Below are 56,845 nucleotides of genomic sequence, written 5' to 3' on the forward strand. Positions count from 1 at the left end.
CGGAGCTGCTCGACGGCCGGTGGGACCGGGCGGTGCTCAGGTCGCTGGCCGAGGTGCACGGCAGGCGGGTGAGCCGGGACCCCGGCTGGGCGGCCTACGCCGAGCAGCTCGCCCTGGCCTACCACGACGCCTTCGAGCGGGCTCCGGCGCTGCCCGCGGGCGACGAGGAGCCGTCGGCCCGGCACGCCGCCCGAGTACGGCAGGCCCGGGCCGTGCGGGACGTGCTGGCCGAGGCACTGGCGGCGCTGGGCGAGACGGCGCCCGACATGCTGTGATAAACCCTCCAGGAACAGATCTTGGGAGGGACGGGTGAACGGTCCGCGGGACTGGCCGGCGGGCGGCCCGCGGCGCCGCGGCGCGATCCGGCGGACGCTGCCGGCCGCGCTCGCCTTCACGATCATCCTCGGCGGGCTCGCCTATCTCGGCGGCGACCTCCAGGCGCTGATCGGGACCGCGCCGGGCTCGCCCCGCTCGGCCGCGGCCACGCACCGCCTCTACGAGAAGAGCGGCCCGGTCGACGGCCGCTGCGACACGCTGCCCCCGGACCTCGACGCCGACGTCGGCAGGACGCTGAAGGCGCTCTCGCGGTGCCTGGACCGCATGTGGGCCGCCACGCTCGCCGAGGCCGGCCTCGACTACGCGCGCCCCGGCGAGGTACGGCTGGTCGACCGTCCGCGGAAGGCGGCGTGCGGGACCGGCGACCACGGCTGGGCCGGGATCTACTGTCCCGAGGGACGCGTGGTCAACGTGCTGGTCGAGGAGGGCCGGGCCTTCCCGATGATGTTCACCCTCGCGCACGAGTACGCCCACCATGTCCAGGAGATCAGCGGCATCGCCGACCGGCGGGGGTCGGAGGTCTTCGACGAGGCGTGGTCCCGGCGTCTCGAACTGCAGGCCGACTGCCTGGCCGCGGCGGCGCTGCGGACCGTCGGGCCGATCCTGCTGCGCGAGCAGCGACGGGGGCTGGCACGGGGCGGCGACGCGGCGGACGGGCGGCAGGAGGAGTCCCGGGAGTCGCACGGCTCGGGCGCGAGCAGCGCCGCGTGGATGCTGCGCGGGCAGAAGGAGGGCACGGTGCGGGCGTGCAACACCTGGAGCGCTCCTGCGGATCAGGTCTCCTAGCGGCTAGATCGCCACAAAACGTAAAAATATGTGGCCTAAGTTATTAATGGCACTAAAAATTTGCGTCTTTCCGGTCGATCGTGTCTCGCCAGATGGGCACTCGTCCCACGGGGATCACCGCGTCCGATAGCCTCGATCGGGTGAGTCGATTCGCCCACCCCGCCGGTGACCGGCACGCCGAAGTGCTGCCCGAGGAGCGCCCTCCGCACGCACCTGCCGACCTGAACACGCTCGACCCGACGATCTGGCCGCGAACGTCGAGCCGCGTCGACGGCTCGGTCACGATCGGCGGCGCGGATGTCAGGGATCTGGTCAGGGAGCACGGCAGCCCCCTCTACGTGGTGGACGAGGAAGACTTCCGCTCCCGGTGCCGCGACTACCGCGAGGCGTTCGCCGGCGGCGAGGTCCACTACGCCGGCAAGGCGTTCCTGTGCCGCGAGGTCGCCCGCTGGGTCATGCAGGAGGGCCTCGGCCTCGACGTGTGCAGCGCGGGCGAGCTCGCCGTCGCGCTGAGCGTCGGATTCCCGCCCGAGCGGATCACGATGCACGGCAACAACAAGTCCCCCGCCGAGCTGGAGAAGGCCGTCGAGACCGGGGTCGGGCACATCGTGGCCGACTCCTTCGAGGAGATCGCCCGGCTGGGCTTCCTCGCCGACAAGCACGGCAGGCGCCCCCAGGTCATGATCCGGGTGACCGTGGGCGTGGAGGCGCACACCCACGAGTTCATCGCCACCGCCCACGACGACCAGAAGTTCGGCTTCTCGCTGAGCAGCGGCGCCGCCGCCGAGGCGGCCCGGCGCATCCTCGCCCTGCCCCAGCTCGAACTCGTCGGCCTGCACTCCCACATCGGTTCCCAGATCACCGACACCGCCGGTTTCGAGGTGGCCGCGCGCCGCCTGGCCACCCTGCTGGTGCAGATCAAGCAGGAGCACGGCGTCGTCCTGCCCGAGCTCGACCTCGGCGGCGGCTACGGCATCCCCTACGTCGAGGGCGACACCGCGCCCGACGTCAAGGAGATCGCCGACAGCCTGCGGGAGATCGTCACCAAGGTGGCCGAGAGCGCGGGCCTGCCGGTGCCCAGGCTCACCGTCGAGCCGGGCCGCTCCATCGCCGGGCGCGCGGGCGCGACCCTCTACGAGGTCGGCACGGTCAAGGACGTCGAGGGGCTGCGGACCTACGTCAGCGTCGACGGCGGCATGAGCGACAACATCCGCACCGCCCTCTACGGCGCGGACTACACCGCGCGCCTGGCCTCCCGTGAGAGCGCCGCCGAGCCGATGCTCTCGCGCCTGGTCGGCAAGCACTGCGAGAGCGGCGACATGGTGGTCCGTGACCTGTGGCTGCCCCGGGACCTGGCTCCCGGCGACCTGATCGCCGTCGCGGGCACCGGCGCCTACTGCCGCTCGCTCGCCAACAACTACAACTACCTCCCCAAGCCCGCCGTGGTCGCGGTGAAGGACGGCGTGTCCCGCGTGATCGTCCGCCGGGAGACCGAGGACGACCTGCTGAGAGGACAGCTTTGAAACGACCCGAAGCGGCGGGCCGCCCGGTGGGCCGCGCGGCCGAGCAAGCCATGCGTGAAGTGAACGAGAAGGGGAGTGCGGGCAGATGGCACTGAAAGTCGCTCTCCTCGGATGCGGTGTCGTCGGCTCCCAGGTGATCCGGCTGATGCACGAGCAGGCCGACGACCTCGCCGCGCGCGTCGGGGCCCCGCTGGAGCTCGCCGGCGTCGCCGTGCGGCGGCTGGGCCGCAAGCGCGACGCCGACGTGGACCCGGCCCTGCTCACCACCGACGCCGAAGCGCTCGTCACCCGCGACGACGTCGACATCGTCGTCGAGGTGATCGGCGGCATCGAACCCGCCAGGGCCCTCATCCTGGCCGCCATGAACAGCGGCAAGTCGGTCGTCACCGCCAACAAGGCGCTGCTGGCCGAGGACGGCGCGACCATCCACGCCGCGGCCCGGGCCAACGGCGCCGACCTCTACTTCGAGGCGGCCGTCGCGGGCGCGATCCCACTGATCCGGCCGCTGCGCGAGTCGCTGGCCGGCGACCACGTGCACCGCGTGCTCGGCATCGTCAACGGCACCACCAACTACATCCTCGACAAGATGGACTCCAGCGGCGCGTCGTTCTCCGACGCGTTGGAGGAGGCCCAGACCCTGGGATACGCCGAGGCCGACCCCACGGCCGACGTGGAGGGCTTCGACGCCGCCGCCAAGGCCGCGATCCTCGCCGGGATCGCCTTCCACAGCCGCGTCACGGCCGCCGACGTGCACCGCGAGGGCATCACCGAGATCACCGCCACCGACGTGGCCAGTGCCAAGGCGATGGGCTACGTCATCAAGCTGCTGGCGATCTGCGCCCGCTCCGACGACGGCCGCTCCATCGGCGTCCGGGTCCACCCGGCGATGATCCCCCGGACGCACCCGCTGGCCGGGGTCCGGGAGGCCTACAACGCGGTCTTCGTGGAGGCCCGCTCCGCCGGGCAGCTCATGTTCTACGGCGCGGGCGCCGGCGGCGCCCCGACGGCGAGCGCGGTGCTGGGCGACATCGTGGCCGTGGCCCGCAACCTGCTGGCCGGCACGCGGGGCCCGGAGGAGTCCACCTACGCCGAGCTGACCGTGCACCCGATGGGCGAGACCGTCACGCGCTACCACGTCTCCCTGGACGTCGCCGACAAGCCGGGCGTGCTCGCCCGCGTCGCCGACATGTTCGCCAAGCAGGACGTGTCCATCCAGACCGTCCGCCAGGAGGGGCACGGCGACGACGCCCAGCTCGTCCTGGTCACGCACCGGGCCAGTGACGCGGCGCTGTCGGCCACCATCGAGGGCCTGCGTGAGATGGACATCGTCCGCGACGTGGTGAGCGTCATGCGGGTCGAGGGCGAGGACGCCCCCTAGAGGGCTCGCCGGCCGAGGACGCCCCCGGCGAGGGGGCGGCCTCCGGCCCCGGCCCGCCCGCGTGTCCCGGGCGGCGTCGGTGAGTGTTCGGTAACGACTGGTCCGGCGGACCCCGCGGGCTTGTAGGGTGCTTCTCTCTGCCCTGGCCCGTCACCGGAAGGACCGCCCACCGTGAAGATCGTTCGTTGGGCGGGGGCACCGGCGGCCGTCCTGGCCGTCCTGACGGCCCTGACGGCCCTGGCGCCGCTCGCCCGGGCCGACAGCGGCGCCGGGCGCCCGGCCAAGGTCACGACGGTCGTCTCGCTCACCTTCGACGACGGGGACGTCACCCACACGGCGGCGGCCCGCATGCTGGAGCGACGGGGCATGCGAGGAACGTTCTACGTCAACACCGAGACCATCGGGGGCGACGCCAAGCTGGACCGCCGCGCCCTCGCCGCCATCGCCAGGGCGGGGCACGAGATCGGCGGCCACACGCTGACCCACATCCGGCTCACCCAGCTGACCCGGAGCGAGCAGCGCACGCAGATCTGCGACGACCGCAGGACGCTGATCGCCTGGGGCTACCGGCCCACCACCCTGGCCTACCCGTTCGGCTCGGTCGACTCCGACGCCAAGGCGGTGGCCAGGCAGTGCGGTTACGACGCGGCCCGCGGGGTGGGCGGGCTCAAGCAGTGGGGCTGCCCCGGCTGCCCGGCCGGTGAGGAGCCGCGTCCCAGGGACCGCTACGAGATCCGCACGCCGGGCTCGGTCCGCGAGGACACGCTGCTGCGGCAGATGCGGCAGCAGGTCCTCAACGCCGAGAAGACCGGTGGCGGGCTCGTCCCCCTGGTGTTCCACCGGGTCTGCGCCGGCTGCGGCGTCTACTCGGTCTCCCCCGAGACCCTGGACGACTTCCTCGGCTGGCTGGCGGGCCGTAAGGCCCACGGCACGGTCGTCAGGACCATGCACGACGCCGTCGGCGCCCGCTACCGGCCCATGCCCCGCGACTAGCCCGCCCGGTCCGCGCAGTGGCTACCGGGCGCCCTCCACGAGCCCGCGGAGGCGGCGGGCGGCGCGGCCGAGGAGCGAGCGTTTCTGTGCCTGGCGCAGCGCGACGGCCTCCAGCCGGCGCTGCTCGGCCTTCTCCTTCCACCTCGCGGTGTCGCGGGTGCCCTTGGCCGCCGAGGCGCGCAGCTCCTTCAGCTCGGCCTTGAGCGCCGCGACCTGCCGCTGGGCGCGCTCGGCCTCCCGCCTGCGCGACTCGGCCTCCGCGCGCCAGCGCACGGCCTCCCGGTTGCGGTCCGAGGCCCAGTGGGGGTAGGCCCGCGCCGCCGGCCGCAGTCGCCATGACTCGGCGTCCAGCCAGGTGGCGCCGTACAGGTCGGCGATCACGTCGTCCAGGGACTCGCCGTCGCGGACGACGCGCAGCGCCCGCGCGACGGCGGAGGTCCGCTCCAGGCGGGCGGCCACGACGCCCGACGCGTCCTCCTCCAGCGCCACGAGCAGCAGGCCCTCGTCGTCCTTGTCGGCCTGTCCGACCAGCATGGCCAGCGACTCCGCCCCGGGCACCCACCCGGCCGGGCAGGTGAGGCGGAACGGCGCGGGGAAGGAGGTCGCGGGGGCCCGCTCGGCGAACGAGACGCGGCCCTCGTGGGCGTACTGCGCGCGCAGCAGCCGCAGATCGAGCAGCGGGTCGTCCAGCGGCGCCCGGCGCCCGGCGGTCAGCGACGCCCACGGGCCGGTCAGGGTGACGTGCACGTCGGGCAGGGTGCTGGCCAGCGCCCCGTCCACGCTCGCCCGGACGTCCTCGAAGGAGGCGTCCCGGGCGTCCACCACGACGTCGACGTAGGGGACCAGCCACTGGCGCCCCGCGTCGGTGCGCAGGTTGCGACGGTAGGGCACGCGGTCGGCGATGAAGGGGTCGTTGTGCCGTCTGACCTCACCGGCCCTGCGCATCGCCGTCGTCGTGCCCAGGTGCCAGCCGAGCGCCTCGGTGTCCGGGACGAACACCGCGCCCGTCTGGGTGAGCCGGTAGCCGAGTTCGGTGTCCTCACCGAGGGTCAGGGAGGTGTCCAGACCCCCGGCGGCCTTCAGCAGGGCCGCCGGCAGCGAGACCGTCGCGCCGACGTGGACGCGGTGCAGCAGCGGGCTGGGCGCGTCGCGGAAGCCACGGTGGGCGGTGACGAGCTCGTCGATCCAGCCGTGCCCGTGGTCGGGGTCCGGCTCGAAGAGGGTGTCGGCCCTGTCCTTGGCGACGGCGATCTGGACCTCGGCCGCGGTGGGCGGCGTGCCCGCCACGGCGGTGAAGCGCAGCGTCCCCAGCACCACCAGGTAGTCGGCCAGGTGGTGCCAGCGCATGTGCGCCTCCACGTGGTCGCGGTAGGAGACGATGTCGGCGTCCATCCGGTGGATCACCTCGCCGCCGGCGGCCGCCGTACCGGCCTCCAGCGCCGAGGCGATGCCCCAGCGGCCCTCGGGCACCCGCAGGAGCCTGGTGTTGTCCGGGACGAGCTCGGGCAGCCGCAGCGGCGGCGCGCTGCCGTCGTCCACGACGATCACTTCGAGCAGGTGCGAGGGGTAGGTCTGGGCGGCGAGGGCGGCCAGCGTGAGGTCGAGCTTGTCCTGCTGCGCCCTGGCGGGGATCACCACGCTCACCGGCAGCCGCGGCTCCCACGTCCCGGGGGCGGGCGGGCCGAGCACCCCGTAGTCGTTGCCCGGGATCCGCGGCGCGCTCACACCTCCTCCGCGGGCAGTTCCATGAGCGCGCTGGGCCGGAAGCCGCGCCACTGGCGTTTGTTGCGCCGCAGGAACGTGCCGATCGGCTCGCGCCAGGTGTGGTTGGCGACGTTGCCGCGCCGCAGGATGTAGCCCAGGCCCTGGGTGCGGTAGATCTGCCCGCCGGCGGCCTGCACGGCGTGCTGGAACTGGGCGTCGATCGTGCCCGGCAGCGTACGGAAGCCGCCCACGGCCTCGAAGGCGGAGCGTTCGGCGAAGATGGTCCCTCCGGCGATGAAGTTGGTGATCTGCTCGGTCACCTGATCGCGGTGGACGGTCACCCCGATCGCCGCCAGATAGACGAACTCCGGGACCATGCCCACGACGTCGGCTCCCGAGTAGGAATGGGCCAGCAGCAGGTCGGAGACGAAGTCGGGCCCGTACCAGTCGTCGTCGTCCATCTTCAGCAGGAACGAGCCCGAGGCCCTGGCCGCGGCCTCGTTCAGCACGGCTCCGAAGACGGTCTCCCGGCCGGCCTCGAACACGGTGATCGGCTGCTCGTAGGAGGCCAGCGCCCCCGCCACGTCGGGGTGCCCGGCGGGGATCCCGTGCAGGGCGAGGATCACCTCGAACTCGGCGCCGCGCTGCCTGGCCATCTGCTCCAGCGCGAAGCGCACCATCTCCGGCCGGCGGGTGGCCAGCAGCACCGAGGTCAGCGGCGCGGGCGCGGTGGGGGCGCCCAGCTGCTCCCAGCGGGTGCGGACGCCGTGGGTGCGCAGCGCCTCGCGGCGGAGCCGGATGCTGTGCTCCTCCCGCTCCAGGTCGTCCTTGAGAGCGGCCTCGTCGGCCGAGGTGATCAGCCTGGTCAGCTCGGGGCCCAGGGCGCCCGCCCAGCGGGGCACGGTGTCGCAGACCAGCGGCACCCCGGCCGCGGCCAGTCCGGTGACGACCCGGAGCGCGGCCACCGGGCCGCTGTGGCTGCGCCGCCAGTCCACGCGCACCCCCCTGACCTGCCTGATCCGGCTGACGTCCACGTCGGTGACGCAGCCGGAGGCGCCGAAGGCGGTGAGCGTGCGGCCCTCGCAGATGACCGACCAGCGGCCGGACTCCACCGACAGCTCGGCCATGCCGAGCGCCGGCACCGTGATGAAGCCCATGGGGTTGACCGAGCGGTCGTCGACCGGCGGGATGGCCCGGGGCTCGGACAGGTCCCCGAGGTCGCTCTCCAGGACCCTGGCCCCGCCGGGGCGGCCGATCCGCTCCCAGCTCATCAGCTCGGCGACCGGGCGGTCCACCGGGGTCTCGTCGCCGGACCAGGGCGGCGGATCCTGGCCGGTGGTGCGCAGGACCAGGTCGCCGCCGCGGGCGCCGAACCGGTCGGGGACCGGGCCGGTCACGCCGGCCGGGGCCGCGTTGGGGTCGCCGGGCCGCCAGTGCGCCGCGCCGGGGCCCGCCAGGCCCGCCACGGGCGCCGCGACGGCGTCCATCCGGTGTCCGGCGAACGCCCTGGCGGTCGCGGCGAGCGTACGGCCGGCAGGCGTGGGCTTGGAGAAGCCCGCCTCCACCACCCACGCGGGCCGCCTGGGCTGGTGCACGCGCAGCTCGGTCAGCGACCGCCAGCGGTGGGCGGGCGTGGGGGACAGCACCGGCGCGGTGTACCAGTGGGGCGTCTCCTCCACGGCGACGACGACCCGCGTGGCCATGGGCAGCAGGGACTGCAGGGTCGCGGCCCTGCGCAGGTCGGTCGGCGTCCGGGCGAGCACCAGGATCTCGGCGGCGCCCTCCTCGGCCCGCGGGGCGCCACCGAGGTCGCCGTCGAGGTCGATCGGCCCGTACGGCTCCAGTCCGTCGAGCGTCTCGAAGCCCGCGCAGTAGACGAGGACGCGCCGCCTGCCGTTGCGCTCGCCCGCGGCGCGGACGAGATCGGTCAGAAGAGACATCAGCCGGCCTTCCCCTGCCGCATGGCCGTCGCGATGATCTCTCGCAGGGGACCGCGCTGCGGGCCGTCCTCCAACTGCCTGAGCTCGGCCCGCAGGCGCTCGGTCTCGGCGCGGAGGCCGGCCACCTCGCCCTCCAGGCGTTCCGCCTCGCGTTTCCAGCGGGCCGCGCCGGCCCGCCACTTGGCGGGATCGCCGCCGAGGGGCTCCGCCTCGCCGGCGGTCGTGACGCCGAAATCGTCGGCGCTCACCCAGAACGAGCCGAACAGCTCGTGCACCAGGCCGTCGAGGTCGTCGGGGCCGTCGGCGGCGCCGACCAGCGCGGCTCTGGCGAAGGCGGCGGTGCGCTCCAGTCTGACCGCCCTGACCTCGGTCTCCGTCCCGTCCGTCCCGTCCGTCCCGTCCGGCTCGTCCGCCCCGTCTGGCTCGCCTGCTCCGTCGAGCACCGCGCTCAGCAGGCCGTACCCCTCGTCCTCGGCGAGCTTCAGCAGCTCGGTCAGGCTGTCGGCGCCGAGCGCCCACCCGGCGGGGAGGGTGAGGCGGAAGGGCGCGGGCGCGGAGCTGCGGGGCGTCTCCTCGGTGAAGGAGACACGCGGCTCGTGGGCGTAGAGGTTGCGTACCAGCCGCATGTCGAGCAGCGGCTCGTCCAGGGAGGAGCGGCGCCCGTGGGGGAGCGCGGCCCACGGCCCGACCACGGTGACGGCGGCGTCGACGAGAGTGCCCGCCAGCGCGGAGTCCACGCTCGTCCGGACGTCCTCGTAGGAGGCGCCGCGGGTGTCGACGACGACGTGCACGTACGGCACCAGCCAGTTCCTGCGCGGGTGGGTGCGCAGCCAGCGCAGGTCGGGGATGAGATCGGGCAGGACCGACCAGTTGTGCCGGTGCACCTCCCGCTCGCGGAGCATGACGGTGGACGGGCCGAGATGCCAGCCGCGCGCCTGGGGATCGGGGATGAAGACCGCGCCCGCCTGGGCGAGACGGAAGCCGAGGTCGGTGTCCTCGCCCATGTTCAGCGCGGTGTTCACCCCGCCGACCGAGCGCAGGAGCGCCACGGGGACCGAGGTGGTGGCCCCCGAGTGCAGGCGGTGGGCCGCGGCGCCCGCGTCCCGCAGCCACCTGGTCTCCTCCAGCAGGTCCGCCCGCCACGCGTGCGGAGCCGCCCCCTCGAACAGCTCCCCGGCGTCCCCGGCCGTCACGGCGGCGAAGACCTCCCGGGCGTGGGGGGCGGCGCCCTCGGGGGTGAAGCGGACGTCGCCGAGCACCACGGCGTAGGAGGCGAGGTGGTGCCAGCGCATGTGCGCCTCGACGTGCTCCCGGTCGAGGATCATGTCGGAGTCGACCCAGTGCAGGACGTCGCCGGCCGCCGCGGCCGCGCCGGTCTGGCGGGCCCAGCCGCGTCCCCAGCGGCCCTCGGGCACCCGGACGAGCCGGGTGCCGGCCGGGGCGAGCGCGGGGATCCGCAGCGGCGGGTCGCTGCCGTCGTCGGCGACGATCACCTCCATCAGGTGCGCCGGGTAGCTCTGCGCGGCCAGCCCGGCGAGCGTGCGGTCCAGGGCCTCCTGGCAGTCGTGCGCCGGGATCACCACGCTCACCCTGAGGCGGGGCTCCCATCCGCCCGGGGCGGGGGGCCGCAGCGGCCCGTAGTCGTTGTGCCTGATCCTGGCGGCCGGGACGACGGTCCGGCCGTCCGGGAGGGGCGCGGACGGGGCGTGGTGCGGGAGGGGTGCGGTCCGGCCGTCCGGGAGGGGGGCGGACGACGGGGCGTGGTGCGGGAGGGGCGCGGGCGGGGCGTCGTCCGGGAGAGGTGCGGAGGGGGTGTGGTGCGGGAGGGGGGATCCGGGACCGGTGCGGCCGGCCCCACTCATGCCGCTCCCTCTGGCCGGCCCTGTCCGGTCCTGGCCTCCACGGCGGCCAGGCGTGGCAGCAGCTCGTGGACCATCTCCTCCACCTCCGTGCGCTGGGGCATGGCGGCCAGCCGGTCCTCGCCGAGGGAGACCAGGATCGCCTGCAGATCCTCGTCGCGCCTGTGCCCGTGCTCCCTGAGCAGCTCGACCATCTCCGCGAGCCGCCGGTCCAGCCGTTCCGTGGCGGCCTTGACCTGGGCCAGCTCCGCTTCGTAGCGCTTGGCCCGGTTGTCGATGCGCAGGGCCTTGCCGTCGACCCTGCGGACGGTCGCGACCGCGAGGACCTGGGCGGCGAGCACCGCCGCGATCGCGCCGAGCACGACGGCCGCCGTCACCGAGATGGCGTCGACGGCCACGAGCAGGGCCAGCCCGACCAGCACCAGCGAGCCGGCGATCGCTGCCAGAAGCGTCAGTTTTCGGGGCGTGGGCATCCGCGCGTACCTTTCCTACCGCTCTGTCTGTTGCTTGTCATTTGGGGGAGGTAATTGAGGCTAACCCCTTCTCAAGTGCAAATATGTCGGTAAATGGAAAATTAAGAGGTTTTCGTGACCTGTGTGACTGCTGTGAGTCATTGTCAGTGAGCGGCCATATCAAGTCCGGAGTGCAGCGAGAAGTGATCTTCCGGCCTCGCTATCCTTCGCTGGTGCCCGCCCAGTCGACCTCCCCCTCCTCGGCTCCCGCACCTCCCGCTCCTTCCTCTTCACCGCCCTCCTCGCCCCCCCTCGCCGCCGCCTCCCCGCCCCTCCCCGCGACCCCCGCCGGTTTCCTGCGGTCGGCGGCGGAGGGGACGGCCGAGCTGTCATGGTCCGGTCAGGGATGGACGGCCGCCGGCGAGCCGCTCGGTGACCGGCCGGATGCCGCCGAGGTCGCCCGCCTCAGACCCCTGCGCGGCCTGACCGTCCGGTGGCCCCCCTGCGAGGTCCCGGCCGGCGCGGTCACCGGCCTGGCCGCCGCGGGGGTGCCGATGCACGCCGCCGCCTCGCCGGCCTGGGTGGACCCCGGGCTGGCCCGGCTGCTCGCGGACTGGACGCCGGAGGAGGACCGCGGCGGGGTGCGCTCGGTGACCGCCCTGCGCAGGGAGGAGCACAGCGTGCGGCTGCGCCGCCACGGCCTGCGGGAGCGGGGCGAGAGCGCCACCCCGAAGGTCAGCGTGGTGATGTCCAGCATGCGCCCGCACCTGCTGGGCTCCGCGCTCGCCCAGATCGCCCGGCAGCGGCGGGTCGAGGTCGAGGTGCTGCTGGCCCTGCACGGCGTCCCCGCCGCCCACGGGGCGGTACGGCGGGCGCTGGGGGAGTCCGGCCTGCCGATCACCGTGATCGAGGCGGACGCGGCGACCCCGTTCGGGGAGGTGCTCGGCCTGGCCGCCGCCAGGGCGAGCGGGGAGTATGTCGCCAAGTGGGACGACGACGACTGGTACGGCCCCGAACACCTGGCCGACCTTCTCCTCGCGAGGTCCTACTCCGGCGCCGACATCGTCGGTTCCGCGGCCGAGTTCTTCTACCTGGAGCCGCTGAAGACCACCGTCCGCCGCACCGACTACACCAGCGAGATCTGGTCCGATCACGTGGCCGGCGGCACGATCCTGCTCGACCGGGCCGGATACACCGAGCTGGGCGGCTTCCCCGCCCTGCCCCGCGGGGTGGACGCCGGGTTCCTCAAGGCCGCCCACGCCGCGGGGGCGCGCATCTACCGCACCCACGGCCTCGGCTACGTGCTGCGGCGTTCGCTGAGCGCCGAGCACACCTGGCGGCTCTCGCTCGCCCACTTCCTGCACGTCGCGACGTACCAGTGGCGTGGCTTCCGCCCGAGCCTGATCCTGGAAACGCCATGACAGCGCGGATCACCGGTAACGACTACCGGAGCCTCACCCCGCCCGAGCTCGGCGCGTGGACGCCGTCGATGCGGGTCAGCGTCGTCGTGCCCGCCTACGGCGACCAGGACAAGCTCGACCTGGCGCTCGCCGGGCTGGCCGGGCAGACCTACCCCGCCGGCCTGACCGAGGTCATCGTGGTGGACAACGGCAGCGAGCCGCCGCTGCGCCTGCCCGAGCTGAGGCCCGCCGGCACCCGGCTCGTCGTCTGCCCCACCCCCGGACGGGCCCACGCCCGCAACGCCGGGCTCCGCGCCGCCACCGGTGAGGTGATCCACTGGCTCGACTCCGACGTGGTCCTGGACCGCCGCTCGATCGAGGCGCACATGCGCTGGCACCACGCGGCCCCCTACCTCGTGGTGACCGGCCGGCTGCGTTTCACCCCGGCCGAGCTGCCCGCCCCCGAGGCGGTGGCCGCCGCCGGCGACCTGGCCGAGCTGTTCGAACCGGCCGAGCCGCACGCCTGGCTGGTGGACCTGGTCGAGCGGACCGACGGTCTCACCGCCAACCCGCACCGGGCCTTCAGCCTGCACGTGGGCGGGGCCACCTCGGTCAACGCCGCGCTGCTCGCGCAGGCCGGGCCGATGGACACCGAGCTCATCCTCGGCCAGGACACCGAGATGGGCTACCGGCTCGCCCAGGCGGGCGCGGTCTTCGTGCCCGAGCCGCTGGCCCGCGCCTTCCACCTGGGTCCCACCATGCGGATGCGCGACAAGGCGTCGATCGACCGGGTCAGCCACGCGTTCGTCGCCGACCGGATCCCGGCCTACCGCTGGCTCCGCTCCCACCCGGCCCGGCAGTGGAAGGTGCCCTACCTGGAGGTGGTCGTCGAGCCCGCCGGCCGGGCGGGCGGCGCGGCGGACGGGCCCGCGTACCGCTATGACGAGGTCCGCGCCACCGTGGACGCCGTCCTCGCCGGGACCCTGTCCGACGTCGTGGTCACCGTCACCGGCCCCTGGGACCGCGTCCGGGCCGAGGGCCGCGCGCCGCTGAGGAACCCGGACCTGGACCTGGCGCTGATCCTCGGCCACTACGCCCACGAGGGCCGGGTGCGCTTCGCCCTCGACTCCCCCCGGGGGGTGCGGATGGCCGCGCCGTACCCGGCGCACGGCGGGGAGGGGCCGGAGGAGGGGGCGGCCCCGCCGTACCGGCTGCGGCTGCCCGCCGGCTGGGTCCCCGGCGAGGACAGCCTCGCGCGCCTGCTCGACCTGGCCGTGGAGGAGGGATACGGCCTGGTCTCGGTGCTGCTGGCCGAGGACTCCGGCGAGGGGGTCGTCGCGGCCAGGCTGGAGCGCACCGCCGCGTTCGCCCGGGCCGCGGTCGTCCGGCGGCAGGACGAGGACCTCGACGACGCGGTGGAGGACACCTTCGGGGTGCTCTGGGTGGACGGCGAGGCCCACGGGTTCGGGCCCGAGGCCCGGCCGCTCACCGGCCGCCGCGGCGCCTACCGGGCCAGGGAGGAGGCGCAGGCCGAGATCACCCGTCTCACCAAGGAGAACGAGCGGCTGCGCACCCAGGTGACCAGGTGGCGCGAGGAGGCGGGCCGCTGGCGCAGGAACACGGTGGAGCTGCGGCGTGAGGTCGGCGGGCTGCGCAGGGAACTGGCCGCCGCCCGGAAGATCGTCCAGTACGGCCTGCTCTCGTCCGTCAAGCGGGCTATCACCCGCCGCCGCTGACGGCTCCGGCCGGGCGGGCGGTCACCGGCCGACGGCGAGGGCTCCGGCCGGGGCGCGGTCCGCCCGGCGCGAGCGGTCCGCGCCCGCCGGGCGGGTGGTCACCTGTCCCCGGTGACCACGCCGACCCCGCCGAGGAAGTAGGACCCGATGCCCTTGTAGGGCACCACGGCGCCGGGGTCCGGGCGCCACTCGGGGAGGTTGACGATCCCGGGCTCGACCACGTCGAGGCCGTCGAACAGGCGGGTGATCTCCTTGCCCGTCCGGGGGACGAAGGGCGAGGACGCCCGGTCGTACACCCTGGTGACCCCTTCGGCCGCCTCCGGCCTGGCGTCGACCGCGACGTGGGAGAGGATCAGGTGACTGCCGGGCGCCATGGCGCGGCGGAAGGTGGCGATGATGCCCGCGGGGTCGTCCTCGTCGGGGACGAAATGCATGATCGCCAGCATGAGCACCGCCACCGGCTGGTCGAAGTCGATCGCCGCGCGGACGTCCGGGTGTTCCAGGATCTCACCGGGGTGGCGCACGTCCCCCTGGACGATGGTCACGTTTTCGTTCTTGCCGAGGATCGCCCTGCCGTGGACCAGGACGGTCGGGTCGATGTCGACGTAGACGACCCGGGCGCCCGTGGCGACCTGGTGCACGTTGTTCTGGGTGGGCAGCCCGGCGCCGATGTCGAGGAACTGGCGGATGCCCGAGCGCGCGACGAAGTCGACGGCGCGGCCGAGGAAGGCGCGGTTGGACCGGGCGCTGTGGCGGATCTCGGGGACGACGCCGAGGACCTTCTCGGCGGCCTCCCGGTCGGCCGGGAAGTTGTCCTTGCCGCCGAGGTAGTAGTCGTACATACGTGCGACATTCGGAATATGCGTCTGAATACCCGTAGGTATCTGGTCGGTCACGTGCCGCTCCCCGGTGGGATATTTCCGGAATTATCGTGATCATATATAGAAGAGGCGCTGGAGAACCGGCCCCGGAGCTGACAAGATCGCGCCATGGCCCCCTCCTCCCCGCGCCGCGTCCTGGGCCTGCAGCTCGCCGACGGCATCGGCCGCGGCAACATGTGGGCCTGCCTGTCCATGTCGTTCGTCGCGACCATGGTCATCTCCTTCCTGCCGGCGGCGCAGCCGTACATCCTGGGCGGCGTCCTGGGTGTCGCGGAGGGCGACCAGGGCAAGGCCGTCGGCCTGCTCGGCGTCGCCGCCGAGATCGCGATGATCGCCAGCCTGGCCTGGTACGGCGCGCTGGCCGACCGGTTCGGCCGCCGGCCCGTCGTGGTGGCCGGGTTCGTGCTGTGCGCGCTGGGCGCCGCGCTGTTCCCGTTCGCCGGGAACACGGCCGTGCTCGTCGCGCTGCGGGTGGTCTTCGCCCTCGGTGTGGCCGCGCTCAGCGGGATGCTGTCGACGGTGGCCGTCGACTACGTCCGCGACGGTTCCCGGGGCAAGGCCTACGGCCTGGTCGGCCTGTTCAGCGGCCTGGGCGCGATGGTCGCGGTGCTCGCCCTGGTCCGGCTGCCCAAGATCTTCGAGGACCGGGGGATGGCCCCGGTCGACGCCGCCCGCGTCTCGTTCCTGATCATCGCCGCGGCCGTCCTCGCCGTCGCCGGGCTGATGTGGTTCACCCTGTCCACCGTCCGGGTCGGCGCGGCCGCCGAGCGCGTCCCGCTGACCCGGCTGGTCAGGGAGGGCGTCGCGCTCGCCCGGGACCCCGGCGTGGCGCTGTCCTACGCGGCGGCGTTCGTCGCCCGCGCCGACCTCGCCGTCGTGGCGGGCTTCATGTCCCTGTGGGTGATCGACTACGCCACCGGCGAGCGCGGCATGTCGGCGGCCGAGGCGCTGGCCCGCGGCGGGGCCGTGGTCGGCATCGCCCAGACCGTGGCCATGGTCGCCGCGCCGCTGTTCGGCTGGCTGGGCGACCGGATGCGGCGCCAGGACGTGCTCATCCTCGCCCAGGCCGTCGCGGCGGTGTCCTACCTGTCCACGCTGCTGATCAGCGACCCGCTCGGCTCCGGCATGATGCTGGTGGCCGTGCTCGTCGGCCTGGGAGAGATCGCCGCGATCACCACCGCCGGCCCGCTGCTGGCCCAGCAGGCCCCCGCCGCCGTGCGCGGCTCCGCCTACGGGGTGCAGACGCTGTGCGGGGCCGTCGGCATCCTCGTGGTCTCCGGCCTCGGCGGTCTGCTCTACGACACCTGGCGGCCCGCCGCCCCGTTCGTGATATCCGGCCTGTCCGGCCTGCTCGTCGTGGCCTTCGGGCTCATGGTGCGGCGGCGCGTGAGGCCCCTGCCCGAGGAGAGCGAGAGCCTGGTCGGGGCCGGCTGACCGGCTCAGCCCCTGCGGATCGCGGAGCGGAACCTGTCGAGCCGGGACTTCGGCTTCCGCGCGGGCACCGTGAGCCCGCCCGCCCCGGCCTGCGCGGGCTTGTCCGCCGCGCTCCGCGCCGGCCTGTCCTCCGCGGCCTGCGCGGGCCTGTCCTCCGCCGGCCGGCCCCCCGCGGGCCTGTCGGCGGTGGCCCGCCCCGGCCTGCCCGCCGGAGCCGGGGCGGCGGCCCGGACCGGCCAGAACTCCGCCCGCTCGCCGTGCCGTACGCCGTGGGTGGCCCTGATCGAGGCGGGGACGTCGTCGGCGCCCAGCAGGAGCGCCCTGCCCAGCGCCTCGGTCCGCTCCAGCGTCGCCGAGCCGCCGTCGCCGAGGCCGACGACGAGCATGCCGGACCGGTCGCCCTGGACCGCGGCGATCATCCGCTCCAGCGAGTCGGGCCCCAGCGGGACCGAGACCGGACCCGTGTAGCGGAACGGGATCGGCGCGGGCGTGGCGGAGACCTCGTCGGCCAGCCGTACCCGCTCGTCGTGGGCGAAGTGCTCGCGCAGCAGCCGCAGCTCGAAGGAGGGGTCGCCGAGCACCGGGCGGCGGCCCGAGGTCAGCCGGGACCAGGGGGCGACCAGGGTGACCACCACATCGGTCACCGACCCCTCCAGTGCCGCGCTCACCGCCTCGCGCACCGGCCGGTCGTCCTTGACCTCGCCGTCGAGGTGGAGCACCACCTCCACGTACGGCACCAGCCACCGCCGGCCCCGGTCCTTGCGCAGGTCGCGGCGGAGCGGCACGCGGTGGGCGAGGTAGGGGCCGACCGCGCGGACCGCCCGGTCGCGGTCGCGGCGCTGCGCCGGGAGCCCCAGGTGCACGGCCTCGGCCGCCATCTCAGGGATGAAGACCACGCCGTGCGCGGCCAGCCGGTAGGCGAACTCGGTGTCCTCGCCCCGGAGCACGTCGGGGTCCACCCCGCCGACGGCGTGGAAGGTCTCCCGCAGCATCGACACCGTCGGTCCGGTGCACACGTGGTAGGGGTTGCGGCTGGTCCGCAGGCCGTCGGTGCGGGAGATGGTCTGTTCGGTGGAGCTGGCCAGCGCCTCCGACAGGTCGAAGACGGCTCCCAGCGGGCCCGTGCGCACGCCGTCGTACAGGTCGGCGGGGGAGATCTCGGGCTCCTTGAGGAACTTCTTGGCGCCGATGGCGACCAGGTAGCCGGCCAGGTGGTGCCAGCGGGCCATCGCCTCGATGTGCTCGCGGCAGACGACCATGTCGGCGTCCAGGCGGTGGATGATCCGGCCCTCGGCGAGGGCTGCCCCGGTGTTCACCGCGTGCGCGATGCCCCACCCCCCGGGGGCGGCGGCCACGATCCTGGTGTCCGGCGGGGCGATCTCCGGCAGCCGCAGAGGCGGGTCGCTGCCGTCGTCCACCACGATCACCTCCGTGAGGTGACCGGGGTAGGTCTGCGCCGCCAGGGCGGCGAGGGTCAGGTCGAGTCTGTGCTGGCCGCCGTGGGCGGGGATGACCACGCTCACCGGGAGCGCCGGGTCCCATCCGCCCAGCGCGGGCGGGTCCAGGGGGGAGTAGTCGTTGTGCCGGATCGGGGGCAGGTCGATCCCCGCTCCATCCGTCATGGTGTGGCGCCCCTTGTCTGCGTTACCGCTTGTCAAGTCCTGTCAACACTATCCCCGCATGCTTAGGGTTTCCTGTGGGCGGGCGGGGAAGTCGCCCGCGCTGTCCATTGGGTGGACGGCGCATCCCATCGCGGAGGCCGTTGCCCGTAGACTCGTTGCCTAACACCGCAGGTAGGACGCGCACGGTGTACCCGTGCGCGGGAGGAGCAATCATGACCAGGGCGTGGCGTGGCCTCATCGAGGAGTACCGTGACCGACTTCCGGTGACCACGGCGACGCCCGTCGTCACGCTCCTGGAGGGCGGCACGCCGCTCGTCCCGGCGCACCGGGTCTCGGCGCTGACCGGCTGCGACGTCTATCTCAAGGTCGAGGGCGCGAACCCGACCGGCAGCTTCAAGGACCGTGGCATGACCATGGCCATCAGCAAGGCCGTCGAAGACGGCGCGAAGGCCGTCATCTGCGCCTCCACCGGCAACACCAGCGCCTCCGCCGCCGCCTACGCGGTCCGCGCGGGCCTGACCTGTGCCGTGCTGGTGCCCCGGGGCAAGATCGCGATGGGCAAGCTGGCCCAGGCGCTGGTCCACGGGGCCACGCTGCTCCAGGTCGAGGGTTCCTTCGACGACTGCCTGGAGATGACCAGGAAGCTGTCGGAGAACTACCCCATCGCGCTGGTCAACTCGGTGAACCCGTTCCGGCTCCAGGGCCAGAAGACCGCGGCCTTCGAGATCGTCGACGCGCTCGGCGACGCGCCCGACATCCACTGCATCCCGGTCGGCAACGCGGGCAACATCTCCGCCTACTGGATGGGCTACACCGAATACGCCGCCGACGGCGTCTCCACCAAGACGCCCCGGATGTTCGGCTTCCAGGCCAGCGGCGCCGCGCCGATCGTCAACGGAGCGCCGGTGACCCACCCGCACACGATCGCCACCGCCATCCGCATCGGCAACCCCGCCTCCTGGCAGCTCGCCGAGGCCGCCCGTGACGAGTCCGGCGGCGTCATCCAGGCCGTCACCGACCGTCAGATCGCCGCCGCCTACAAGCTGCTGGCCCAGGAGGAGGGCGTGTTCGTCGAGCTCGCCTCCGCCGCCAGCGTGGCCGGCCTGCTCCAGGCCCACGGGCAGGGCCTCGTCGAGCCGGGCCGTCGCATCGTCTGCACGGTGACCGGCAACGGCCTCAAGGACCCCGACTGGGCCATCTCCGGGGCGCCCACCCCGGTGACGATCCCCATCGACGCCCACGCCGCGGCCACGGCGCTCGGCCTCGCCTAGCGTGCCGTGCCCGCCGTGACGGCACCGGTACGGCGGGGCGTCCCCGCGACGCCCCGCGCCCGCCGGCGCCGTCCCGCCGTGCTGTCCCATGTCCCGCCGTGACGTCCCGCCCGCCGTGGCTTCTCATGTCCCGCCGTGACGTCCCGCACCGACCGCCATCCGCGCACCGCGCCGAACAGTCAGATAGGAGGAGGGGCTCCCTCCCTATGGCCAAGCCAGGGGCCTGCGCCCCAGAATTTCGATGACCGACAGCAGCAGGGTCGTCGTCCGGGTCCCGGCGACGTCAGCCAACCTCGGCCCCGGGTTCGACGCCCTGGGGCTGGCCCTCGGCCTCTACGACGAGGTCGAGGTCAGCCTGGTGGAGCCCCCGGGCGGCCCCGGGTCCCGGAGCGTCGCCATCGTGGTCGAGGGCGAGGGGGAGGGCGAGCTCGATCTGGGCGAGGGCCATCTCATCGTCAAGACGATGCGCACGACCTTCGACCGGATGGGCCTGCCGCAGCCGCGCGGCATCCGGCTGCGCTGCCTCAACCGCATCCCGCACGCCCGGGGGCTGGGCTCCTCCTCGGCGGCGACCTGCGCGGGCATCCTCGCCGCGCGGGCGCTGGCCGGCACGCCCTACCCGGCCGTGCCCGGCCCGGAGGGGGCCGTCCCCGGCCGTCCGGAGGCGGCCGCCCGCTTCACCGACGACGACGTCTTCGCGCTGGCCACCGAGATCGAGGGGCACCCCGACAACGTGGCCCCGTGCCTGGCGGGCGGGCTGACCATCGCGTGGACGGACCAGTCGGACGCACCGCATATGGTGAAGCTGATCCCACACGCCGACATCCGGCCCGTGGCCATCATCCCCAGGCACCGGCTGTCCACAGAGGTCGCCCGGGGGCTGCTCCCCAAGGACGTGCCGCACGCCGACGCGTCCGCGAACGCCGGACGGGCCGCGCTGCTGATCGCGGCGCTGACCGGCCGGCCGGAGCGGGAACTCCTGCTGGCCGCCACCGAAGATCGGCTGCACCAGAACTACCGCGCGCCTGCGATGCCGCAGAGCGTGGATCTGGTACAACGTCTGCGCGGGCTCGGCGTCCCTACGGTCGTCTCGGGAGCGGGCCCCACAATTCTTGCGTTTTCGACAGTGGATACGCAGGATTTGATCGCACCGGAAGTGGGTACTGATTGGCACATCCAGCCACTGGATGTCGAAACCCGCGGTGCCTGCGTTGGCTCTCCCGAGACACGCTGATGCCTCTTCGACCTTCAGGGAATAGCTGTGTGCGCTGGTGATGTTAGGCTGGTAGCCGCACCAGGTGCCCCCTTGTTGGGTGCGTGCTTGTCAGCCACACATCGCTGCATCATGTCCCACTCCGTGGGGCGTGAGCGCCGCAGTGGCCTCCCCGAATCCGTCCCCTCCGAATGCTCCACATTCGGTTGGGGTAACGAGAGGCGGCGTCTGAGGGGACACGCGCGTTCGAATTACCTCGACATCTGGTTGCCGGTAGCAATCCGGGGGGTGTCCTCCAAGCCCCACCGTCGGCGAATCTCGATGGTGACGGCATGGATGTGCCCTTCTCCGACAGTGGCGGCGGTCCTCACGGGCCGTCGAGGATCGCAACGTGCAACCCGACCCGGTCTGTCCCACCGGGTTGATCGCACCACCGGGACGATTGGCTGATCGTGGCCACGCCCGACCCCTGGGAAGGACCCATTAGTGAGCGACACCACCGAACTCCTCTCCGACGCCGCCGGCGCGCCGCCGGCGGCCGGCGACACCCCCACCCGCGCCGCGGCCCGGCCGCGCCGTCGCTCCGGCACCGGCCTGTCCGCCATGGTGCTGCCTGAGCTGCAGGCCATGGCCTCCGGGCTTGGCATCAGCGGGACCGGGCGGATGCGCAAGAGCCAGCTCATCGCGGCCATCCAGGAGAAGCAGGGCGTATCACCCGAGAGCGCCCCTGCTCCCGCCGCCGCTGTCAAGGAGACTCCGCCGGCTCCCGCCGTCGCGGCCGAGCCGGTCGCCGAGCGCCCGGCCCGCAGCCGCAGGGAACGTTCCCGTCCGGCCGTCGCCGCCGAGCCCGTGGCCGAGCAGGCGCCCGCCGCGCCCGAGCCCGTGGCCGTGGCCGCGGCCGCTCCCGTGGTGGAGCAGCAGGCCGAGGCCGTTCAGGCCGACAGCCGTCCCGAGCGTGGCGAGAGCCGTCGGGAGCGCGGCGACCGCCGCAGTCGCAACAGCGACCGTGGCGAGCGCACCGGCGACCGCCGTGAGCGCGGCGACGGCCGTGGCGACCAGCGCGCCGCCGACGCGGGCCAGAGCCGCGGTGAGCGCGGCGACCGCGGCGAGCGTAACGACCGCGGCGAGCGTAACGACCGCGGCGAGCGCGGCGAGCGTAACGACCGCGGCGAGCGCAACGACCGAGTGAACGACCGCGCCGAGCGGGGCGAGCGCGCCGAGCGGGGCGACCGCGGTGACCGCGGCCCGCAGAACCGTGGCCCGCAGGACCGCGGCGACCAGCACGGCGTCGGCGACGACGACGACCGCCGCGGCCGCCGCGGCCGGTTCCGGGAGCGCAACCGCCGTGGCCGTGACCGCTTCGACAGCAACGAGCCCGTGGTCGGCGACGACGACGTCCTGATCCCGATCGCCGGCATCCTGGACATCCTCGACAACTACGCGTTCGTGCGGACCAGCGGCTACCTGCCCGGCTCCAACGACGTCTACGTCTCCCTGGCCCAGATCCGCCGCAACGGCCTGCGCAAGGGCGACGTCGTCACCGGCGCCGTCCGCCAGCCCCGCGACGGCGAGCGCCGCGAGAAGTTCAACGCGCTCGTCCGCCTCGACACGGTCAACGGCATGGACCCGGAGCAGGCGCGGCAGCGGCCCGACTTCAACAAGCTCACGCCGCTGTACCCGCAGGAGCGGCTCCGCCTGGAGACCGAGCCCAACGTCCTGAGCACGCGGATCATCGACCTCGTCTCGCCGATCGGCAAGGGCCAGCGCGGCCTCATCGTCTCCCCGCCCAAGGCCGGTAAGACGATGGTGCTCCAGGCGATCGCCAACGCGATCACGCGCAACAGTCCCGAGTGCCACCTGATGGTCGTCCTCGTGGACGAGCGTCCGGAAGAGGTCACCGACATGCAGCGCTCGGTCAAGGGCGAGGTCATCCACTCGACCTTCGACCGCCCCGCCGAGGACCACACCACGGTCGCCGAGCTCGCCATCGAGCGCGCCAAGCGTCTGGTGGAGCTGGGCCACGACGTGGTCGTGCTGCTCGACTCGATCACCCGTCTGGGCCGGGCCTACAACCTGGCGGCCCCGGCCTCCGGCCGCATCCTGTCGGGTGGTGTCGACTCCACGGCGCTCTACCCGCCCAAGCGCTTCTTCGGCGCCGCCCGCAACATCGAGAACGGCGGCTCGCTGACGATCCTCGCCACCGCGCTGGTCGAGACCGGCTCGAAGATGGACGAGGTCATCTTCGAGGAGTTCAAGGGCACCGGCAACATGGAGCTCAAGCTCAACCGCTCCCTGGCCGACAAGCGCATCTTCCCGGCGGTGGACGTCGACGCGTCCAGCACCCGCAAGGAAGAGATCCTCATGTCGAAGGACGAGCTGCAGATCGTCTGGAAGCTGCGCCGGGTGCTCCACGCCCTGGACATGCAGCAGGCACTGGAGCTGCTCCTGGAGAAGATGAGGGAGACCAAGTCCAACGCGGAGTTCCTCCTCCAGGTCCAGAAGACGACGGTCAGCTCCGACCGCGACTGATCACCTCGCTGTACGGCTCACGCCCCGGCCCCACGGCCGGGGCGTCTGTCGTCTCCGGGCCCTTGTGCGGGCGCACTCTTCGGGATATCCATGCTTCAGGACGTCCGCCCGCCCCACCTCACCGCGCCCCGGGGACCGGCGGGCATTTCACCGCGCCCCGGCCCCGGCGGGCCCGGGCGCGGACCGTGATCGCAGCGCACGGAGCCAGAGGGGGGCGTATGACGGCCGAGACGGCGGTGGGCGGACCGGTGGCGCGCACGCCGTTGTGCCGGCGGGTGCCGCTGGGGCCGAACGGGCCGCTCGGGATGATCGTCGACCCGATGACCTGGCGCGCCGTGCCGTACCTGCTGGTGAGCATGTTCTACGGCATCACCTGCGCCGCCTTCCTGGCGTCGGCGATCCCGCTCTCGCTCAGCCTGGTGGTCGTGTGGGCGGGGGTGCCGCTGGCCGCGCTGACCATGTTCGCCTGGCGCGGTGCGGCGATGCTGGAGCGCAGGCTGCTCGGCCTGGCCTTCGGCGTCACGATCCGCGACCCCTACCGCCCCTCCCGGCGCGACAACCTGTTCCTGCGCTGGAAGGACGTGTTCGTCGACCCGGCCACCTGGAAGGACCTCCTCTATCTGGTGCTGTTGGTGCCGGTGGGGATCGTGGAGTTCGTCGTCTCGGCGGTCCTGTGGTCGCTGGCACTCGGCCTGATCGTCGCGCCCACGGCCCTGCTGCTCGCCGGCGGCCCGCTGACGATCACCGACGGGGTGCAGGTCGGCACCGTGCCGGAGGCGCTGCTGTGCGTGCCCGCCGGGCTGGGGATCTTCCTCGTCGCGCTCTACGCGACGCGGGGGATGGCCTGGCTGCACGGGATGCTCGGTCTCGCGCTGCTGGGCGCGGGGGAGAAGAACCTGCTGGCCGCCAGGGCGGCCCACCTGCGGGCCAGCCGGGCACGCGGGGTCGACGCGGCCGAGGCCGAACGGCGCAGGATCGAACGCGACCTGCACGACGGCGCCCAGCAGCGGCTGCTGTCGGTCGCCATCGACCTGGGCCGGGCCCAGGCCAGGCTGGACTCCGACCCGCAGGGCGCCCGGGAGCTCATCGCCCAGGCCCACGCCGGCACCAAGGCGGCGATCGCCGAGCTGCGCGATCTCGCCCGGGGCATCCACCCGGCGATCCTCACCGACCGGGGGCTGGACGCGGCGCTGTCCTCGCTCGCGGCCCGGGCGCCCGTACGGGTGGACCTGTCGGTGGAGGTCTCCCACCGCCCTCCGGCCGCCGTGGAGAGCATCGCCTACTTCATCGTGGCCGAGTCCCTGACCAACATGGTCAAGCACTCCGAGGCGACCGAGGCGTCGATCCGGGTCAGCCGGCGGGGCCAGCGGGTGGTGGTCGAGGTGCACGACAACGGGGTCGGCGCCGCGGTGCCGCGCGCCGGAGGCGGCCTCGCGGGGCTGGCGGACCGGGCCGCGACCATCGACGGCACGCTGAGCGTGGACAGCCCGCTCGGCGGTCCCACGCTGATCCGCGCCGAACTGCCCTGCGAGTGGTGAAAACTTGAGCCCATGCGGGTGGTGATCGCCGAAGACTCGGTGCTGTTGCGTGAGGGGCTCGCCCGGTTGCTGGCCGACGGCGGGATCGAGACCGTCGGGGTGGCGGGGGACGGCCCCGGCCTGGTGACCGCGGTGGCCGAGCACGCTCCCGACCTGGCGGTCGTGGACGTGCGGATGCCGCCGAGCCACACCGACGAGGGGCTGCGCGCCGCCCTGGAGGCCAGGTCCCGGCGGCCGGGGCTGCCGATCCTGGTGCTGTCGCAGTATGTCGAGCAGCAGTACGCCACCGAGCTGATCGGCGGGGGCGCCGCGGGGGTCGGCTACCTGCTCAAGGAGCGGATCGCCGACGTGTCGGAGTTCCTCGACGCGGTGCGCCGGGTGGCGGCCGGGGGGACGGTCATCGATCCCGAAGTGATCGCGCAACTGCTGAGCCGCCACCGCCGGGACGATCCGCTGGAGTCCCTGACCACCAGGGAACGGGAGGTCCTGGCCCTGATGGCCGAGGGCCGCTCCAACGCGGCGGTCGCCGCGCGGCTGGCGGTCACCGACGGCGCGGTGGAGAAGCACATCTCCGGCATCTTCTCCAAGCTCGGCCTCGAACCCGCCTCCGACGACCACCGCCGGGTCCTCGCCGTCCTGGCCTACCTGGGCAGATGAGACGGCGCCCGGCGGTGTCCACCGTCGGAAACCGTCCCCATGTGTCCTGGCCGCCGACACGGCCGGTGCCGTACGGGCGGACCTTGCCCGCCCTCTGGACGAGGTAAATATTCGGTAAAATTACGATTTGAGCACTGGAGCCGGTGGGGCCGTTGTGACCTGTCCACAAACGCGGGCCATGCGCGCGGGGAATGTCTTGTGGCCTGGGGTGGTTGGAGCATCTGGCACACTGGTAGCCGAACCGCAGCGGTTCCGGTTCCCGCCCGCGCGCACCTCAGTGTGCACACCGCGCGCAAGCCTGACAGGCGAGAGACAGTGGCGACCCGGCGACCGCGCCCTGGAGAGGACTGAAGCCATGAAGCCCGACATTCACCCGGAGTACGTGACCACCGAGGTGACCTGCACCTGTGGTAACTCCTTCACCACGCGCAGCACCGCCAAGAGCGGCGTGATCCACGCCGACGTGTGCTCGGCCTGCCACCCGTTCTACACGGGCAAGCAGAAGATCCTGGACACCGGCGGCCGGGTGGCGCGCTTCGAGAAGCGCTTCGGCAAGAAGACCACGGGCCAGTAGCCCACACTCGACGCCGGCCCGGAACCACCCCCGCGTTCTCCGAGGGGGCACCCGGGTCGGCGTTCGTGGTGATTAGGCAGGCTCGGAAGGGCTTTTCAGGAAGGACGCACGGTGAATCTCGACGAGCTGCTCAGTGAGTACGCCGAGCTGGAACTCAAGCTCGCCGACCCCGCCGTGCACGCCAACCCGACGCAGGCACGCACCTTCGGCAGGCGCTACGCCGAGCTGACCCCGATCGTCAACACCCATCGGGAGCTCGAAGGCGTCCGCGACGACCTGGCCACGGCCAAGGAGCTGGCGGCCGAGGACGAGGCCTTCGCCGAGGAGGCCAGAGAGCTCGAAGGGCGCGTCCCCGAGCTGGAGGACAAGCTCAGGCACCTGCTCGTCCCGCGTGATCCCAACGATGACAAGGACATCATCATGGAGATCAAGGCGGGCGAGGGCGGCGAGGAGTCGGCGCTGTTCGCCGGCGACCTCCTGCGGATGTACCTGCGCTACGCCGAGCGGATCGGCTGGAAGACCGAGCTCATCGACGCCACCCACTCCGACCTGGGCGGCTACAAGGACGTCACGGTCGCCCTGAAGGCCAGGGGCGACGAGGGCGTCTGGTCGAAGCTGAAGTTCGAGGGCGGCGTGCACCGCGTCCAGCGGGTGCCGGTCACCGAGTCGCAGGGCCGCATCCACACCAGCGCGGCGGGCGTCCTGGTCTATCCGGAGGCCGAGGAGGTCGACGTCCAGATCGACCCGAACGACCTGCGCATCGACGTCTACCGCTCCAGCGGCCCCGGCGGGCAGAGCGTCAACACCACCGACTCGGCGGTGCGGATCACGCACATCCCGACCGGCGTGGTCGCCTCCTGCCAGAACGAGAAGAGCCAGCTCCAGAACAAGGAGTCGGCCATGCGCATCCTCCGGGCCCGGCTGCAGGCCATCGCCGAGGAGGAGGCCAACGCCGCCGCGATGGCCGAGCGCAAGTCCCAGATCCGGACGGTCGACCGCTCCGAGCGCATCCGCACCTACAACTTCCCCGAGAACCGCATCTCCGACCACCGTGTCGGCTTCAAGGCCTACAACCTTGATCAGGTTCTGGACGGTGACCTCACGGCCGTCATCCAGTCCCTGCTTGACGCCGAGATGGCGGAGAAGCTCGCCGCCCACTCATAGAACGCGCCCATGACCTTTCTGCTGGACGAGATCGCCCTCGCCACCGCCCGGCTCGCCGAGGCAGGTGTGCCGTCGCCACGCACCGACGCCGAGGAGATCGCGGCATATGTCCACGGTGTACGGCGCAGCGAGCTGCACAACGTGACAGACGCGGACTTCGACGCGCTCTTCTGGGAGGGCGTCGCCCGGCGTGAGGCCCGCGAACCGCTCCAGCACATCACCGGGCGCGCCTACTTCCGCTATCTCTCCCTGGAGGTCGGGCCGGGCGTGTTCGTGCCGCGCCCGGAGACCGAGGTCGTGGCCGGATGGGCCATCGAGCGGCTGAGGGAGATGGACGTCGCCTCGCCGGTGGTCGTGGACCTCGGCACCGGCTCCGGCGCCATCGCGCTGTCCATCGCCCAGGAGATCGCGCTCGCCACGGTGCACGCGGTCGAGGTCGACCCCGACGCCTACCGCTGGGCCAAGCGCAACATCCTGGAGCACGGCCAGGGCCGGGTCCACCTGCACCCGGAGGACCTGGCCGACGCCCTGTCCGAGCTCGACGGCCAGGTGGACCTGGTCATCTCCAACCCGCCCTACATCCCGCCGGGCGCGATCCCCCGCGACCCCGAGGTGCGCGACTACGACCCGCACCGGGCACTGTACGGCTCGGGCAGCGACGGTCTCGACGAGGTCAGGGCGGTGGAACGGACCGCCAGGCGGCTGCTGCGGCCCGGCGGGTTCGTCGCCGTGGAGCACGCCGACCAGCAGGGCACCCCGGTCTATCTGATCTTCTCCGAGGACAACGGCTGGCGTGACGTCCGCAGCCGCCAGGACCTCACCCGCCGGGACCGCTTTGTCACCGCCCGTTTCGGTCAGGAATAGGATGGCACGGCGTGGGCGGGCGAGCACGTGAACGCAGCAGCTTCGGCTCACTGATGACGAGCCGCCAGGTGAGGAGGCACAGTGAGCCGACAGTATGACTGCATGGACGCCGCGCAGCGGGCCGACGGCCTGACCGACGCGGCCTCGGCCGTACGGCGGGGCGAGCTCGTGGTGCTGCCGACCGACACCGTCTACGGCATCGGCGCCGACGCCTTCACCCCGGCCGCCGTCACCTCCCTGCTGGAGGCCAAGGGGCGCGGCCGGGACATGCCGGTGCCCGTGCTGGTCGGCACCGTGCGCGCCGCCAACGCCCTCGTGGAGAACCTCGGTCCCTACGGCCAGGACCTCGTCGACTCCTTCTGGCCCGGCCCGCTGACGCTGATCTGCCGCGCCAACCGGTCGCTGTCGTGGGACCTGGGCGACAGCAAGGGCACCGTCGCGATCCGGATGCCCCTGCACCCGGTCGCCCTGGAGCTGCTCAAGGAGACCGGGCCGATGGCCGTCTCCAGCGCCAACCGCTCCGGCGCCCCCGCCGCCACCACGGCGGCCGACGCCGAAAAGCAGCTCGGCGACTCGGTGGCGGTCTATCTCGACGGCGGCCCGTGCCCCGACAACGTCCCCTCCACGATCCTCGACCTGACCACGGCGGTCCCCAGGCTGCTGCGCCGGGGGGCCGTCCCGGTGGAGAAGCTGCGCGGCGTGATCGGCTACGTGGCCACGGACGCGGGCCCGGAGGCCGACGACTGACCGGTCGGTCCACGGCTTATGCCGTGATCGATGCCGTCTGATTATCATCGTGACGCCGGGCTGTCTCCCCGGTACCGTGAAGTGCGCCGACACTTCCGGGAGACGCCCATGGGCAAGTTCGACGGAATGGACCCCGAGCTGGTCCGTGATCTGCTGTCCGAGGTCAAGCAGGCGGTCACGCGGATGCGTGACGCCGAGGGCCGGGTCACCCAGCTGATGAGCGGGGCGGGGCTCTCCTCGCAGTCGGCCCACCGTCCGTCGCAGGTCGCCGACGCGTGCGAGGTGATGGTCCGCGACGTCTCCGCCCGGGTGGCGTTGCTGGAGAAGAAGATCAAGCAGGAGGCGGCGCCCGCGGCCGAGCCGAGGGCCGGGGAGCCGAAGACCGCCGACCCGGGCTCCGGGACGGACGGGAAGTCCGAGCCCCGGCCGGCGACGCCGAAGGCCGAGGATCTGAAGCCTGCCGTCCCCAGGGGCGACGAGGGGCCGCCGGCGCGCGAGCACCCCCAGGCCGACCGGCCTAAGGACGGCTCGGAGCCGGACTCCAGGCCCGATCCCAAGCCCGACACCGGCTCCAAGGGTGAGGAGTCGTCCCCCCGGGACACCGGTCACAAGGGCGACTCCAAGGGTGAGGAGTCGTCCCCCCGGGACACCGGCTCCAAGGGTGAGGAGCCCTCATCCCGCGACACCGGCTCAGACTCCAAGGACGGCACCGGTTCCAAGGGCGATGAGACCTCTCCCCGGCACGGGGGGCCCACCTCCGACAGGTCCGGGGACGACGACGGTTCCCGCAAGGTGAACGTCTACGACCCCCGGCTGGAGAACGTCTCCGACAGCGGCTCCGACCTCAAGCCCGACACCGGTTCGAAGGGTGATGAGACCTCTCCGCGGGATGGGGGGTCTGTTCCTGACGGGTCGGGGGAGGGTTTTGATCCTCCGGTGGAGAATGTCACCGATGACGGTCCGGGTGTGGGTTCGCAGGACGGTGCCGGTTCTGATTCCAAGGACGGCACGGGTTCGAAGGGTGATGAGACCTCTCCGCGGGACGGGGGCTCCGCCTCCGACGGCGACATCCTGGACACCGCGCGGAAGGACCACCCCGACGACATCGACCAGCGCGGCGACATGAAGCCGAGGGTCGTGGCGGTGGACGGCGTGCCGGTCCTCCAGGTCCCCCTCGACTCGCCCACGGCGGCGGAGGTCGCCGAGCTGCTGAAGAACATCGAGGACATCCCGCCGCTGGAGATGCCCGGCGCCGACGGCGGCTCCGACACCGCCGCCCGGCCCGACCGGATCGAGCCCCGCACGGCGCCGCCGTGGACCGACTCCGGCGTCCCCGTCCCCGACACGGCCGACCCCGGCCCGGCGTTCCAGCCGCCGGACGGGCAGGAGAGCGGCACCCGGTCGGCCGGGCACGCCCCCGGGGGCGCGGAGACACGGCCCGCCGTCGGCGAGGCGGCCGCGTGGCAGGCCGACGGCGACGTGGTCTCGGTCCAGGCGGACCCGCCGAGCGCCGAGGCGCTCAAGACGCTGGCCGACAACGCGCGCGGCGTCGAGCCGGTGGACATGCCGAGCGTTCGGGTGCCCGACGGCGAGACGTGGGGCGAGGGCGCGTGGGCGCCCATGGACGTCGGGCCGGACGGCCCGGCGGGCGACGTGGATCCGGGAGACCCGCTGCGGCCGATCCCGCCACCCGGCGGACGGTCGGGCGGGCAGTGAGCGTGAGGAGCCTGTGATGTTCGTGGATCCACCAGCACCGCAGCCGCTGCAGCCGGGAGAGACCCCGCCCGCCTCGGGGAGTCTCGGCCTGCCCTCCCCCGACAGGGCCACCTCGTGGGAGTTCAACCCCGACTACCAGCGGCTGGTCACGATGTGGCGGCAGGTGCTGCCCGCCCTCGACGACCTGGCGGCCAGCCTCGACAGGGCCTACCAGCTGGCCAGGAGCCGAGACGTCTGGGACGCCCCGGTGTCGGGACGCTACGTGAAGGAGATGGCCGAGTGGCGCACCCGCCTCGGCCTCTACCGGCAGGCGATCCTCACCTCGATCAGCGACCAGGCGGCCGACACCCCGAGGTGGGTGCCCGCCAACGCCGGGGCCCCGCACGCGTTCTCGTGACGGCGCGTTCCGGTGATGGCGCGCCCCTGGCCTCGGAAAGCGGGGGCGTCCGGGCTTAAAGTGGGTTGAGTCGTCATCCCCGGGATGTGAACCATGGGCGCAGAGCCGTACTACGGGCCCGACTTCGGGCTCCTGCACAGGCGGGACCCAGAGGTCGCGCGCGTGCTCCTCGACGAGCTCGACCGGCTCCGAGGCGGCATCCAGCTCATCGCGAGCGAGAACTTCGCCTCGCCCGCCGTGCTCGCCGCGCTCGGATCGACGCTCACCAACAAATACGCCGAGGGATATCCCGGCAGGCGCTACTACGCCGGCTGCGAGGTCGTCGACCGGGCCGAGCGGCTCGCGATCGACCGGGCCAAGCTGCTGTTCGGCGCCGACCACGTCAACGTCCAGCCCCACTCGGGCGCCTCGGCCAACCTGGCCGCCTACGCCGCGCTGCTCCAGCCGGGCGACACGGTGCTGGCCATGGAACTGTCACACGGCGGCCACCTCACCCACGGCTCCCGGGTCAACTTCTCCGGCCGGTGGTTCGACGTCGTCGCCTACGGTGTGCGCCGGGACACCGAGCTGATCGACTACGACGAGGTCAGGGAGCTGGCGCTGCGGCACCAGCCCAAGATGATCATCTGTGGCGCCACGGCCTACTCGCGGGAGATCGACTTCGCCGCCTTCCGGGGGATCGCGGACGAGGTCGGCGCCTGGCTGCTGGCCGACGTCGCCCACACCATCGGCCTGATGGCCGGGGGCGCGCTGCCGTCGGCCGTGCCGTACGCCGACGTGGTCACCTTCACCACGCACAAGGCGCTGCGCGGTCCGAGGGGCGGCGGCATCATGTGCACGGGGGAGCTGGCCGCCAAGATCGACCGGGCGGTCTTCCCGTTCATCCAGGGAGGCCCGCTGATGCACGCGGTGGCGGCCAAGGCGGTGGCGTTCGGCGAGGCGCTCCAGCCGGAGTTCGCCGACTACGCGCGCCAGGTGGTGGTGAACGCCCAGGTGCTGGCCGACGCGCTGGCCGCCGAGGGCATGCGGCCGGTCTCCGGCGGCACCGACAGCCATCTGGCCCTGATCGACCTGCGCGACATGGGGGTCACCGGCGCGGTGGCCGAGCAGCGGTGCACCGCCGCGGGGATCACGCTGAACCGCAACGCGATCCCCTACGACCCCGAGCCGCCCACGGTGACCTCCGGCATCCGGGTCGGCACCCCCTGCGTCACGACGCAGGGGATGGGGCCCGAGCAGATGAAGGAAGTGGCCTCGATGGTGGCGCAGGTCATCCGAGACCCTGACGCAGTGGGAGAGATCCGGCAGCGGGTGACGGCGCTGACGGAGATCCATCAGATATATCCCAGCGAACTATGAGCTGTTCTGTGTCGTTTTCCGGTCACAGCTGGCCGGACTATCCGCGAAACTAGGTCCGTGCGCGAATACCTACTCATGGCGCTGGTGGCGGCGGCGGTGACTTATCTCCTGGTCCCGCTGATCCGCGTGTTCGCCATCCGCATCGGTGCGATGCCAGAGGTCCGTGACCGTGATGTGCACACCACCCCGACGCCCAGACTCGGCGGTCTGGCCATGTACGGCGGGCTCGTCGCCGGCCTGTTGATCGCCAGCCAGTTACCCTACGCCGGGGGCAGGCTGGCCGAGGGCAAGACCGTGATCGCGCTGATCGCGGCGGGCGGCCTGATCACCCTGACCGGTTTCCTGGACGACTGGTGGGGGATGGACGCCCTCATCAAGCTCGCCGGGCAGGTCGGCGCCGCGGGCGTCCTGGTCGCCTTCGACGTCAGCCTGCCGTGGCTCCCGCTGCCCAGCTCGCTGGGCGGCCAGGTCATCCTCGACTCCACACTGAGCCCGCTGATCACGATCCTGGTCGTGGTCGTCATGATCAACGCGGTCAACTTCGTCGACGGGCTGGACGGCCTGGCGGCCGGGATCGTCGGCATCGCCGCCATGGCCACCTGGACCTACTCCATCGTCCTGTCCAAGGACTACGCCGACACCAGCATCAACGTCACGGCGGCGATCGCCTCGGTGCTCATCGGCATATGCCTCGGCTTCCTGCCGCACAACTTCCACCCGGCGAAGATCTTCATGGGCGACACCGGGGCGATGCTGATCGGCCTGGTCCTCGCGTCCACGATGATCACCATCACGCCGCTCGACTCGACCAGCATCAACCGCTTCCCGGTGATCCTGCCGATGCTGGTGCCGGTCGCCATCCTGGTGCTGCCGCTGCTGGACCTGATCATGGCGGTGGTCCGGCGCACCTCCAACGGCCTGTCGCCGTTCGCCCCCGACCGGGGCCACCTGCACCACCGGCTGCTGGACATCGGCCACTCGCACCGGCGCAGCGTGCTGATCATGTACACCTGGACGTTCCTGTTCGCCTTCGCGGTCGTGGCGATGTCCGTCGAGGGCGTCCCGCTCGTGCTGTTCCCGCTCACCGTGCTGCTGGCGGTGGGCGTGCTGGTGATGATGGCGCTGCCGCGCTGGCGGGCCCGCAAGGGCGGCAACGGCGGCGGCGGGGTCCACGCCGGCGGGCGGCACATCCGTCCCGGCGGGGGGCCGGCCCAGGAGCAGGCCCGTCCGCTCCCGCCGGAGCCGTCCGGCCCCCGGTCGGCCGCGGCCGACGACGACACCGCGGTCCGCTCCGTGCTGCCTGACCTGTCACTTACCGCTCCCAGCCCGGGTTTCTCAACCCCTGAGACGCTGCGTTGAACACCTCCCGGAAACCTCTTGATCGTTTACTTGAAACGGCAGGTAAAGGCGCTCTTCCGTGAGCTTGTGATAGCTTTCACTAGCAGCCGCTCAACAGGATGAGCCCTGCAAGGTAGCAATCGCTCGCTTGATAACAGTTACTTGGAGTGCCGATGCAGGCCAACGACGTACGCCTCCTGAAGGGGGCGGCCATACCCACACTGCTGGTGGGCCTCGTCGTGGTCGTCGTCGCCGCCCTCGTGGCCGGAGGCAAGGGGGCGCTGGGTGCGGCGATCGGGGCCCTGGTCGTCTGCGCCTTCTTCACCCTCGGCATCGTCGCGGTCTCCTACGCCAGCCGCGTCTCGCCCATGGCGATGATGACGGCCGCCGTCGTGGGTTACGTGGTGAAGATCATCATCGTCATGGGCCTGCTGAAGGCGTTCGAGGACGTCACCGTGTTCGAGCCCAGGGCCTTCGGCTGGGGCGCCGTCGCGTGCACCGTCGCCTGGACCGTCGGCGAGATGCGGGGCTTCATGAAGCTCAAGATGCTCTACGTCGACCCCGACGGCAAGACCCCTGGGTCGAGGTGATTCCCGATGAGGCGTAGTATCTCGCTCGCCGGGATGACCGGGCCCGATATGACTAGTCCTCGTCGTGGCTGCTATCGTCATGCCCGCGATGAGCGAAAAGAAAATCCGGCCCGAGGACGACGGCCGCGACTTCGCCAGCGCCGCCTGGTCGATCCCCAGCTATCTGCTTTCCGGGATGCTTCTGTACGGCGGTGCGGGCTGGTTGCTGTCCAAATGGACTGGCGTGGTCGCCTTCACCCCGATCGGATTGATCCTCGGAGTCGCTCTCGCCGTCTACCTGGTCTACCGGAAGTACGGTCGCTAGCCTTCGGCGGCGGTCGCTTCGCTGACGAAGCCATTTCGATCCACTACCACGCTGAAGGGAACGCCGCGTGAGCACGCTGACGCTCCTCGCTTCCGGGGACGAGTTCACGCCTCCGGGCCTCGAACTCTTCGACTCCCCCCCGATCATTGCCGGCGTCGACTGGTTCACGAAGCCGGTGCTGCTGGCGCTCCTGAGCACGCTCATCGTCGTGGCCTTCTGCTGGTCCGCGTTCGCCAACCCGAAGATCGTGCCCCGGGGCGTCCAGAACGTCGCCGAGATGGGCTACATGTTCGTCCGCGACCAGGTCGCCCGGCCGTTCCTCGGCAAGGACGCCGACCGGTGGATGGGCCTGTTGCTCAGCATCTTCTTCATGGTCTGGATCTGGAACCTGATGGGCGTCGTGCCCGTCCTGCAGTTCCCGGTCGCCTCGCACATCGCCTTCCCGATCGTGCTGGCGGTCAGCATCTACGTCCTCAAGGTCTACCTGGGCATCAAGCACCAGGGCGCGGTCGGCTACTTCAAGAACATGATGTTCCCGCCGGGTCTGCCCAAGCCGATCTACGTGCTGCTGGCCCCGATCGAGTTCCTCTCGAACATGATCATCGCGCCCTTCACCCACGCGGTGCGACTGTTCGCCAACATGTTCGCCGGTCACATCATCCTCGCGTTCTTCAGCCTCGTCGGCTTCTGGTTCCTCTTCGAGAAGCTCACACCGCTGGGCGCCCCGCTCGGCGTGGTCGGCGTCATCATGACGATCGCCATGACCGGCTTCGAGATGTTCATCCAGTTCCTGCAGGCGTTCCTCTTCTCGATGCTCGCCGCGATGTACATCGGCAACTCGCTCCACGCCGAGCACTAAGACCAACCTCGAATAGTCCAGACCGGTGGGACGTCCCACCGGCCGACCGTAAAGGAATACAGGAATGTCCGTCCTCGCTGAGGTCACCGGCTCCCTCAACGCTCTCGGCTCGATCGGCTACGGTCTCGCCGCCATCGGCCCCGGCATCGGCGTCGGCATCATCTTCGGTCAGGGTGTGCAGGCCATCGCCCGCCAGCCCGAGGCCTACGGCCTGATCCGCCAGAACATGCTGCTCGGCTTCGTTCTGACCGAGGCCCTGGCCCTGATCGGCCTCGTCGCGCCGTTCATGTTCCGCTAAGACGCACCAAACCTGACGGAAGGCTGCACACATGATTCAGGCAGCTTCACTCCTGGCAGCGGAGGAGGGGGGCAACCCCCTCATCCCACACACCTACGAGCTGGTCGTCGGCGTCTTCGCGTTCCTCGTCGTCCTCGTCGTCGTCGGTAAGATCCTCACCCCGCGCATCCAGAAGACCCTGGTCGAGCGGACCGAGGCCATCGAAGGCGGGATCCAGAAGGCGCAGGACGCGCAGGCCGAGGCCCAGGCGCTGCTCAAGCAGTACAAGGACCAGCTCTCCGAGGCTCGTCACGAGGCTTCCCGCCTGCGTGAAGAGGCTCGCGAGCAGGGCGCGCAGATCAAGGCGGAGCTCCGCGAGGAGGCGCAGGCCGAGGCCCGCCGTCTCGTCGAGGCGGCCCACGCCCAGATCGAGGCCGACCGCCAGCAGGCGTTCGCCCAGCTCCGCTCCGAGATCGGCCGTCTGTCGACGGACCTGGCCGGCCGCATCGTCGGTGAGTCCCTCGAGGACGAGGCGCGCCAGCGCCGCACCGTCGACCGGTTCCTTGAGGAGCTCGAGTCGAGCAGCGCGGCGGTCCGCTGATGCTGAGAGGTCTGAGCAGGGCTTCGCTGGCCGAGGTCGAAGAGCGCTTCAACGCCGTTGCGGGAAGCGCGGACCTCGGCTCGCTGGCCGACGAGCTCTTCGCGGTCGCCGACCTGTTCGACCGTGAGCACGGGCTCCGCCGCAATCTGTCCGACCCCGCCCGCCCGGTGGCCCAGAAGGCGCAAGCCGTACGGGCCCTGCTGGAGGGCAAGGTCAGCAACGCCGCGCTGGAGACGGTCACCGCGGCCGTGTCCGCCAAGTGGGCGCGCTCGGGCGACCTGGCCGACGTGCTCGAGCGCCTCGGCGTCATCGCCGCCGCGGCCGAGGCCGAGGCGCAGGGCAGGCTCGACGACGTCGAGGACGAGCTGTTCAGGTTCGGGCGCATCGTCGCCTCGAACCTGAAGCTGCACCGGTCCCTGACCGATCCCGGCGCCCCCCTGCAGGCCAAGCAGGAGCTGCTCGGCTCCCTGCTCGGCGGCAAGGTCGCCCCCGCCACCCTCCGTCTGGTCACGCAGCTCGTGGTGCATCCGCGAGGACGTAGCCTGGACAGAGGACTTGAGGAGTTCGGCAGCCTGGTCGCCGCCCAGCGGCAGCGCCTCGTCGCGGTGGTGCGCAGCGCTGTCGAGCTCTCCGAGGAGCAGAAGCGGCGTCTCGCCACGTGGCTGCGCACCTCGTATGGCCGCGACGTTCATCTGAACGTCGAGGTGGATCCGCGAGTGCTCGGAGGGTTCTCGGTTCAGATCGGGGACGACCTCATCGACACCACCATCGCGGGACGAATCGAAGAAGTCCGCCGCCGGTTGGCCGGCTAGGCGAATAGGGAGACTGAAGAGAGATGGCGGAGCTTACGATCCGGCCGGACGAGATCCGGGACGCGCTTGAGCGCTTCGTCCAGGCGTACGAGCCGGAAGGCGCCGCGCGCGAGGAGATCGGGACCGTCGTCGACTGCGGCGACGGCATCGCCCATGTCTCCGGCCTTCCCTCGGCGATGGCGAACGAGCTGCTTGAGTTCGAGGACGGCACGCGTGGTCTGGCACTGAACCTGGATGTCCGGGAGATCGGTGTCGTTATCCTGGGCGACTTCAGCAAGATCGAGGAGGGCCAGTCGGTCCGCCGGACGGGCGAGGTCCTGTCCGTGCCGGTCGGCGACAACTTCCTCGGCCGCGTGGTCGACCCCCTGGGCAACCCGCTGGACGGCAAGGGCGCCATCGAGTCCGAGGGCCTGCGCCCTCTCGAGGTTCAGGCCCCCTCCGTCGTCCAGCGCCAGCCGGTGAAGGAGCCCCTGGCCACCGGCATCAAGGCGATCGACGCCATGACCGCGATCGGCCGTGGCCAGCGCCAGCTGATCATCGGTGACCGTGGCACCGGCAAGACCGCGATCGCCGTGGACACCATCCTCAACCAGCGGGACAACTGGCTCTCCGGCGACCCCAGCAGGCAGGTCCGCTGCGTCTACGTCGCCGTCGGCCAGAAGGGCTCGACGATCGCCCAGATCAAGGGCCGCCTGGAAGAGGCGGGCGCGCTGGAATACACCACCATCGTCGCCGCTCCGGCGTCCGACCCGGCTGGTTACAAATATCTCGCCCCCTACACCGGCTCGGCCATCGGCCAGCACTGGATGTACCAGGGCAAGCACGTCCTCATCGTCTTCGACGACCTGACCAAGCAGGCCGACGCCTACCGCGCGGTCTCCCTGCTGCTGCGCCGCCCGCCGGGCCGTGAGGCCTACCCCGGCGACGTCTTCTACCTCCACTCGCGTCTGCTGGAGCGCTGCGCGAAGCTCTCCGACGAGATGGGCGCGGGCTCGATGACGGGTCTGCCGATCATCGAGACCAAGGGCAACGACGTCTCGGCGTTCATCCCGACCAACGTCATCTCCATCACCGACGGCCAGGTCTTCCTCGAGACCGACCTGTTCAACGCCGGCGTCCGCCCGGCGATCAACGTCGGTGTCTCGGTCTCCCGCGTCGGCGGCTCGGCCCAGACCAAGGCGATGCGGAAGGTCGCCGGAACGCTGCGTCTGTCGCTGTCGCAGTACCGCGACCTGGAGGCCTTCGCCTCCTTCGCCTCCGACCTGGACGCCGCGTCCAAGGCGCAGCTGGAGCGGGGGCAGCGTCTGGTCGAGCTGCTCAAGCAGCCCCAGTACAGCCCCTACCCGGTCGAGCGGGAGGTCGTCTCCATCTGGGCCGGCACCACCGGCGAGCTCGACGACGTCCCGGTCGAGGACATCCGCCGCTTCGAGGCGGACTTCCTCGACTACCTGGCCCGCGAGAACAAGGGCATCTTCGACGGCATCCGCGAGACCAAGGAGCTGTCGGACGACACGGTCACGGCTCTCAAGGACGCGATCACCGAGTTCAAGAAGACCTTCGAGACCTCGGCGGGCGAGCTGCTGGTCAACGAGGAGCCGGTCGCGGCGCTCGGTGCCGAAGAGGTCGGCCAGGAGAAGATCACCAAGCACGTCCGCACGGCTGAGAAGAAGTAGCCGATGGGTGCCCAGCTAAGACTGCTGCGGCGGCGGATCAAGTCGGTCAAGTCCACCGCGAAGATCACGCGCGCCCAGGAGCTCATCGCTTCGTCGCGCATCGTGCGGGCTCAGCAGCGGATGCAGGCGGCGGTGCCGTACGAGCGCGAGATCACTCGCGCCGTCACGGGCGTCGTCAGCAACACCGCAAGCGTCGACCACCCGCTGACCGTGGCGAAGGCACAGCCGGCCAAGGCGGCGGTGCTCGTCGTCACCAGCGACAGCGGCTTCTGCGGCGGCTTCAACGCGAACATCCTGCGTGAGGCCGAGGCGCTCAGCAGCCTGCTGCGGGGCAAGGGCATCGAGCCCGTGCCCTTCGTGACGGGCCGCAAGGGCGTCGCCTGGCACAGCTTCCGGGGTCGCACGATGGGCGGGCAGTGGACGGGATTCTCCCGTAAGCCCGCCTACGCCGACGCCAAGGGGATCGCCGACGCGCTGATCGAGTCGTTCTCGGCGGAGGACGGGGTGGACGAGATCCACATCGTCTCCACCCAGTTCGTCTCGATGCTGACGCAGGAAGTCGTGGTCAAGCGGATCCTGCCGCTGGAGGTCGAGGAGACCACCGAGGCTCCGGACACGCCGCTGCCCTACTTCGAGTTCGAACCCAGCGCCGGCGCCGTGCTCGACACGCTGCTGCCACGTTATGTGGAGTCGCGCATCTTCACCGCGCTGCTCCAGTCGGCGGCCGCCGAGGAGGCCTCGCGTCGCCGGGCCATGAAGTCGGCGACCGACAACGCCAACGAGCTCATCCGGGTCTTCACCCAGCAGATGAACCAGGCTCGTCAGGCCGAGATCACCCAGGAAATCAGCGAGATCGTCGGTGGCGCCAACGCGCTGGCTGACGCCGCAGCGGGGAAAGAGTGAAATGACTGCACAGACTGTTGAGACCGGCGTGGGCCGCGTCGCGCGGGTCACCGGTCCCGTCGTCGACGTGGAGTTCCCCGTCGAGGCGATGCCCGAGATCTACAACGCCCTTAACGTCGACGTCGTCCTCGGTGGGGAGACGAAGACCCTGACCCTGGAGGTCGCCCAGCACCTGGGTGACAACCTGGTCCGCGCCATCTCCATGCAGCCCACCGACGGCGTGGTCCGCGGCGCGGCGGTCTCCGACTCCGGCGCGCCGATCTCGGTGCCGGTCGGCGACGTCGTCAAGGGCCACGTGTGGAACGCGCTCGGCGAGTCCCTGGACGTGCCGACCGCCTCCCTCCAGGTCACCGAGAAGTGGGGCATCCACCGCCCCTCCCCGGCCTTCGACACCCTTGAGTCGCGCACCGAGATGCTGCCCACCGGCATCAAGGTCATCGACCTTCTCACCCCGTACGTGAAGGGTGGGAAGATCGGTCTGTTCGGCGGCGCCGGTGTCGGCAAGACCGTTCTGATCCAGGAGATGATCCGCCGAGTCGCGCTGAAGTTCTCCGGAACCTCGTGCTTCGCGGGCGTCGGCGAGCGTACCCGTGAGGGCAACGACCTCTGGCTGGAGATGGAGGAGGCCGGCGTCCTCAAGGACACCGCTCTCGTCTTCGGCCAGATGGACGAGCCCCCGGGCACCCGTCTGCGCGTCGCGCTCTCCGCCCTCACCATGGCGGAATACTTCCGTGACGTGCAGAAGCAGGACGTGCTCCTGTTCATCGACAACATCTTCCGGTTCACCCAGGCCGGTTCGGAGGTCTCCACCCTGCTCGGCCGCATGCCGTCCGCGGTGGGTTACCAGCCGACCCTGGCCGACGAGATGGGCGTTCTCCAGGAGCGCATCACCTCGACCCGCGGTCACTCGATCACCTCGATGCAGGCGATCTACGTCCCCGCGGACGACATCACCGACCCGGCCCCGCACAACGCGTTCGCGCACCTCGACGCGCAGACCGTTCTGTCGCGGCCGATCTCGGAGAAGGGCATCTACCCCGCGGTGGACCCGCTCGACTCCAGCTCGCGGATCCTCGACCCGCAGATCGTCGGCGAGGAGCACTACCGCGTGGCCCAGGAGACCAAGCGGATCCTGCAGAAGTACAAGGAGCTGCAGGACATCATCGCGATCCTCGGTATCGACGAGCTGTCCGAAGAGGACAAGGTCACCGTGAACCGGGCCCGTCGTATCGAGCGCTTCCTCTCCCACCCGATGTACGCCGCCGAGGCGTTCACCGGTCAGCCGGGTGAGTTCGTGCCGCTGGACGAGACGATCGCCTCGTTCAAGGGTCTGTGCGCCGGCGAGTACGACCACCTGCCCGAGCAGGCGTTCTTCATGGTCGGTGGCATCGAGCAGGCCATCGCCAAGGCCAAGGAACTCGCCCGCTAGTCGCCTGTGGCACCGGTACGGCCCGCGCCGTACCGGTGCCTGGTTCGAAAGGAACTGGAGAGAACGTGGCGAAGCTGCGAGTAGGCGTCGTCTCGCCGGAGCGTGAGATCTGGTCCGGCGAGGCCGACATGGTGATTGCCAAGACCATCGACGGCGAGATCGGTATCATGCCTAAGCATGCGCCCGTGCTCGGTGTTCTCGTCGAGGGCGGCGTGCTGACGGTCAAGCGTGGTGGCGGCGAGAGCGACCTCATCGCCGCGGTCCACGGAGGGTTCCTCTCGGTGGCCGACGACGAGGTGTCGATCCTGGCCGAGCTGGCTGAGCTCGGCTCCGAGGTCGACGTCGCCGCGGCCAAGGACGCGCTTCAGCGCGCGCAGGCCTCGATCGAGGCCAACCAGGAGGACGCGGACGCCGCTGTCGCGGCCAAGCGCGCCAGGGCCCGGTTGCGCGCGGCCGGCGAGGAAGTCGGATAAATTCTGCTTCTGAGCGGTACGGTTTTTTTGGGGGCGGCAGGCATGGTGCTGGACGTACTCATCGTGGTGGCGCTGCTCGTCGCCCTCCTCGCCTCCCGTGTGCTGATCCTGACCCGCTCCCGAGGGTCGGTGCTGTGTTGTCTGCGCCCGATGTCGGGAGAACGGGGCTGGCGTGTAGGGGTAGCCCGTTACGCCGACGGCCAGCTCAACTGGATCCCACTCATAGGTCTGCTTCCAAGGCCGCGCCACGTGATCGTGAGGCGCGGCCTTGTCGTTTCCGGGCGTCGCAAGGTCGGGTCCGGTGAGTTCTTCGGGTTCATCGAGGGTGTGACGGCACTGGAGTGCCGCAACGGGCAGAACGCGTTCGAGCTCGCCATGGGATACCGCGCCCTCACCGGGTTCGTCGCCTGGCTGGAGTCCGCCCCGCCCGGCGCCTACCTCGACGTCTCCTGACCACTCCCCGGCTCCCCGGCTCCCCGCTTTCCTGCTTCCCCGCTTCCCCGCTTTCCCCGCGGACCGCGGGCCCGGTGCGGCGTCCCCCCACTTTCCGGTTCTCGCCGTTGATCGCGTCTTGGGCTCTCGGTGCCGGTCGGGCGTGCCACGGAGGCGGATCACCTCTCCGTCGTTACTGTGGATCATCGTGTGGCCACTCCGCGTGGCGGTCCGCCGGCGTGTGACGCGCGTGGTGTCCCGTCATGCGGGCCGGCCCTCCTGTCACGAGCTCAGCTCATGCATAACGGGGGAAATCATGATGGTTCCGATGAAGTGCCGCCGGTGGGTCGCCGGGCCGGCCGTCGCGCTGCCCGCGGCCTTCGCCCTGGCCCTTTCCGCCTCCGCCGGGGCGCACGCCTCGGCCGTGCTCCCACTGATCGCCAACGGCAGTTTCGAGACCCCGCTGAGCCCCGGGGTCATCCAGATCAACGCGGGCGGCACGATCGGCCCGTGGGGCGTCACGGCGGGCTCGGTCGACCTGATCGGCTTCGCGGGTCCCTGGCGGGCGGCCAAGGGACGGCAGTCGGTCGACCTGTCGGGCGGCGGGCCCGGACGGATCGAGCAGTCCTTCGCCACGACGGCCGGACGCTGCTACACCGTCAGCTACGCCCTGGCGGGCAACACCCACGGCGGCCCGGTGGTGAAGACGGGATACGCGCGGGTGACCCAGGGCCCGCTCATCGTCCAGCGGGCGTTCTCCTTCGACACCACCGGTAAGACGCCCCAGAACATGGGCTACGTGCGGGAGAAGTTCTCCTTCTGCGCGCAGGACACCACCGCGACCCTCGCCCTCGTCTCGACCACCGCCGGGGTGTACGGCCCGGCGGTCGACGATGTGATCGTCGCTCCGCGACTGCCCTGGATCGGCATCGGGGACTTCGGCATCGAGGACGCCGGCGCCGGCAACGCCATCATCGGGAAGGCCGGTGCCGGGAACACGGGCGCCGGGAACGAGGGCGTCGGAGGGGTCGGCTGACGTCCGGCACGCGGGTCCCGGCGGACCGCCGGGACCCGCGTGCCCCAGGCCCGCCACGGGCTGCGGCCGGTGAGAGGCGAGCCGCGAGCGGCGGGGACGGCTAGCGGGTGCCGCCGGGCTTCCAGAGGATCTCCTCGCCGCGGGCGGCGACCCGGCAGAGGATGAACATCAGGTCGCTCAGCCGGTTGAGATATCTGGCGGTCAGCGGGTTGACGTCGTCGTGCGCCTCCAGGGCCGACCAGGTGGTCCGCTCGGCCCGCCGGACCACCGTCCTGGCCACGTGGAGCTGGGCGACGGCCGGGGTGCCGCCCGGCAGGATGAAGCTGCGCAGCGGCTTGAGTCGCCCGTTGAACTCGTCGCACCGCGCCTCCAGCCACTCGACGTAGGAGGGCTCGACCCGCAGCGGGGGGAACTCGGGGGCCTCGGTGACCGGGGTGCACAGGTCGGCGCCGACGTCGAACAGCTCGTTCTGGATCCGGCCGAGGACCGCGCTGACGTCCTCGTCGAGGGCGCCGGTGGCCAGGGCCACGCCGATCGCCGCGTTGGCCTCCTCGACGTCGGCGTAGGCGGCCAGGCGGGGGTCGGTCTTACGGGTGCGGCTCATGTCGCCGAGCGCGGTCGTGCCGTCGTCGCCGGTCCGTGTGTAGATCTTGGAGAGCACCACCGGCTCGTCTCTGTCAGCTCGCGTCATGTGGCTCAGCGTATCGCCCGGAAAATATCTAAGTTTGTCCTGATAGTGGACAATATGATTTACCAATGGTTTCTGGTTTTTACCTGCGATTCCCCCACATCTCCCGCGATACGCTGACGTTCGTCGCCGACGACGACGTCTGGGCGGCTCCCGCGGAGGGCGGCCGGGCCTGGCGGCTCTCCTCGGACCGGGCTCCCGCCGGCCATCCCCGGCTGTCCCCCGACGCCGCCAAGGTCGCCTGGACCAGCGTCCGCGACGGGGCGCCCGAGGTGTTCCTGGCCGACCTGGAGTCCGGCTCCGCCGAGCGGCTGACCTACTGGGGCGACCGCCGGACCCGCACGCGCGGCTGGACGCCGGACGGCGAGATCCTCGCGATCAGTGCGGCCGGTCAGCCCTTCGCCTCCCGGACCTGGGCCTACACGCTGGGCGAGGGCCGGGCCGAGCGGCTGCCCTACGGCCCGGTCACCGACCTGGCGGTCACCGAGGACGCGGTGGCGCTGCTCACCGCCTCCCTCGCCCGCGACCCGGCGACCTGGAAGCGCTACCGGGGCGGTACGGCGGGGCGCCTCTGGGTCCAGCCGGCGGGGGGTGACTTCACCCGGCTCCTGGCGGAGGTGAAGGGCCACTTCGCCAGCCCGATGCTCGTCGGCGGGCGCCTGGTCTTCCTCTCCGACCACGAGGGCGTCGGCAACCTCTACTCCTGCGCGCTGGACGGCACCGGTCTGCGCCGGCACACCGACCACGACGTCTTCTACGCCCGGCACGCCACCACCGACGGGACCCGGATCGTCTACCAGAACGCCGGAGACCTCTACCTGCTGGACGGCCTCGACGCCGAGACGCGCAAGCTCGACGTCACGCTCGGCTCCCCGCTGCGGGGGCGGCAGCCGTACCAGATCAACGCGGGCCGCAGGCTGCACGACCTGGCCGTGGACGCGACCGGGCGGGCCAGCGCGGTGGAGATCCAGGGCTCGGTGCACTGGATCACCCACCGGGACGGCCCGGCCCGGCAGCTCAGCACCGGACTGTCGGCGGGACGGCCGCGCATCCTCGGCACGGACCGGGTGGTGTGGGTCTTCGACGACGGGGAACGGCAGGGGCTGGAGATCGGCCCGGCCAGCGGCGGGGAGAGCCGCAGGATCGCGGCGGGCAAGCTCGGCGAGGTCGGCGACCTGGCCGTCGCGCCCGACGCGAACACGATCGCGGTCGCCGCCAGGGACGGGCGGCTGCTCCTGGTGGACGTGGCCTCCGGCGAGGTCACCGAACTGGCCGCCGCCAACGGCGAGATCGACGGGCTGGCCTGGTCGCCCGACTCCGCCTGGCTGGCCTGGTCGCACCCGGAGGCCACGCCGCTGCGCCGGATCCGGCTGGCCCGGGTGGTGGACCGGGCCGTCACCGACGTCACCGACGGCCGGTTCGTGGACATCTCGCCCGCGTTCGCCGGCGACCACCTGGCGTTCCTGTCGCGCCGCGGCTTCGACCCGGTCTACGACGCGCACTCCTTCGACATGTCCTTCCCGTTCGGCTACCGCCCCTACCTGGTGCCGCTGTCGGCGACCACCCCGTCGCCGTTCGCGCCCAGCTCCGAAGGGCGTCCCGTCGGCGAGCCGGACGACGACGACAAGAAGGGCAAGGACGACACCTCGATCACCGTCGACCTGGAGGGCATCGCCGCCAGGGTCGTGCAGGTGCCGGTGCCCGAGGGCCGTTACTCGGCGCTGCGCGCGGTCAAGGGCGGGTTCGTCTGGCTGCGCGAGCCGCTGGCCGGGGAGCTCGGCGAGGACCGGGACGAGGTGGGCGGTGAGGCCCCCAAGCCCGCGCTGGACCGCTACGACCTGGTCAAGCGCAAGTGGGAGGAAGTGGTCGACAAGCTCGACTGGTACCGGGTGAGCGGCGACGGCACCCAGCTCGTCGTCTCCCACAAGGGCACGCTCACCGTCCGTCCGGTCACCGGCAAGAACGGCGACGACGCGACCGTCGACCTGTCGCGGATCCGGATCACCGCCGACCCGCGGGCCTACCGGCGGCATGCCTACACCCAGATGGGCCGCCGGATGCGCGCGGACTTCTGGGTCGAGGACATGGCCGACGTCGAGTGGGAGGCCGTGCTGGAGGAGTACCGGCCGCTGGTGGAGCGCGTGGCGACCGCCGACGACTTCGCCGACCTGCTCTGGGAGGTCGTCGGGGAGCTGGGCAGCTCGCACGCCTACGTCGACGGCGCCCCCTGGGGGCACCCCGCCTCCGATCCGGTCGGCCTGCTCGGCGCCGATCTGTCCAGGAACGGCGACGGCCGCTGGCAGGTGGACCGGGTGCTGCCCGGTGAGTCCTCCGACGTGCACGCCCGCTCCCCGCTGGCCGTGCCCGGCGTGGGGATCCAGCCGGGGGAGACGCTGCTGGCGGTCGACGGCCGCCCGGTGCCGCCGCAGGGCCCCGCCCCGCTGCTGGTCGGCGCGGGGGACAAACCGGTCGAGCTGACCCTGGGCGGCGGACGCCGGGTCGTCGTCACGCCGCTCCACGACGACCGGCGCCTGCGCTACCAGGACTGGGTGGCCGGACGCCGGGCGCACGTCCGCGAGCTCGGCGACGGCCGTGTCGGCTACCTGCACATCCCCGACATGGTCGCCGAGGGCTGGGCGCAGTTCCACCGCGACCTGCGCAGGGAGATGACCTTCGAGGCGCTCGTCGTGGACGTCCGGGGCAACCGGGGCGGCCACACCTCCGAACTCGTCATCGAGAAGCTGATCCGCAGGGTCATCGCCTGGGACCTCCCCAGGGGCATGACGCCGATCACCTACCCCGAGGACGCCCCGCGGGGCCCGCTGGTCGCGGTCACCGACCAGGACGCCGGATCCGACGGCGACATCGTCACCGCCGCCTTCAAGATCCACAAGCTCGGGCCGGTGGTGGGCACCCGCACCTGGGGCGGCGTCATCGGCATCGAGGGCGGCCACCGCCTGGTCGACGGCTCGCACATCACCGTGCCCCGGTACTCCTTCTGGTTCGAGGGGCTCGGCTGGGGAGTGGAGAACTACGGCGTCGACCCCGACGTCGAGGTGGACATCACCCCCGATGACTGGGCCACCGGCCGGGACCCGCAGATCGAGGAGGCGGTACGGCTCGCGCTGGCCGCCCTCGACGAGCGCCCCGCGGCCACCCCGCCCGACCCCGGGACCCGTCCCTCCCGCCGCCGCCCGGCGCTGCCGCCCCGCCCGTAGCTGACATTTGTCATCCCGCGGAGCTGAAAGATCCGTGGTCGTCCGGTGATATCGGCGACTACCTGCTAAAACAGTAAAACGCGACGATTGTCCGCATGAGAACAGCACAGCTCGCGGACGCGTCCGGCACCGGAGCCGCCGACCTCGGGAACGTGATCGAGGTCGGCGGGCTCCGGCAGAAGTACGGTGATTTCGAAGCCGTCCGCGGCGTCTCCTTCACCGTCGCGAAGGGTGAGATCTTCGGCCTGCTCGGCACCAACGGCGCGGGCAAGACCACCACGATGGAGGTCCTGGAGGGCTTCCGGCCCGCCACCGCCGGCACGGTCCGGGTGCTCGGCCTCGACCCGGTCGGCCAGCACCGCCTGCTCCGGCCCCGGGTCGGGATCATGCTGCAGGAGGGCGGCTTCCTCGGCGACCTCACCGTGGCCGAGACCGTGAGTCTGTGGAAGGGGTTGAGCGAGGACGCCGGCCGCCCGGTCACGCTGGCCGGCAGCACCGCGCTGCCCGGGGGCTTCAACCTCCTGGGCCGGGTCAGGGGCGTGGACCGGGCGACCATGGGGGCGCTGGAGCTGGTCGGCCTGGAGAGCAAGGCCAGGACCAAGGTCCGGCAGCTGTCGGGTGGCCAGAAGCGCAGGCTCGACCTCGCGCTCGCGGTGCTCTCGCGGCCGGAGGTGCTCTTCCTGGACGAGCCGACCACGGGGATGGACCCCGAGGCCCGCCGCGCCACGTGGCAGGTGATCGAGGACCTGCGGGCCGGCGGCACCACGGTGCTGCTCACCACGCACTATCTGGAGGAGGCCGAGCGCCTCGCCGACCGGCTGGCCATCATGCACGAGGGCCGCATCCACACCTACGGGACGGTCGAGGAGGTGGTGGCCGGCTCCGGCGACACCATCGCCTTCCGGCTCCCCGGCACCTCCTGGACCTTCGGCGACCTGCCCGCCCCGGGCGGCGTCACCCCCGTCCTGACCTACGCCGACGGCGGCACCGAGGTCGCCTACACCGTCACCGGCGGACAGGCCGAGCTCCGCGCGCACGCCGCGCTCCGGCCGCTGCTGGCGTGGGCCGACGGGCGGGGCGAGGTCCTGCAACGGCTCGCCGTACGCCGGGGGACCCTTGAGGACGTCTTCATGCGCGTGGTGGGGGAGGGGCGATGAGCGGGGGCGTGCCGGGCGCCCCCGGCGTGAGGGCCGGCGGAGGGCGCGCGGTCATGTGGTGGACGGTCCGGACGAGGAGTGGTGAGTGATCATGAAGACCGACGTTCTGCACGCCGTACGGCTGGCGAGGCTCGACCTGACCCTGGTGGCCAGGAACACTACGGTGCTGTTCAACGTGCTGCTGCTGCCGCTCCTGATGGCCTGGATGTTCACCCAGACCCAGAACGGGGTGGACATCGCCGGGGTGCCCGGGCAGCTCTACGTGCTGACCGGGGTGCCCGGCCTGATGCTGGGGTTCGCGGTCTTCATCAACCTGGTCAACTCCTTCACGGCGCGGCGTGAGGAGCTGGTGCTCAAGCGGCTGCGCGGGGGCCAGCCGTCCGCGCCGGCGGTCCTCGGCGGCGCCGCCCTCGGCGCGCTCGCCCTCTATCTCGGGCAGGTGGTGCTGCTGGCGATCTGGATGCGGAAGTCCGACGGGCTCCTGCCGGCCAACGTGCCGATGCTGGTGGCCGCGGCCGTCCTGGGGGTCGTGCTGTTCGGCCTGCTGGCCGCCGCCTTCTCCGGGATCACGCCCAACGCCGAGCTGGCCCAGATCACGGTCCTGCCGGTGATCCTGGTCATGATGATCGGCGCGCCGGTGGTCTTCCCCTCCGACGCGCTGCCCGGCCCGCTGGGAGTGATCTCCGGCCTGCTCCCCGTGACCCCGGTCGTGGAGATCATGCGCACGGCCTTCCTCGGCGCCGACCACATCTCCGGCGGCGGCGAGGCGCTGAGCATGGCCGGGCAGTGGATGGCGGCGCTGCCCTCGTTCGGGCTCCTGCTGGCCTGGATCGCGGTGGCGGCCCTGCTGGCCAGGTGGCTGTTCCGGTGGGAGCCCCGGCACGGATAACGTTCACTGCGAAATGCTGATGAACACTGACGAAGAGCGGGCGGGGCGCTTGAGGCGCTCCGCCCTCCAAACGTTCCCCCGCCGCAGGAAGCGGACATCCGTCGAGCGGCTCCGCCGGTTCACCCTCTGGTCGCTGGCCACGGGCATACTCCTGGTCTGGCTGGGGGTCATCGCGGGGATCGCGGAGGCCAGGAGCGGCCCGACGCCCGTCCTCGTCCTAGGACTGCTGGGACTGGTCGGCTTCAGCGTCCTCTACGTGAGGATGGTGAAGGCCGCCGTCGCCGGGCTCGCGGCCAACCGCGAGCTCGTGGCCTCGGGCGCGCTCGCGGCCGTCCTCCTGCTGACCCAGGGCGGCGACCTGTGGGCCTGGGGCCTGGTGGCCCCGGCCTGGGCGGCGGGCGCGGCGCTGCTGCTGGGCAGGGTCGGCACGGCCGTCGTCACCGTCGGCGCGGCCGCGGCGGCCCTGCTGCTGGCATCGATCGGGGACGGCTACAGCACCGTCTTCGGCCACGCGGTGATCGCACCGTCCGAGGGCAAGGACCGGTCCGCCCTGATCGGCGCCTTCGTCGGCGCCGGGCTGGCGCTGCCCTGCGCCAACCGCTTCCAGCTCTGGTTCTGGGAGGTCGTCAGGTCGGCGGAGGAGGGCAAGGAGGCCCAGGCCCGGCTGGCCGTCACCGAGGAGCGGCTCCGCTTCTCCCGCGACCTGCACGACCTGGTCGGGCACAGCCTGTCGGCGATCGCGGTCAAGAGCGAGGTGGCGGCCAAGCTGTCGAAGGTCGACGCCGAGCGGGCCGCAGGTGAGATGGACGAGGTCCGGGGGCTGGCCCGGGAGGCGCTGAAGGAGATCCGCACGGCGGTGCGCGGCTACCGCACGGTCGACCTCGACGCCGAACTGCGCAGCATGACCGCGGTGCTGGAGGCCGACGGCATCCGCTGCACGCTGGAGGCGCCGGGGGAACAGGTGCCGGAGGAACTGGGCACGCTGCTGGCCTGGGTGGTCCGCGAGGGCACCACCAACGTGCTGCGGCACAGCTCGGCGACCCGGTGCCGGATCGCGATCGCGCTCCGCGACGGCACCGCCGTGCTGGAGATGACCAACGACGGCGTGCGGACGGTGGACGGGCGCGGCGGCACCGGCCTCATCGGCCTGTCGGAGCGGGTGGCCGCGATGGGCGGCACCGTCACCGCCGGCGCCGGCGGTGCGGGGGAGTTCAGATTGCGGGCGACGATCCCGCTGGAGGGGGTCCGGTGATCCGGGTACTGCTGGCCGACGACGAGCACCTGATCCGCGGGGCGATCGCCACGCTGCTGAGCCTGGAGCCGGACATCGAGGTGGTGGCCGAGGTCGCCAGGGGCGACCTGGTGGCGCAGGCCGTACAGGAGCACCGCCCCGACGTGATCGTGCTGGACATCGAGATGCCGGGGATGGATGGGCTGAGCGTGGCCGAGACGCTGCCCGGCCAGGCGGTGCTGATGCTCAGCAGTTTCGGGCGCCCCGGATACCTGAGAAGGGCCCTGGCGGCGGGGGTGCGCGGCTTCATCCCCAAGGACGCCTCCGCCGACGAACTGGCGACCGCGATCCGTAAGGTAAACTCCGGCGGACGCTATCTCGACCCTGAGATGGCGGCCTCGGCGATGATGGCGGGGGAGAGCCCGCTCACCGACCGCGAGCGCGACGCCCTTGCCCTGGCCTCACGGGGCGCCTCGGTCGGGGAGATCGCGGCCTCGCTGCACCTCACCGAGGGCACCGTGCGCAACTACCTGTCCAGCGCCATCACCAAGCTGGGCGCGAGCAACCGGATCACCGCCATCCACGCGGCCCAGGAAAAAGGTTGGCTTTAAAGGTATTTTCCCTCTGGTTTGGGGCAGGGGGAGCCCATGGTGGCAGGGAAGGCGGACACGGCACGCGGGGAGACCGCATCCCGCCGCCCGCCGTGAAATCGTGAAAACGCGTTGCGTGACCGTCCGCCCGCGGTAGCGCACCAAGATTACGTCCGGTCGCGTCCACCCCGCGGCCCGATCTGAGGAGGTGGCATGCGCGTCACCGGAAACCCCGGGGCCCAGGTGGTCAGTGTCGGCAACCGGCTCGACGTCGGCACCGTCGCCGGGATGCGCCCACGGCTGCACGAGGCGGTCGACTCCGGCAGCGGCGATCTGATCGTGGACCTCTCCGGGCTGGAGATGATCGACGCCACCGGCCTCGGCGTGCTGGTGGGCACGCACCGCCGGGCCCTCGGCGCCGAGCGCCGTCTCGTCCTGCGCGGGGTGCCGCCCCGGATCATGCGCGTACTGGCGGTGACCCGGCTCAACCGGGTGCTCACCGTCGAGGTTCACATGGCGGCGGTGGCCTGACGCCGGCGGGTCCGTGTCACGGAGTCCGGTACGGCGGGCTCACGTCACGAAGGACCGGTAGAAGATGTGCACGGCGGTGCTGATCAACTGCTTGACCGGGGGCGGGTCGTCGGCCAGTACCCATTCGATGAGCAGTTCCTGGATCGCGCCGATCATGCCCAGCGCCAGCAGGTGCTGATTGGCCTTGACCGCCTCCGGCAGGTCGAGGACCGCGGCCTCGATGATCTGGCTGAAGGCCGCCACGGCCTGCTGCCGTGACCGGGTGAGGCAGTCACCCGCCCGGCGCACCTCCAGATGCATGATCCGGGCGCGGCGCCTGTCCTCGGTGACGAAGCCGATGTATCCGGCGATGCCCGCCTCGACCCGGCTGAGCAGCGTGTCCGGCGCCTGGTCGATGGACTTGGCCACCGACAGCAGCGTCTCCTGCACGCACCTGTCGTGCACCGCCTGCAGCAGCTCGTTACGGCCGGAGAAGCACTCGTAGAAGGCGCGGTTGGAGATGCGGGCCGCGGCGCACAGCTTCTCGATCGTGGTCTCCGGGAAACCGGGGTCGGAGTAGAGCGTGTATGCCGCGGCGATCAATCGCTCCCGGCGCTCCGCCAGCCGCTCCTCTGCTGACATTCCTCTGTATGATCGCCCATTCATGTCAAGTCTCCGTCTCCGTCTCGGGCTTGACAAATGCTCGCTTTATCACTTCCACCTCATGATCCTGGCCCCCAGAATCCACCATTATGGGTGCAAGATCCTTTTTGCGGAAGAGTAAGTGTGCTATCGCTTACGTCCTCCATGCAAGAAGGTGAGAAGCCTGACTAGCCAGTCAAGTTCCTGCTGTCGGCGAGCGAGCGGGGCGAGACTGTCCGCGGATGAGCGGGGCGAGGGCGGCCCGGGCCGCCCCCCGGCCGGACCGCCGTCGGCCAGGAGAGTCGATCATCGCCTACCGGGTGAGGAGTCCCCGGTCCAGCGCCGTGGTCACGGCGGCGGTGCGGTCGGAGACGCCGAGCTTGCCGAAGACGCGCAGCAGGTGGGTCTTGACCGTCGTCTCGCTGATGAACAGGGCCTTGCCGATCTCCGCGTTGGTCAGCCCGTCGGCCACGAGGGAGAGCACCTCCGCCTCGCGCGGCGACAGCGACTGGCCCACCGGGGCCCGCATCCGGGTGACCAGCCGGGTCGCCACCGACGGCGACAGCACGGTCTCGCCCCGGGCCGCCGAGAAGATCGCGGCCAGCAGGTCGGCCCTGGAGGTGTCCTTCAGCAGGTATCCGGCGGCCCCCGCCTCGACCGCCCGCACGATGTCCTGGTCGGTCTCGTAGGTGGTCAGCACGATCACCCTGCTCCCCGGCCGCGCGGCGAGGATGCGCGTGGTGGCGCTCACCCCGTCCCCGTCCGGCATGCGCAGGTCCATCAGGATCACGTCGGGCCGCAGCTCTCCGGAGCGCACGACCGCCTCGTCCCCCGACGCCGCCTCACCCACCACCGTGATCCCGGGATCGGCCTCCAGCATCCCCCGCAGGCCCTCCCGGACCACCGGGTGGTCATCGACGATCATCAGACGCAGCACGTGTCACGCTCCCTGGTCGGGCCGGTCGGCGGGGAGGACGATCTCAAGGGTGGTGCCCCCGCCCGGAGAACTCGTCAGCCTGAGGGTGCCGCCCACCTGCTCCACGCGGGCCCGCATGCCAGGCAGACCGTACCCCCCGGTGAGGGCGGGGTCGAAACCGCAGCCGTCGTCACGCACCTCCAGCGTCACGGTCTCCGGGCCGTAGGACGCCGAGACGTCCACCCGGCCCGCCGCCGCGTGCTTGCGCACGTTCGCCAGCGCCTCCTGGGCCGCCCGGATGAGCACCACCTCGACGGCCGGTGGCAGCGGGCGCGGCTCCCCGTGGACGGTGAAGGCGGCGGCGATCCCCGTCTCCTCGCCGAGCCGGCCGGTCAGCCGCACCAGCGCCTCGTCCAGGGTGGAGCCGTTCAGCGGCGCCGGGCTGAGCGCGGCCACCAGCGCGCGGGCCTCGGCCAGGTTCTCGCGTGCCGTCTGTACGGCCAGCCGCAGGTGGCGGGCCGGGTCGGACTGGGCCTCGGCCGCCTGGATCAGCATGATGATGCTGGTGAAGCCCTGGGCCAGGGTGTCGTGGATCTCCCCGGCCAGGCGTTCGCGTTCGGCCAGTGCCCCGCGCTCGGCCGAGAGCCTGGACACCTCGGCCCGCTGGGCCTCCAGCTCCTCGATGAGGGCGGCCCGTTCCTCGCTCTGCTCCATGATCCGTTCCATCCAGACACCGAACACGGCCGAGAAGAAGATCACGATCGTGATGACGGTCATGAAGTTGAACGAATCGGCCCCGGTCTCGCCGGCCAGGAAATGGACGGCCGGGCCGGCGTTCAACGCGATCACGACGATGACCGCCCACCTGGCCCGCAGGACCATGAACGCCTGCGGGCAGAGACCGAAGAGGGCGAACGTCGTGGAGGACTCGATGAACGTCGCCGGGGTGAACAGGGCGACCATGACGACGAGATAGGCCAGGCCCCGCCGCCGGTTCTCGGCCAGGATCGCCGGCCGGCCGAGCAGGAAGTAGACCGGGACGATCGCGGCCACGAGGCCGGCGGCGAGATATCTCTCCACGGGCGGGAGATCGCCCGTCAGGATGAACAGCGCGGGCAGGAGCGTCGCGGCGACCAGGAGCAGCTCCCAGCCGCGCAGCGAGTGCCAGACGTGCGGCTCGGACGGGCCGGTGGGGCGCCCGAGCCGGACCGGCGTCCTCATCCGTCGCGGCGGCTCTTCCAGCGGAACGTCACCAGGCACAGCACCAGCCCTCCGACGACCCAGGCTCCCAGGATGAGGGCGACCCGGCCGAGTTCGTACGATTTCGCGAGCTCCAGTGTGGCACCGGCGTCGCCCAGGAAGACCGAACGGAAACCCTGGCACATCCACTTGAGCGGGAAGATCGACGCGATGTTCACCAGCCAGGCCGGGAGCTGGGCGACGGGGATGAACACCCCGGAGATGAACTGCAGCACCACGAACGGCATGGCGATCACCGCGCTGGCGCTCTTGCCGGACCGGGGCAGGCTGCTGACCGCGATGCCGAGCAGGGAGGAGCCGAGCACTCCCAGCACGAACACCCAGGCGAAGGTCAGCCAGGTGGAGACCGCCGAGGGCAGCTCCAGGCCGAACATCGCGACCCCGATGGCCAGCAGGATCACGACCTGGCAGGCGGAGATGACCAGGGTGTTGAGCGCCTTGCCGATGAAGTAGGAGGCGGCCGGCAGCGGCGTGCCCAGCAGCCGCTTGAGCGTGCCGTCGTCGCGGTCCATCGCGATGCCGATGCCCAGGTTCTGGAAGCCCGTCATCGCCGCCGAGCCGATCAGCCCGGCCACGTAGAGCTGGGAGACGCTGAGCCCGCTCACCCCCAGATCGCCCTCGAAGATCGACCCGAAGATCACCAGCAGGACGATCGGGAAGGCGAAGGTGAAGATGACCGCGTCTCTCTCGCGGAAGAACAACTTGGTCTCGAGCGCCGCCCGCGACAGCCCCAGTCGTATCGCGGAAGGCTGCCTGGCCGCGAGGGCCGGGGCGGGGGCTCGGGTGACGGTCTTGCTCACGGAATGATCACCTCGGGGGATCGATGAGGGCTGATGGGGGTGACGGCCGGCTCCCCGCCTGCCGCGTCGCGGTCCGGGAAGAGGCCGGTCGGAGAGCTCGGCGCGGCCCGGGGAGGGGCCGGATGGGGAGCTCGGCCCGGGAGGGGCCGGGCGGGAGGTCCGACGGACCGGCCGGGCGCGGTCCGGGGAGAGGCGGCGGGCCGGGGACGCGGTCCGGGAGGGGCCGGTCGGAGAGCTCGGGGAGCCGTCCGGGAGCTCGGCGCGGTCCGGGGTGCGGTCAGCGGGGATCTTCGACGAGCCGGAGGTACACATCCTCCAGGGAGGGGCGGGTCACGGTCAGCTCGGGCACCTCGCCGTCGAAGCGGCGGGTCAGCTCAAGCACCGTCCTGGTCGGGACGTCGGTCTCCAGCACCCGGCGCTCGCCCCCGTCGGACCAGCTCACCGTGGCCTTGGCGGTGGCACGGCCGCCCAGGGTCGCCGGCTCGCCCTCGGCCACGACGCGGCCCCTGGCGACCACCGCCACCCGGTCGGCCAGCGCCTCCGCCTCGTCCAGGTAGTGGGTGGTCAGCACGATCGTGGTCCCCTGGTGGGCCAGCCCCTCGATCAGCTCCCAGAACTGCCGGCGCGCCTCGGGGTCGAACCCGGTGGTCGGCTCGTCGAGGAAGAGCAGCTCCGGGCCGCCGATCACCCCCAGCGCCACGTCAACCCGGCGCCGCTGGCCGCCGGAGAGCTGGCGGATCCGCTTGCCGGCCTTGTCGGTCAGGCCGACCTGCTCGATCACCTCGTCCGGGTCCTTGGGGTTGGGGTAGTAGCCCGCGAAGTGCCGCACGGTCTCCCGTACCGTCGCCTCGGCGATGTCGTTGGCCGTCTGCAGCACCACGCCGATCCGGGAGCGCCACTCGCGGGTCGGCCTGCCCGGGTCGGCGCCCAGGACGCTGACCTCTCCGGCGTCCCGGGTCCGGTAGCCCTCCATGATCTCCACCGTGGTGGACTTCCCTGCCCCGTTCGGGCCGAGGATCGCGAACACCTCGCCCGCGTTGATGTCGAGGTCGATGCCCCCGACCGCCTGCACGTCGCCGTAGCGCTTGGCCAGGCCCCGCACCGTCACCGCTGTCGTCATGTCTCAAGCGTCGTCCAGACGCGGCTCGCGCGGCACCAACGACCGGTGGAACCCCCTGTCCTCCGTCCGGAGGACAGGGATCACGCCGGCCGGTGGACACCGCCGGGCCGCGGTGGACGGGGCCCGGGGGCTGGAACGGGGCCAGAACCTGGAACGGGGCTAGAACAGGGTGTCGTTGCGCTCGATGCCCCGCAGCTCGTCGTAGTCGAGGGTGACGCAGCGGATGCCGCGGTCCTCCGCGAGGGTCCTGGCCTGCGGCGCGATGGCCTGGGCGGCCAGGATGCCGGAGACCGGGGCGAGCAGGGGGTCGCGGTTCATCAGCTCCAGATAGCGGGTGAGCTGCTCCACGGCGTCGATGCCCGCGCGGCGCTTGAGCTCCACGGCCACGGTCGCTCCGGCGTGGTCACGGCAGAGGATGTCCACCGGGCCGATCGCCGTCATGTATTCGCGGCGGACCAGCGTCCAGCCCGCGCCCAGCGTGGTGATGTGCTCGGCCAGCAGCTCCTGCAGGTGAGCCTCGACGCCGTCCTTGATCAGTCCGGGGTCCACCCCCAGCTCGTGGCTGGAGTCGTGGATGATCTCCTCCATGGTGAGCACGAGCTTCTCACCGGTCTTGCCGTGGGTCACCGTCCAGGTGCCCTCCTCCTCGCGGAGCTTGCACGGCGGGTTCATCCAGTTCAGTGGTTTGAAGGCCCGGTCGTCGGCATGGATGGAGACCGAGCTGTCCGCCTTGATCAGGATCAGCCGGGGCGCCATCGGAAGATGCGCAGTGAGCTTTCCCACGTAATCCACGCTGCATCGCGCGATGACCAACCGCATGAGCGCCAACCCTACCGGTGAGACCCCGGTGCCGAGGGCCCAAGCCGGTTTTGGGGTGGGACAGGCACCTCTGGGAGACTGGGCCGCATGACGCGCAGCTTTGAGAAGGTCGGAGTGGTCGGGCTCGGCACGATGGGCGCGGGGATCGCCGAGGTGTTCGCCCGCGCGGGGCTCGCGGTCACCGGTGTGGAGGCCGACCCGGCGG

At 71.8% G+C, this 56,845-nt stretch carries 53 protein-coding genes (2 of these 53 only partly in view); 40 read left to right on the plus strand and 13 right to left on the minus strand.

Features of this window, described 5'->3' with window-relative positions; genetic code table 11:
- From ACZ6R6_RS32590 to ACZ6R6_RS32610, 5 genes are all read left to right on the plus strand, one after another.
- Positions 1–275 carry the 3' portion of an anticodon-binding protein gene (locus tag ACZ6R6_RS32590; protein WP_470099854.1) on the plus strand. 382 nt of this gene lie to the left of the window's left edge, so 275 of the gene's 657 nt are visible here — the last part of the coding sequence; its start codon lies beyond the left edge, outside the window; the stop codon is at positions 273–275.
- 34 nt (positions 276–309) lie between these two features.
- Positions 310–1,122, plus strand: coding sequence for a neutral zinc metallopeptidase (locus ACZ6R6_RS32595; RefSeq protein WP_470099856.1), 813 nt, complete (start codon positions 310–312; stop codon positions 1,120–1,122).
- A 140-nt stretch (positions 1,123–1,262) separates the two neighbouring features.
- Complete coding sequence (lysA, locus tag ACZ6R6_RS32600) at positions 1,263–2,645, plus strand: diaminopimelate decarboxylase (RefSeq protein WP_470099858.1); 1,383 nt, start codon at positions 1,263–1,265, stop codon at positions 2,643–2,645.
- Between the two features lie 85 nt (positions 2,646–2,730).
- Positions 2,731–4,023, plus strand: a complete 1,293-nt coding sequence (locus tag ACZ6R6_RS32605) for a homoserine dehydrogenase (RefSeq protein WP_470099860.1) — start codon at positions 2,731–2,733, stop codon at positions 4,021–4,023.
- 171 nt (positions 4,024–4,194) lie between these two features.
- Positions 4,195–5,016, plus strand: a complete 822-nt coding sequence (locus ACZ6R6_RS32610; protein WP_470099861.1) for a polysaccharide deacetylase family protein — start codon at positions 4,195–4,197, stop codon at positions 5,014–5,016.
- 21 nt (positions 5,017–5,037) lie between these two features.
- Here ACZ6R6_RS32610 and ACZ6R6_RS32615 read toward each other — a convergent pair whose 3' ends face one another.
- Genes ACZ6R6_RS32615 through ACZ6R6_RS32630 form a run of 4 tightly spaced genes read right to left on the minus strand, consistent with a single transcriptional unit; the run spans position 5,038 to position 10,992 of the window.
- Positions 5,038–6,741 (minus strand): glycosyltransferase family 2 protein, encoded by a 1,704-nt coding sequence (locus ACZ6R6_RS32615; RefSeq protein ID WP_470099863.1) that lies wholly within the window; start codon positions 6,739–6,741, stop codon positions 5,038–5,040.
- Positions 6,738–8,660, minus strand: a complete 1,923-nt coding sequence (locus tag ACZ6R6_RS32620) for a glycosyltransferase family 2 protein (protein WP_470099865.1) — start codon at positions 8,658–8,660, stop codon at positions 6,738–6,740. Before ACZ6R6_RS32620 ends, ACZ6R6_RS32615 begins: the two co-directional genes overlap by 4 nt.
- Positions 8,660–10,522, minus strand: coding sequence for a glycosyltransferase family 2 protein (locus tag ACZ6R6_RS32625; protein WP_470099867.1), 1,863 nt, complete (start codon positions 10,520–10,522; stop codon positions 8,660–8,662). The genes ACZ6R6_RS32620 and ACZ6R6_RS32625 overlap by 1 nt, the downstream gene beginning before the upstream one ends.
- Positions 10,519–10,992, minus strand: a complete 474-nt coding sequence (locus ACZ6R6_RS32630; RefSeq protein ID WP_470099869.1) for a hypothetical protein — start codon at positions 10,990–10,992, stop codon at positions 10,519–10,521. The genes ACZ6R6_RS32625 and ACZ6R6_RS32630 overlap by 4 nt, the downstream gene beginning before the upstream one ends.
- A 212-nt stretch (positions 10,993–11,204) precedes the next feature.
- On the opposite strand from ACZ6R6_RS32630, the gene ACZ6R6_RS32635 reads away from it, so the two are divergent.
- Together ACZ6R6_RS32635 and ACZ6R6_RS32640 are read left to right on the plus strand one after the other, a co-directional pair.
- The gene (locus tag ACZ6R6_RS32635) at positions 11,205–12,392 is read left to right on the plus strand and encodes a glycosyltransferase family 2 protein (protein WP_470099871.1); all 1,188 of its coding nucleotides are present in this window, start codon (positions 11,205–11,207) and stop codon (positions 12,390–12,392) included.
- Positions 12,389–14,107, plus strand: a complete 1,719-nt coding sequence (locus tag ACZ6R6_RS32640; protein WP_470099873.1) for a glycosyltransferase — start codon at positions 12,389–12,391, stop codon at positions 14,105–14,107. Before ACZ6R6_RS32635 ends, ACZ6R6_RS32640 begins: the two co-directional genes overlap by 4 nt.
- Positions 14,108–14,205: 98 nt before the next feature.
- Here the strand turns inward: ACZ6R6_RS32640 and ACZ6R6_RS32645 are convergent, their stop codons facing one another.
- Complete coding sequence (locus ACZ6R6_RS32645) at positions 14,206–15,003, minus strand: SAM-dependent methyltransferase (protein WP_470099875.1); 798 nt, start codon at positions 15,001–15,003, stop codon at positions 14,206–14,208.
- A gap of 93 nt (positions 15,004–15,096) precedes the next feature.
- Here ACZ6R6_RS32645 and ACZ6R6_RS32650 point away from each other — a divergent pair, with 93 nt between their 5' ends.
- A complete protein-coding gene (locus tag ACZ6R6_RS32650; protein WP_470099877.1) occupies positions 15,097–16,422 on the plus strand; it encodes an MFS transporter in 1,326 nt (441 codons plus the stop codon).
- A 5-nt stretch (positions 16,423–16,427) separates the two neighbouring features.
- Here ACZ6R6_RS32650 and ACZ6R6_RS32655 read toward each other — a convergent pair whose 3' ends face one another.
- Complete coding sequence (locus ACZ6R6_RS32655) at positions 16,428–18,044, minus strand: glycosyltransferase family 2 protein (RefSeq protein WP_470099879.1); 1,617 nt, start codon at positions 18,042–18,044, stop codon at positions 16,428–16,430.
- Between the two features lie 212 nt (positions 18,045–18,256).
- Between ACZ6R6_RS32655 and thrC the strand changes: the two genes are divergently transcribed.
- The 25 genes from thrC to ACZ6R6_RS32780 all read left to right on the plus strand — a co-directional run bounded on the left by thrC (position 18,257) and on the right by ACZ6R6_RS32780 (position 42,800).
- Complete coding sequence (thrC, locus tag ACZ6R6_RS32660; RefSeq protein WP_451930256.1) at positions 18,257–19,315, plus strand: threonine synthase; 1,059 nt, start codon at positions 18,257–18,259, stop codon at positions 19,313–19,315.
- A gap of 241 nt (positions 19,316–19,556) precedes the next feature.
- On the plus strand, positions 19,557–20,549 hold the full coding sequence (locus ACZ6R6_RS32665; protein WP_470099881.1) for a homoserine kinase: 993 nt from the start codon (positions 19,557–19,559) through the stop codon (positions 20,547–20,549).
- A gap of 465 nt (positions 20,550–21,014) precedes the next feature.
- Positions 21,015–23,057: a transcription termination factor Rho gene (rho, locus tag ACZ6R6_RS32670; RefSeq protein WP_470099883.1), complete on the plus strand. Its 2,043-nt coding sequence runs from the start codon at positions 21,015–21,017 to the stop codon at positions 23,055–23,057.
- Positions 23,058–23,275: 218 nt separating this feature from the next.
- Positions 23,276–24,595 (plus strand): sensor histidine kinase, encoded by a 1,320-nt coding sequence (locus ACZ6R6_RS32675; RefSeq protein ID WP_470099885.1) that lies wholly within the window; start codon positions 23,276–23,278, stop codon positions 24,593–24,595.
- A 12-nt stretch (positions 24,596–24,607) separates the two neighbouring features.
- Complete coding sequence (locus ACZ6R6_RS32680) at positions 24,608–25,252, plus strand: response regulator transcription factor (RefSeq protein WP_470099887.1); 645 nt, start codon at positions 24,608–24,610, stop codon at positions 25,250–25,252.
- A 355-nt stretch (positions 25,253–25,607) separates the two neighbouring features.
- Positions 25,608–25,826, plus strand: a complete 219-nt coding sequence (gene rpmE, locus ACZ6R6_RS32685; protein ID WP_306856395.1) for a 50S ribosomal protein L31 — start codon at positions 25,608–25,610, stop codon at positions 25,824–25,826.
- A gap of 111 nt (positions 25,827–25,937) precedes the next feature.
- Positions 25,938–26,990, plus strand: a complete 1,053-nt coding sequence (prfA, locus tag ACZ6R6_RS32690; protein ID WP_306856396.1) for a peptide chain release factor 1 — start codon at positions 25,938–25,940, stop codon at positions 26,988–26,990.
- Between the two features lie 9 nt (positions 26,991–26,999).
- Entirely contained in the window at positions 27,000–27,854 is an 855-nt protein-coding gene (gene prmC, locus ACZ6R6_RS32695) for a peptide chain release factor N(5)-glutamine methyltransferase (protein ID WP_306856398.1), read from the plus strand.
- A gap of 81 nt (positions 27,855–27,935) precedes the next feature.
- Positions 27,936–28,601, plus strand: coding sequence for an L-threonylcarbamoyladenylate synthase (locus ACZ6R6_RS32700; protein ID WP_306856400.1), 666 nt, complete (start codon positions 27,936–27,938; stop codon positions 28,599–28,601).
- A 108-nt stretch (positions 28,602–28,709) separates the two neighbouring features.
- On the plus strand, positions 28,710–30,317 hold the full coding sequence (locus ACZ6R6_RS32705; RefSeq protein WP_470099890.1) for a serine/threonine-protein kinase: 1,608 nt from the start codon (positions 28,710–28,712) through the stop codon (positions 30,315–30,317).
- A gap of 16 nt (positions 30,318–30,333) precedes the next feature.
- The gene (locus ACZ6R6_RS32710; RefSeq protein WP_306856403.1) at positions 30,334–30,714 is read left to right on the plus strand and encodes a hypothetical protein; all 381 of its coding nucleotides are present in this window, start codon (positions 30,334–30,336) and stop codon (positions 30,712–30,714) included.
- A gap of 93 nt (positions 30,715–30,807) precedes the next feature.
- Positions 30,808–32,073: a serine hydroxymethyltransferase gene (locus ACZ6R6_RS32715; RefSeq protein WP_470099892.1), complete on the plus strand. Its 1,266-nt coding sequence runs from the start codon at positions 30,808–30,810 to the stop codon at positions 32,071–32,073.
- Between the two features lie 57 nt (positions 32,074–32,130).
- Entirely contained in the window at positions 32,131–33,432 is a 1,302-nt protein-coding gene (locus tag ACZ6R6_RS32720) for a glycosyltransferase family 4 protein (protein ID WP_470099894.1), read from the plus strand.
- A gap of 152 nt (positions 33,433–33,584) precedes the next feature.
- Positions 33,585–34,001 (plus strand): hypothetical protein, encoded by a 417-nt coding sequence (locus tag ACZ6R6_RS32725; RefSeq protein WP_470099896.1) that lies wholly within the window; start codon positions 33,585–33,587, stop codon positions 33,999–34,001.
- 88 nt (positions 34,002–34,089) lie between these two features.
- On the plus strand, positions 34,090–34,305 hold the full coding sequence (locus tag ACZ6R6_RS32730) for an AtpZ/AtpI family protein (protein ID WP_451930248.1): 216 nt from the start codon (positions 34,090–34,092) through the stop codon (positions 34,303–34,305).
- 67 nt (positions 34,306–34,372) lie between these two features.
- Positions 34,373–35,164, plus strand: coding sequence for a F0F1 ATP synthase subunit A (atpB, locus tag ACZ6R6_RS32735; RefSeq protein WP_470099898.1), 792 nt, complete (start codon positions 34,373–34,375; stop codon positions 35,162–35,164).
- A 64-nt stretch (positions 35,165–35,228) separates the two neighbouring features.
- Positions 35,229–35,462: an ATP synthase F0 subunit C gene (gene atpE, locus ACZ6R6_RS32740; RefSeq protein ID WP_012888402.1), complete on the plus strand. Its 234-nt coding sequence runs from the start codon at positions 35,229–35,231 to the stop codon at positions 35,460–35,462.
- Between the two features lie 31 nt (positions 35,463–35,493).
- Positions 35,494–36,042 carry a F0F1 ATP synthase subunit B gene (locus ACZ6R6_RS32745; protein ID WP_470099900.1) on the plus strand — a complete coding sequence of 183 codons (549 nt, stop codon included), beginning with the start codon at positions 35,494–35,496 and terminating at the stop codon, positions 36,040–36,042.
- Positions 36,042–36,854 carry a F0F1 ATP synthase subunit delta gene (locus ACZ6R6_RS32750; protein WP_470099902.1) on the plus strand — a complete coding sequence of 271 codons (813 nt, stop codon included), beginning with the start codon at positions 36,042–36,044 and terminating at the stop codon, positions 36,852–36,854. The genes ACZ6R6_RS32745 and ACZ6R6_RS32750 overlap by 1 nt, the downstream gene beginning before the upstream one ends.
- 23 nt (positions 36,855–36,877) lie before the next feature.
- Positions 36,878–38,527 carry a F0F1 ATP synthase subunit alpha gene (gene atpA, locus ACZ6R6_RS32755; protein WP_306856415.1) on the plus strand — a complete coding sequence of 550 codons (1,650 nt, stop codon included), beginning with the start codon at positions 36,878–36,880 and terminating at the stop codon, positions 38,525–38,527.
- Positions 38,528–38,530: 3 nt separating this feature from the next.
- The gene (locus ACZ6R6_RS32760) at positions 38,531–39,430 is read left to right on the plus strand and encodes a F0F1 ATP synthase subunit gamma (RefSeq protein ID WP_470099904.1); all 900 of its coding nucleotides are present in this window, start codon (positions 38,531–38,533) and stop codon (positions 39,428–39,430) included.
- Between the two features lies 1 nt (position 39,431).
- On the plus strand, positions 39,432–40,859 hold the full coding sequence (gene atpD, locus ACZ6R6_RS32765; RefSeq protein WP_306856417.1) for a F0F1 ATP synthase subunit beta: 1,428 nt from the start codon (positions 39,432–39,434) through the stop codon (positions 40,857–40,859).
- A gap of 65 nt (positions 40,860–40,924) precedes the next feature.
- Entirely contained in the window at positions 40,925–41,332 is a 408-nt protein-coding gene (locus ACZ6R6_RS32770; RefSeq protein ID WP_306856419.1) for a F0F1 ATP synthase subunit epsilon, read from the plus strand.
- A gap of 42 nt (positions 41,333–41,374) precedes the next feature.
- Positions 41,375–41,785 carry a DUF2550 domain-containing protein gene (locus ACZ6R6_RS32775; protein WP_470099906.1) on the plus strand — a complete coding sequence of 137 codons (411 nt, stop codon included), beginning with the start codon at positions 41,375–41,377 and terminating at the stop codon, positions 41,783–41,785.
- Positions 41,786–42,092: 307 nt separating this feature from the next.
- Entirely contained in the window at positions 42,093–42,800 is a 708-nt protein-coding gene (locus ACZ6R6_RS32780) for a choice-of-anchor C family protein (RefSeq protein ID WP_470099908.1), read from the plus strand.
- 100 nt (positions 42,801–42,900) lie between these two features.
- Here the strand turns inward: ACZ6R6_RS32780 and ACZ6R6_RS32785 are convergent, their stop codons facing one another.
- Positions 42,901–43,491: a cob(I)yrinic acid a,c-diamide adenosyltransferase gene (locus tag ACZ6R6_RS32785; protein ID WP_470099910.1), complete on the minus strand. Its 591-nt coding sequence runs from the start codon at positions 43,489–43,491 to the stop codon at positions 42,901–42,903.
- A gap of 65 nt (positions 43,492–43,556) precedes the next feature.
- Here ACZ6R6_RS32785 and ACZ6R6_RS32790 point away from each other — a divergent pair, with 65 nt between their 5' ends.
- The 6 genes from ACZ6R6_RS32790 (at position 43,557) to ACZ6R6_RS32815 (ending at position 51,104) form a co-directional block, all read left to right on the plus strand.
- Positions 43,557–46,706: a S41 family peptidase gene (locus ACZ6R6_RS32790; RefSeq protein WP_470099912.1), complete on the plus strand. Its 3,150-nt coding sequence runs from the start codon at positions 43,557–43,559 to the stop codon at positions 46,704–46,706.
- Positions 46,707–46,801: 95 nt separating this feature from the next.
- Complete coding sequence (locus tag ACZ6R6_RS32795) at positions 46,802–47,863, plus strand: ABC transporter ATP-binding protein (protein WP_470099914.1); 1,062 nt, start codon at positions 46,802–46,804, stop codon at positions 47,861–47,863.
- 91 nt (positions 47,864–47,954) lie between these two features.
- Positions 47,955–48,752: an ABC transporter permease gene (locus ACZ6R6_RS32800; RefSeq protein WP_470099916.1), complete on the plus strand. Its 798-nt coding sequence runs from the start codon at positions 47,955–47,957 to the stop codon at positions 48,750–48,752.
- Positions 48,753–48,771: 19 nt separating this feature from the next.
- On the plus strand, positions 48,772–50,004 hold the full coding sequence (locus ACZ6R6_RS32805; protein ID WP_470099918.1) for a sensor histidine kinase: 1,233 nt from the start codon (positions 48,772–48,774) through the stop codon (positions 50,002–50,004).
- A complete protein-coding gene (locus tag ACZ6R6_RS32810; protein WP_470099920.1) occupies positions 50,001–50,594 on the plus strand; it encodes a response regulator transcription factor in 594 nt (197 codons plus the stop codon). The genes ACZ6R6_RS32805 and ACZ6R6_RS32810 overlap by 4 nt, the downstream gene beginning before the upstream one ends.
- A 192-nt stretch (positions 50,595–50,786) precedes the next feature.
- Complete coding sequence (locus ACZ6R6_RS32815) at positions 50,787–51,104, plus strand: STAS domain-containing protein (protein ID WP_470099922.1); 318 nt, start codon at positions 50,787–50,789, stop codon at positions 51,102–51,104.
- Positions 51,105–51,143: 39 nt separating this feature from the next.
- Here ACZ6R6_RS32815 and ACZ6R6_RS32820 read toward each other — a convergent pair whose 3' ends face one another.
- The 6 genes from ACZ6R6_RS32820 to nucS all read right to left on the minus strand — a co-directional run bounded on the left by ACZ6R6_RS32820 (position 51,144) and on the right by nucS (position 56,640).
- Complete coding sequence (locus tag ACZ6R6_RS32820; RefSeq protein ID WP_470099924.1) at positions 51,144–51,725, minus strand: TetR/AcrR family transcriptional regulator; 582 nt, start codon at positions 51,723–51,725, stop codon at positions 51,144–51,146.
- A gap of 313 nt (positions 51,726–52,038) precedes the next feature.
- Positions 52,039–52,662, minus strand: a complete 624-nt coding sequence (locus ACZ6R6_RS32825; protein ID WP_470099926.1) for a response regulator — start codon at positions 52,660–52,662, stop codon at positions 52,039–52,041.
- A gap of 3 nt (positions 52,663–52,665) precedes the next feature.
- Positions 52,666–53,862, minus strand: a complete 1,197-nt coding sequence (locus ACZ6R6_RS32830) for a sensor histidine kinase (RefSeq protein ID WP_470099928.1) — start codon at positions 53,860–53,862, stop codon at positions 52,666–52,668.
- Positions 53,859–54,701, minus strand: a complete 843-nt coding sequence (locus tag ACZ6R6_RS32835) for an ABC transporter permease (RefSeq protein WP_470099930.1) — start codon at positions 54,699–54,701, stop codon at positions 53,859–53,861. The genes ACZ6R6_RS32830 and ACZ6R6_RS32835 overlap by 4 nt, the downstream gene beginning before the upstream one ends.
- Positions 54,702–54,978: 277 nt before the next feature.
- Entirely contained in the window at positions 54,979–55,821 is an 843-nt protein-coding gene (locus ACZ6R6_RS32840) for an ABC transporter ATP-binding protein (protein ID WP_470099932.1), read from the minus strand.
- A 159-nt stretch (positions 55,822–55,980) separates the two neighbouring features.
- The gene (gene nucS / locus ACZ6R6_RS32845) at positions 55,981–56,640 is read right to left on the minus strand and encodes an endonuclease NucS (RefSeq protein ID WP_306856436.1); all 660 of its coding nucleotides are present in this window, start codon (positions 56,638–56,640) and stop codon (positions 55,981–55,983) included.
- A gap of 87 nt (positions 56,641–56,727) precedes the next feature.
- On the opposite strand from nucS, the gene ACZ6R6_RS32850 reads away from it, so the two are divergent.
- Positions 56,728–56,845 carry the beginning of a 3-hydroxyacyl-CoA dehydrogenase family protein gene (locus tag ACZ6R6_RS32850; protein ID WP_470099935.1) on the plus strand. 1,349 nt of this gene lie beyond the right edge of the window, so only the first 118 of its 1,467 coding nucleotides appear in the window; its start codon is at positions 56,728–56,730; its stop codon lies off the right edge, out of view.

It is taken from the genome of Streptosporangium sp. NPDC048886, assembly GCF_055586905.1.

Bases quoted from the DNA above. Each gene is read 5' to 3' on its own strand.
- ACZ6R6_RS32665 (WP_470099881.1), top strand. From the start codon at position 19,557: ATGACCGACAGCAGCAGGGTCGTCGTCCGGGTCCCGGCGACGTCAGCC.
- ACZ6R6_RS32815 (WP_470099922.1), top strand. From the start codon at position 50,787: ATGCGCGTCACCGGAAACCCCGGGGCCCAGGTGGTCAGTGTCGGCAAC.
- ACZ6R6_RS32655 (WP_470099879.1), bottom strand. From the start codon at position 18,044: ATGACGGATGGAGCGGGGATCGACCTGCCCCCGATCCGGCACAACGAC.
- ACZ6R6_RS32725 (WP_470099896.1), top strand. From the start codon at position 33,585: ATGCAGGCCAACGACGTACGCCTCCTGAAGGGGGCGGCCATACCCACA.
- ACZ6R6_RS32805 (WP_470099918.1), top strand. From the start codon at position 48,772: ATGAACACTGACGAAGAGCGGGCGGGGCGCTTGAGGCGCTCCGCCCTC.
- ACZ6R6_RS32830 (WP_470099928.1), bottom strand. From the start codon at position 53,862: ATGAGGACGCCGGTCCGGCTCGGGCGCCCCACCGGCCCGTCCGAGCCG.
- thrC (WP_451930256.1), top strand. From the start codon at position 18,257: ATGACCAGGGCGTGGCGTGGCCTCATCGAGGAGTACCGTGACCGACTT.
- ACZ6R6_RS32730 (WP_451930248.1), top strand. From the start codon at position 34,090: ATGAGCGAAAAGAAAATCCGGCCCGAGGACGACGGCCGCGACTTCGCC.
- ACZ6R6_RS32760 (WP_470099904.1), top strand. From the start codon at position 38,531: ATGGGTGCCCAGCTAAGACTGCTGCGGCGGCGGATCAAGTCGGTCAAG.
- ACZ6R6_RS32750 (WP_470099902.1), top strand. From the start codon at position 36,042: ATGCTGAGAGGTCTGAGCAGGGCTTCGCTGGCCGAGGTCGAAGAGCGC.
- atpA (WP_306856415.1), top strand. From the start codon at position 36,878: ATGGCGGAGCTTACGATCCGGCCGGACGAGATCCGGGACGCGCTTGAG.
- ACZ6R6_RS32800 (WP_470099916.1), top strand. From the start codon at position 47,955: ATGAAGACCGACGTTCTGCACGCCGTACGGCTGGCGAGGCTCGACCTG.
- ACZ6R6_RS32840 (WP_470099932.1), bottom strand. From the start codon at position 55,821: ATGACGACAGCGGTGACGGTGCGGGGCCTGGCCAAGCGCTACGGCGAC.
- ACZ6R6_RS32820 (WP_470099924.1), bottom strand. From the start codon at position 51,725: ATGTCAGCAGAGGAGCGGCTGGCGGAGCGCCGGGAGCGATTGATCGCC.
- ACZ6R6_RS32745 (WP_470099900.1), top strand. From the start codon at position 35,494: ATGATTCAGGCAGCTTCACTCCTGGCAGCGGAGGAGGGGGGCAACCCC.
- ACZ6R6_RS32715 (WP_470099892.1), top strand. From the start codon at position 30,808: ATGGGCGCAGAGCCGTACTACGGGCCCGACTTCGGGCTCCTGCACAGG.
- ACZ6R6_RS32675 (WP_470099885.1), top strand. From the start codon at position 23,276: ATGACGGCCGAGACGGCGGTGGGCGGACCGGTGGCGCGCACGCCGTTG.
- ACZ6R6_RS32705 (WP_470099890.1), top strand. From the start codon at position 28,710: ATGGGCAAGTTCGACGGAATGGACCCCGAGCTGGTCCGTGATCTGCTG.
- ACZ6R6_RS32790 (WP_470099912.1), top strand. From the start codon at position 43,557: ATGGTTTCTGGTTTTTACCTGCGATTCCCCCACATCTCCCGCGATACG.
- ACZ6R6_RS32625 (WP_470099867.1), bottom strand. From the start codon at position 10,522: ATGAGTGGGGCCGGCCGCACCGGTCCCGGATCCCCCCTCCCGCACCAC.
- ACZ6R6_RS32650 (WP_470099877.1), top strand. From the start codon at position 15,097: ATGGCCCCCTCCTCCCCGCGCCGCGTCCTGGGCCTGCAGCTCGCCGAC.
- nucS (WP_306856436.1), bottom strand. From the start codon at position 56,640: ATGCGGTTGGTCATCGCGCGATGCAGCGTGGATTACGTGGGAAAGCTC.
- rpmE (WP_306856395.1), top strand. From the start codon at position 25,608: ATGAAGCCCGACATTCACCCGGAGTACGTGACCACCGAGGTGACCTGC.
- ACZ6R6_RS32620 (WP_470099865.1), bottom strand. From the start codon at position 8,660: ATGTCTCTTCTGACCGATCTCGTCCGCGCCGCGGGCGAGCGCAACGGC.
- atpE (WP_012888402.1), top strand. From the start codon at position 35,229: ATGTCCGTCCTCGCTGAGGTCACCGGCTCCCTCAACGCTCTCGGCTCG.
- ACZ6R6_RS32605 (WP_470099860.1), top strand. From the start codon at position 2,731: ATGGCACTGAAAGTCGCTCTCCTCGGATGCGGTGTCGTCGGCTCCCAG.
- ACZ6R6_RS32710 (WP_306856403.1), top strand. From the start codon at position 30,334: ATGTTCGTGGATCCACCAGCACCGCAGCCGCTGCAGCCGGGAGAGACC.
- atpD (WP_306856417.1), top strand. From the start codon at position 39,432: ATGACTGCACAGACTGTTGAGACCGGCGTGGGCCGCGTCGCGCGGGTC.
- prmC (WP_306856398.1), top strand. From the start codon at position 27,000: ATGACCTTTCTGCTGGACGAGATCGCCCTCGCCACCGCCCGGCTCGCC.
- ACZ6R6_RS32795 (WP_470099914.1), top strand. From the start codon at position 46,802: ATGAGAACAGCACAGCTCGCGGACGCGTCCGGCACCGGAGCCGCCGAC.
- ACZ6R6_RS32775 (WP_470099906.1), top strand. From the start codon at position 41,375: ATGGTGCTGGACGTACTCATCGTGGTGGCGCTGCTCGTCGCCCTCCTC.
- ACZ6R6_RS32640 (WP_470099873.1), top strand. From the start codon at position 12,389: ATGACAGCGCGGATCACCGGTAACGACTACCGGAGCCTCACCCCGCCC.
- ACZ6R6_RS32680 (WP_470099887.1), top strand. From the start codon at position 24,608: ATGCGGGTGGTGATCGCCGAAGACTCGGTGCTGTTGCGTGAGGGGCTC.
- ACZ6R6_RS32630 (WP_470099869.1), bottom strand. From the start codon at position 10,992: ATGCCCACGCCCCGAAAACTGACGCTTCTGGCAGCGATCGCCGGCTCG.
- ACZ6R6_RS32785 (WP_470099910.1), bottom strand. From the start codon at position 43,491: ATGACGCGAGCTGACAGAGACGAGCCGGTGGTGCTCTCCAAGATCTAC.
- ACZ6R6_RS32780 (WP_470099908.1), top strand. From the start codon at position 42,093: ATGAAGTGCCGCCGGTGGGTCGCCGGGCCGGCCGTCGCGCTGCCCGCG.